Source organism: Mesorhizobium sp. B1-1-7, assembly GCF_006442705.1.
In the GTDB taxonomy this organism is placed as follows: Bacteria; Pseudomonadota; Alphaproteobacteria; order Rhizobiales; family Rhizobiaceae; genus Mesorhizobium; species Mesorhizobium opportunistum.
Genome location: NZ_VFWQ01000002.1, coordinates 286,378 through 342,214, shown reverse-complemented (window position 1 = coordinate 342,214; position 55,837 = coordinate 286,378). Strand labels below are relative to the sequence as shown.

Sequence of the window (55,837 nt, the reverse complement as noted above, 5' to 3'; positions counted from 1 at the left end):
CAGGCTTCAAAAGCGGAAAGTCGGGGATTTTCATCCCCGGCTCCATTTATGGTCTTGAATCCCAGAGGCCCAACGTAACTCCTCCAGGATCAGGCTAGTCTCACGAGAACGTCAGGTCGCCGATCGGGGTGTGCGCGGGAAACGACGCGTCGATCGCCGTGTTGCCCCCGCCGCCCTGAGTGATGGTTTCAATCGAACCATGCACCGTCAAGCTTGGCGTTTCGTACTCATGCTTTTCAACATTCTGTTCCATTTTACTCTCCAATGAGGACTGGAAACGGCCTGTCGAGTGCCGTCAGCACTTGCATGCTGCGATGCAATAGCTGCATAGCAACATTTATGAGTCAAGCCTGATTTACCTCTGGTTAATCAATTACGGGTTGCGGACGTCACCATGTGTGTGTGGGATGCTCAAAATCTCGCCGCATTCGGGGTAAAATCTAGTACGGTCTGGGTTTGTCGCTGACGGTTCTTTAAGCAATTGATTTTGCTTGCATAAAACATCTACGCCGCCGCTGCTTTTTTAGGCAATGCTAAAAGATGAATCTAATTTCGCCGATCCAGGTTGATGTCCGGCTGGAACGCTTCGGCATGATCGGAATTTCGACCGAGTATTTCCACCGCTTTCGCGGCGCGCCGGCAAACGTTCTGGTTGCAAAATTCCGCACTGCGAAAGGAAAGGCTTTACGGCGCCGAGGTTTTTGAGGATGCTTTGCTTCGCACCTGCAGCATACCTACCCGCGCGAACCGCTTTTTGGAGACTGTGCGCTCAATGGCCTTGCCGGAAAGCTCTTATGAACGACTGCGCGCCGCCGATTGCGCCGACGAGGTCGCCTATGTGCAGGCCTGCCTGCGGTTGTATTTCGCGGGGCCGGCCGCCGGCAAAGTCTCGACGCCCGGTCTTTCCAACGACGCCGTCGCCGACATCGCCAGGCTGAACAAGGTTGCCATCTTCGTCCTGAAGGCGCTGTCGCGTGCCCCGGTCGGCGAAAGGCCGGCTGATCTCTTCCAGTGGCTCGACACCTATCGCAGGCGCACGGTCTCGATGAACGCCGCCTGCCTGATGGACTCGATGACGATCCATGAGGCGCTGCGCGACAGGCAGATCGATTTCGTCTTTCTGAAGGGGCCGTTCCAGCAGCATCTGCTCTACGACGACCACTTCATGAAGCCTTCGGGCGATGTCGACATCCTGGTTTCTCCCGCCGGCTTTTCCAGGGCGCGCGACGCACTGCGCTCGATCGGTTACGAGGTGTCGGGGAAGTCCCGCTCGGTCTGGTGGGTTCGTTTCCTCGGCGAACAGCACATGATCCGCGGCAACGGGCCGAAATCGTCCACGGTCGATCTTCACTATCGCCTCCAGCAGCCCGGTTCACCCAGTCCGCGCGACGCCGACGGGTTCCTGCGGCGCAAACGGCTGGTCGAGATTGCCGGCACTGAGGTGCCGTTCACATCGGTCGCCGACACGCTGATGCTGTCCTGCATCAGCGTCGCCAAGGCCCTGTTCAACCGCGAACCCTGCGCTGGTTACGTCTGCGATATCAGGGCCAGCGCCAATCGTCTCGACGAGGCCGATCAGCAGCGTCTGCTCGATGCGGCGGTGAGCCAGGGGCTGGACGATACGCTGCTGCTCGGCCTGCGCGCCGCCGACGTTCTGCTGGGTGGTACCGGCACGCTTTTGTCGGAGCGGGCCAAGCCGATCCTGTCGCGCATCGGCAATGAGGATCTGCTCAGCATGGTCATCGCGCCTTGGCTGTCGTCGCTGCGATGGCCGCAACGGCGAACGGTGTTGTGGGAATTATGCGGCCGTGCTCCCGTCCGCTACCTGGCCGAGGCAGGCTGGGCGGCGTCGGCGGATATCAGCCGCCGCATCTTCGAACGGCCGGCCAGTCCGTGATGGTGGTGCTGTCGGAGATTGAATGCGTACAGGGCGAGGGCAGATCGGAACCTGTGCAAGAGGCTAAACCCATGTCGATGACGAAATCCGAGGTTTGCGTGATCATCGCGGCCAAAAACGCGGCACGCACGATCGCGGTCGCCATCGCGTCCGCGTTGCGCGAACCGGAAGTGGTGGAGGTCGTCGTCGTCGACGACGGCTCCACCGACAACACGGCCGAGGTCGCCGTTTCCGCCGACGACGGCAGCGGCCGGCTCATGGTGATGCGCCTCGACGTCAATCGGGGGCCCTCCTTTGCCCGCAACGCTGCGATCGCCGGCTCGAAAGCGCCGTTCATCAGCATTCTGGACGCCGACGACTTCTTCCTGGAGGGTCGGTTCCGCAACCTGTTTGCCGGCGCCGACTGGGATTTCGCGGCCGACAACATCATGCTGATCAGGGATGACGCGACGAAGGATGCGACGACAATTGTCGCGCCGGATTTCGCGGCGGAGCCGGAATTCCTCGATTTCGAGCGCTTCGTCGAGGGCAACATCTCCAGGCGCCGCGTCCAAAGAGGTGAACTGGGCTTCCTCAAGCCGGTGATCAGCCGTGCCTTCCTCGACCGCCACGGGTTGCGCTATGACGAGACCCTGCGCCTGGGCGAGGACTATGAGCTCTACGCGCGCGCGGTCGCCCACGGCGCACGGTTCAAGGTCATCCGCTCCTGCGGCTACGGCGCCATCGTGCGCGCCGATTCGCTCAGCGGCCGCCACAAGACGCAGGATCTGAAGCGGCTGGCCGACGCCGATCTGGCGTTGCTGGCTATCGACAGTCTGCCGGAAGGCTCCAAAGCGGTGCTGCGGCGGCATGAGCGGCACGTGCGCGACAAATACCGGCTGCGCAATTTCCTCGACGTGAAGGCCGAGCGTGGGCTGGCTTCGGCTGCGGCCTATGCCTTCGCAAGTCAATCCAACCTCGTTCCCATCGTCCAGGGCGTGGCGTCCGACAAGCTCGAGGCGCTGTTTCGCCGCGTCGGCCTCATGTCCGGCCAAAGGCATATGCCGCCGCTGCGTTTCCTGATGGCCGGAACCAGCACCGGCAAGGCGCGGTAAGGCCCGGGAAATGTCCGGATTATCCATGAACAGCGGTCTCGTCACGCGAACCATTTCCTTCGGATTTATGAGTTTACGAATTGGGTGGTTGCCTCGCGGCTCCGGGGATGGCAGTCTATGTTGCGCTGCAGCAAATTGGACGACCAGCCGAACTGGCCCCCGATCGGATTGGTCTGAAGTCTCTCCCCTCAGAGGAGCAGGACGATACGATACGAGTTTTTTTCAGCCCCGGCGCGGGGATCGGCCAGGAGCCCGACCCGAAAGCCGGCGATGACAGGAATTTAGTTCATGGCCTCGATATTCGGCTTCAGATCAAGGGATCCGGCCCGAGACCGGCAGACCGACATCGCGCGCTTCGACCGTCTGGCGAAACTGTTCGAGCAGATCGCCGCCGAGATCGAGGCCGAGAGGACCGGCCTGGAGAGCCGCTATCGCAAGACATCGACCAATGCGGCCTTCCTTGTTGAAGCCATGGAAAACGATCCCGCTTCCGATCGTCGCTCCTCCGAAGTCAGCGCGCTGACGACGTCGATCCTGAATTGCGAGCGCCGCATCGCGGCGCTGTCGCGCCAGGACGGCATGATGAAGGATCTCCGCCATGCGCTGGATATGGTCTTCGACGAAAATGGCGCGCCCGATCCGGCCGCCACGGTCGAATTCACCAAGCCGGCGGGCGCCGGCCGAGGGTGAAAGTGAAGGTGCGGGACTGTTGCGGAAGGTGTGATTCGAGACGGCAAAAGGAGTTGGAGAGGGTCAGGAAGGCCGAGGTTGGCCCGTTTGGAAGTGGTTCGAACGTCAACTTTGGGTTGGGGACGCACAGCACAAAGGTGAGTTTGGTATGAATTCGGATCCGAAGACTACGTCCAAGGCGGCAGTCGGCGCGCATCAAGCCGGGCAAGCCGGCTGGCGGCGATTGGCTTGGCTCGGTGCTTCTTTGCTGCTGGTCGCTCTTGGCAGCCTGTCGACAATCCCTTCCCACGCGCAGGACATCCAGTCCTCGCCGTCATTCGTCGACGATTTCAAGAGCTTAGATCGGTCGCGCTGGTACGTGTCCGACGGCTGGACGAACGGCAGCCACCAGAATTGTACCTGGTCGAAGGGGCAGGTCAGCCTGTCGGAGGGAACGCTGTCGCTGGGCTTCGAGAAGCAGAAGACCAAGGATCGCGAATTCGCCTGCGGCGAGATCCAGACCAAGCAGCGCTTCGGCTATGGCACCTATGAGGCGCGCATGAAGACCGATGCCGGTCCCGGCCTAAACGCTGCTTTCTTTTCCTATATCGGCCCGTCCGACAAGCAGCCCTGGGACGAGATCGATTTCGAGATCCTGACCAAGGACACCTCCAAGGTGCAGGTCAACGCCTATATCGCCGGCAAGGGCAAGAACGAGAAGCTGGTCGAGGTGCCCGGCGGCACCGACAAGGCTTTCAACGATTACGCCTTCGTCTGGGAGAAGGACAGTTTGCGCTGGTACGTCAACGGCCAGCTGGTGAACACCATCACCGATCCGGCGAAACTGCCCTCCCACGCGCAGAAGATCTTCTTCAGCCTTTGGGGCAGCGACACCATGAAGGGATGGATGGGCGCGTTCGCGGATCCTGGCCGCAAACTTTCGCTGCAGATCGAGCGGGTTGCCTTCACCGCGCTCGGCGAACCCTGCCAGTTTCCGGAATCGCTCGTATGCAGCGTAAAAGAGTTGGGAAAGACGAATTGAACCGGCCGGATCGAAAACAGCCCGCCGCCATGGACAGGAATGAAACCGAATGAATTTGACGGTGTTTGGAATTGGCTATGTCGGCCTGGTGCAGGCGGCGGTGCTTGCTGAGGTCGGGCACCAGGTGGTTTGCGTCGACGTCGACGCAAACAAGGTCGAGCGGCTCAATCAGGGCCTGGTCCCGATCTTCGAGCCGGGCCTCGAAAGCATCGTCAAGGAAAACCACGCCGCCGGCCGCATCAAATTCACCACCGATGCCGCCGCCGCCGTCAGGCATGGTGAAATCCAGATGATCGCGGTCGGCACGCCGCCCGGCGAGGATGGCTCGGCCGACCTCAAATATGTGCTGGCAGTCGCGGAGACCATCGGTCGTGAAATGGAGACGCCCAAGATCGTCGTCGGCAAATCGACGGTGCCAGTCGGCACCTGCGAAAAGGTCAAGGCCAGGATCGCCGAGACGCTGAAGAAAAGGGGCCGCGAGGACCTGGCGTTCGACGTCGCTTCCAACCCGGAATTCCTCAAGGAAGGTTCCGCCGTCGCCGACTGCATGAAGCCCGACCGCATCATCGTCGGCACCAATAGCGAGGCTACCGAGGCGGTGATGCGCGAGCTCTATGCACCGTTCAACCGCAACCACGAGAAGATGATCGTGATGGACGTGCGCAGCGCCGAATTCACGAAATACGCCGCCAACTGCATGCTGGCGACCAAGATCAGCTTCATGAACGAGATGGCCAATCTGGCCGAGCAGCTGGGCGCAGACATCGAGGAGGTGCGCAAGGGCATCGGCAGCGATCCGCGCATCGGCTACCACTTCATCTATCCGGGCCTCGGCTATGGCGGGTCGTGTTTCCCCAAGGACGTCCGCGCCCTGATCAAGACCGCCGAAGGCGTCAAGTTCGACGCCAAGCTGCTGCGCGCGGTCGAGGAGCGCAACAACGAGCAGAAGTCCGTCCTGTTCGACAAGGTGAACCGCTACTTCAAGGGCAATCTCAAGGGCAAGACCTTCGCGTTGTGGGGCCTGGCCTTCAAGCCCAACACCGACGACATGCGCGAGGCACCGGCCCGCACGCTGATGGAAGCGCTGTGGCAGGCCGGCGCCAGAGTGCAGGCCTACGACCCGGAAGCGATGCAGGAATGCCAGGCCATCTACGGGCTGCGCGATGATTTGCTTTTGTGCGGTACCAAGGAGGCGGCATTGCGCGGCGCCGATGCGCTGTTGATCGCGACCGAATGGAAGAGCTTTCGCGCGCCGTCCTTCGACGCTGTCAAGGACGCACTGACCACGCCGGTCATCTTCGACGGCCGCAACCTCTATGACCCCAAGGTCATCGCGCGCCACGGCATCGAATATCACTCGATCGGCAGAATGGCGGCGTGAGAGCGGGCACCGGCAAGCCCGAAACGAATGGGATGGCCATGACGAACGCGCCGGGCGCGGAAAGGATGAACAGCTGATGGTGCTGGACGTAAAGCCGGAGCAAATCACCAGGGACCATTTCGATCTTGTCGCGATCGGTTCCGGCTTCGGTTCGGCCTTCTTCCTGCATGAGTTCGCCAAGCGCCGCAAGGCACGCATCCTGGTGCTGGAATGGGGCCGCCACAACACCCACGAGTGGCAGCTCAACCAGAATGCCAACACCGACATCGAAGACGAGACGACCTACAAGACCAACTCGGACAAGCCGTGGAACTACACTATCGGGCTGGGTGGCGGCACCAACTGCTGGTTCGCGCAGACGCCAAGGTTCCATCCCAACGACTTCAGGCTGAAAAGCACCTACGGCATCGGCAACGACTGGCCGATCAGCTATGACGACGTCGAGCCGTTCTATTGCGACGCCGAAGACATCATGTCGATCTCGGGCGATCCCGACATGGCGACGATGCTGCCGCGTTCGAAGCCGTTTCCGCAGCCGCCGCATCGCATGTCGACGCCGGACAAGATGATGAAGGCGGCCCAGCCCGGCCAGCACTTCGTCATGCCGACCGCCCGCGCCCGGGTGCCGACGTCGCAACGCACCTCGTGCTGCGCCAATCTGCGCTGCTGGCTATGCCCGGTCGACGCCAAGTTCACCGCCAACAATGGCCTGATGCATGTGTTCGAGCATCCCGACATTTCGGTCTGCCTCGGCTCCGAAGTGCGGCGGCTCGACCAGGTCGGCGGCACGGTTCGTTCGGTGACCTTCGTTCATGATGGCAAGGAATACCAGGTCAGCGGCGACCTCTTCATTCTCGGCGCCAATGCCATCCAGAGCGCGGCGATCATGCTGCGATCGGGCCTCGGAGACGAATTCGTCGGGCGCGGCCTGCACGAATCCTACGGCTGGAATTTCGAGGTCTATCTCGACGGCGTCGACAATTTCGACGGCAGCACCATCACCACCGGCCTGAATTTCGGTCTCTATGATGGCCCGCACCGATCCGAGCACGCGGCGGCGCTGGTCTATTTCGAGAACCGCTGGCAGCACGGGATGCGCGCCGAAAAGGGGCGGCTGCGGCAGGCGCTGCCGCTTGTCGTGGTCACCGAGAACCTGCTCGATCACGAGAATTTCGTCACTCTCGACGAGGACGACAATGCCTTCGTAAGCTTCAAGGCACCGTCGGATTATGCGGTCAAGGGCATGGCGCGGGCGTTGGAGAAATTGCCGGGGCTGCTTGCCCCGCTACCCGTCGAAGGGCTCTTCGACCGCGGCATCCGGCCGACCGAATCGCATGTCCAGGGCACGTTGAGGATGGGCACCGGCCCGGCCGATTCGGTTGTCGATAGCGGCATGATCCATCACCGGCTGCGGAACCTGGTCGTCGTCGGCACCAGCACCTATCCGAGCTGTTCCTGCGCCAACCCGAGCCTGACCGCGGCGGCGCTGTCCTTGCGGGCGGCGGGCCGGATCGCGTGAGAGGAGCGACCAGATGATTGAAGTATCACGACGTTCGGCGCTGGCAATCGTGGCCGGGGGCGTGGTGTCGACAGGTGTCGCCTATGCCGCCCTCTCCTCGTTCTCCGACGAGGACCTGGTTCGTGTCACGCTCGAGAAATACCTCGGCCGGCTGAACATGCGCATCGAGCATCTGCAGCAGTTCGCGCTGGAGTTCCGCAACCGCAACCCGTGGATATTCCCGAGTGCGAAGCTCAGCGACGCGGTCACCCTGGTCGAGGAGCTCAAATTGGGCGCCGTCCGCCGCCTGCTGCCCCAGGAGAAGCGGGAAGATCTGACACATTTCGACCGCTGGGTCATCGCCGAATTCCATATGCTGACGGACTACGCATGGCGCAGTTCGCCTGCCGATCCGATCCGGTTTACCGGCTGGCAATCCTGCACCAATCCGTTCGCGAACCTGGAGCCGCCGAAGCTTGCCTGACGTCGAATGCGAGGCGCCCTCGGTTGCCTCGGAACGAAACACGAAATGCGACAAGGAGCCGATCCCATGAAAGTCCTTTTTGCAGGCGGCAATGGCTACACCCCCGAATTCAGCGGTGGCGTCCAGTCGAGCACGCATCATCTGGCTGAACAGCTGATCGAAAACGGGCACGAGGCTTCGGTGCTTGCCGCCCTGTTCGGCGACGGCGTCTTCGGCTTCAAGGCGCGCGCCAAGATGAAGCTCTTGCGCCAGCCCGCCGTCGTCGACAGTTTTCCCGGCTACCCGGTGGTCCGGGCCTGGTTCCCCTGGGAGGCGGCAAGCTTTGCCGTCGATCGGGTGAAGCCGGATGTGGCGGTGGTCCAGTGTCACAAGTCGGTGCCGATCGGCAAGGCGCTGCAGGCCAAGGGCGTGCCGCTGGTCGTCTATCTCCGCAATGTCGAGTTCCACGAGCTGGGAGGCGACCTGCGCGAATTGCGCTCCGCACTCTACATCGCCAATTCCGAGTTCACCGCGCGCACCTACCGCAGGGAGTTCGGCATCGAGACGACGGTGATTCCACCGACCATCAATCCGACACAGTACAGCACGCCGACGACGGGCCAGTTCGTCACCCTGATCAATCCCTATGAGGAAAAGGGCTTCGAGCTTGCGGTGCGTCTTGCCGGCGCCTGCCCCGAAATCCCGTTCCTGTTCGTCGAAAGCTGGAAGCTGGACGATCACCATCGGGCGAGCATCGAAGAGACGATCGCGCCGCTCGGCAACGTCACGCTGGAGAGCCGCACCAGCGACATGAAGACGGTCTATGGCCGCACCCGGATCCTGCTGGCGCCCAGCAAATGGGAAGAGGCCTGGGGTCGCGTCGCCTCGGAGGCTCATTGCAGCGGCATCCCGGTCGTCGGCTCGCGGCGCGGCGGCCTGCCTGAGGCGATCGGACCTGGTGGCGTGGTGCTCGACTACGACTCTCCGCTCGTCGACTGGGTCGCGGCTGTCAGACGGTTGTGGAACGATAACCAGGAATATGACCGGGTCTCCAGTCTCGCGCGCAGTTTCGCGGCGCGTCCGGAACTCGATCCCGATCGCCAGTTCGTCACCTTCTTTTCGATATTGGACAAGGCGATCCAGCAGCGCGCGCTCCAGGCCGCCTGAAAAGGCCTCCGTCGCGCACCAGATGGCGATGCTGGTCAGGCCGGACGCTTGACCCGGCTCTTCAGCGTCTCGTAGCCGCGGGCGCCAAGCAGGGCGCGGGCGAGGGTCTTGGCGACGCCCTTGCGGCCTTCCTGCGAGTTGACCTGCCGCAGCCTGGCCGGCAGGTTGCGCGCCGCCTGGCCGAGCGCCGGCAGCGACAGCGCATCGGGAAAGCTCACGATGTGCGTTTCGACGCACAATACCGGCTTGCCTGACAGCTCGGTGATCTTCAGCGCCTGCGCATGCTCGCTTTCGATGAACAGCATGGCATCGGATTTGCGATAGAAATCGGCCTTGAAACTGCCATGCGCGCCAAGCCGCTGCCGCTCCGCCTTGCTCGGCAGGTCGAGCATGACCAACTGGTCATACTGGATACCGTTCTTGGCCAGCCATGCCTCGGTCAGCGCGCGGTATTTCTCCAGCCGGCTTGTGACCAGCCAGCCGATCCTGTGGGTCGGGGCATGAAGCGGCCGCGCCTCGCTGAGGAATTTCTCGTAGGCCGGCCCGTCGTCGTTTTCCGCCTCGGTCGGATCGAGGCACAGCACCCCGTCTATGTCGACGCAGCATTGCGCCAGGAATTTGTGGTGCATGAAGTTCCACTGGAACATGCGCGGGTGCGGCACCACCTCGAAGACGATATCCGTCTCCTGATGTTGTGGTTGCAAGCCGAACACGGCGGCAAAGGTGTAGTCGGCCTCGATGCCGGCGGCCTGAATGCGGGCGCGGGCGTCGCGCATGGCATTGCCGCCGGAAACGCTGTCGTCGATCACCAGCACCTTGCGCATGTCCGAGACCTTGCGGTCGAGCGCGGCGCGGCGCTTGGTGATGCCTGACGTGTAGACGCGGCCGTCCAGGAAGGAATCCAGATCGGTCATCGGAATGTTCGCCGCAAGGCTGACCAGCGTCGCCGCCAGCACGCCGCTTCTTGGAACGCCGACCACCAGGTCGATGTCGCGCGGCAGCCGGTGAAGGTTGCTGACGATGGCGTCGTTCATGTCGGAGATCGAGCGGTAGTGCATGGATCGGACCTGATGCTTGGGTGGATACGGAGATAGCGGTCGAAAGCGCCGAAATTATTGCGCCTGGCGCGGCGCCGCCGTTGGCGGCCTTGCCGGCAACATTTTCACGGCTTCGCGCAGGGCCTCGCGGCCGGCTGCGAACGCCAGCGCGACGACGATGGTGATGGCGTAGGCGAGGATGGCGCCGCCAGCCAGGGCAACGACATGCTGCTGCGGCAGCAGCGGCTTGGCCAGCCAGACCGCCGCCAGCGCCAGATGCGCGCCAAGCACGAACGGCGTTGCCGCGCGCAGCACATGGCTGGCCCGCAGCGGCCCGCTCCTGCCGACATAGAGCCACAGGAACGGCGTGCGCAGATACTCGCTGACCGCATAGGCGACGGCCACGCCGAGCGCGCCGTAGGGCAGGCCGAGCGCGAAGGCGAGCACCGACGTCACCGCCGTGATGATGCCCCAGCGCATGAAGTCGCCGGAGCGGCCTTGGCTGACGAAGAGCCATCCCGCCGGATTGTTGAGCGGCTGCAGCAGGCCGGCAAAGCCGAGCGCCAGGAAGATCGAGGCGCTCGCCCGCCACTGCTCGCCGAGCACGAAGGGGATCAGCTCGTCCGACATCGCGGTGGCGAAGGCGACGCCGGGCAGCGCCACCAAAAGGATCAGCGGCATGACGCGCAGATAGGCGCTGCGGTAGCGGTCGGGCTCGTCCTTCAGCCTGGAGAGCGCCGGCACCATGACCTTGGACAGCGGATTGGTGATCTGGCTGAGCGGGAACAAAAGCAGCTTGTAGGCGCGGTCGTAGAGGCCGAGCTGGGCCTCGCCCCAGTATTTGCCGATCAGCACGTTGTCGAGGTTGCGGGCGAAGAAATTGGCGAAGTTGAAGCCGGTGATGCCGGCGCCGAAATTAATCAGTTCGCCGATGCCGGCGACCTTGCGCGGCAGTCCGGGCCGCCAGCGTGAGCTTGCCCAATAGCACAGCGTCGGCAGCACGGCGCCGGTCAGCGTGCCGGCAAACAGCGCCCAGTAGGAGCGGTCGATAAAGGTCCAGGCGATCGATACCGCCAGACCCGCGACGGCGCTGGCGACATCGATGATCGCCAGGCGTCCGAACTGCATGCGCCGCGTCAGAAGCGCCAGATGCTGCGCGCCGAGCCCATAGGCCATGATCTGCAGGCCGAAGGCGGCCACCAGGCCGGCCACGCGCGGCTCGCTGTAAAAGGCGGCGACCAGCGGTGCGGCGCCCGCGAGCACGCAGGCCAGGATGGCGCTGACGGCGACGTTGATCCAGAAGAGGTAGTTCACCTCCTCATGCCGGATGCCCGACTTCTGGATCGTCGCCTGGGTCAGGCCGAAATCCTGGAACAGCGCGATGAAGGCCAGCACCGGCGCGCACATCGCCACGACGCCGAAATCCTGCGGCGAGAGGAGCCGCGACAGCACGATGACGGATATGATCTGTGTCGCGACCCGCACCGATTGCGACATGGCGGTCACCACCGCGCCACGGCCGACCGATTTGCGCAACGAGCCTTCTGGCGGGTCGAATGGATTGGCTTCCAAATTCAGGATTCCTGATCTTTGCGCGGATTCCGGAGCCCGAAATCCACAACCGCCGCCGACCCCAAACTACGGCAATAATTTTGCAGTGCAACAGAAAATGTCCATCTCCGCGCCAAAAATGTTGCGATGCAGCAAGAGCTGTACTAGCATTCCCCTGGGTGGGTCAAACAGCGGTCGAGTTTTCATGCTGCATGTCTTGTACCTGGTGCACGATGTTTCCGATCCGGCGGTCCGCCGACGGATCACGATGCTCCGGACAGGCGGCGCCCGGGTCACTTTGGCGGGTTTCCGCCGCACCACAACCCCGATTGCCGACATCGAAGGATTGCGGCCGATCGACCTTGGCGCGACGCGCGACGGCCGATTCGCCCAGCGCCTGGCAGCGGTGGCGAAAGCGGCGGTTTCTCTTCGGGCGAAGCTGAGGGGCACGCCGAGCCCCGATCTGATCATCGCTCGCAACCTGGAAATGCTGGCGCTTGCCGGCCGTGCCAGGTCGGCCTTCGGTGCCACGGTCCCGATCGTCTATGAATGCCTCGACATCCATCGCCTGGTGCTTCGCAACGATGTCCTCGGCAAGGCGTTGCGCGCCACGGAGCGCCATCTGGCGCGGGACGTGAAGCTGCTGGTGACCAGTTCGCCGGCGTTCATCGCCAATTACTTCAAGCCCTTCCGCCAGGTCGCCGCACCCGTCGAACTGGTCGAAAACAAGTATTTCGAGACGACGGCGATTTTGCCCGGCGCGCGCCAGCTGGCGGAAACGCCTGCCGCGCCGCCATGGCGAATCGGCTGGTTCGGAGCGCTGCGCTGCCGCCGCTCGCTCGAACTGCTGGCCGATTTCACGCGCCGCATGGACGGGCGCTTCGAGGTCGTGCTGCGCGGCCGCCCGGCTCTGTCCGAATTCCCGGATTTCCATGCCTTCGTCGAAGCCGAACCGCATCTGTCGTTTCGCGGCCCCTACCGCAATCCGGAGGACATGGCGTCGATCTACCAGGACGTCCATTTCTCCTGGGCGATCGATTTCTTCGAGGAGGGGCAGAATTCGGAATGGCTGCTCCCCAATCGCCTCTATGAAGGCTGCCGCTTCGGCGCGGTGCCCATTTCCATGGGCCATACCGAAACCGGACGGTTCCTCAGCCAGCAGGACATCGGCATCCTATTGCCGCAAGCCACGCCCGATGCGCTCGAAAGCGCGCTCGGTAAGATGGAGGAGCACCGCTTCGACAGGCTGAAAGCCCGCGTGCTGTCCCAAAATCCGAGGATGTGGAGCTACGATCGCAGCGACTGCAGGGCACTGGTCGAAAAACTGCGCCGCCTGACCATCGTGCGCGAACCCCTCGCGGCCGAAGCCCTGGCATAGGATGGACCTCGCCCGATGACGCAAGCGCTTCCTTCCAGCCTGATCGTGATCCCCTGCCTGAACGAGGCGGCCCATATCGGTGCGCTGCTCGACCAGTTGCGGCCCTCGGCCGAAAGGCTGGGCGCCAGGATTGTCGTCGCCGATGGCGGCAGCACCGACGGCACGCTGGCCATCGTCGAGGATGTCGCGGCCAGGGACGCGCGCGTCATCCTGCTGCACAACAAGCGGCGCATACAGAGCGCGGCGATCAATCTCGCCGTCGGCACATTCGGCGAGGGTGCCCAGTATCTGATCCGGATCGACGCTCATGGCGGCTATCCGGATGATTATTGCGACCGGCTGGTCGAGGAGGCACTGGCCACGGGCGCTGATTCGGTGGTGGTTTCCATGCTGACCAGCGGCAGCGGCCCGGTGCAGAAGGCGGCGGCGGCGGCGCAAAATTCAAAACTCGGAACCGGCGGTTCCAAGCACCGCCACCTCTCCGCCGGGGAGTGGATCGACCATGGCCACCATGCGCTGATGCGGATTTCGGCCTTCGGCGCTGTCGGCGGCTATGACGAGACGTTCAGTCACAATGAGGACGCCGAACTCGACTACCGGCTGCGGCAAGCCGGCTACAGGATCTGGATGAGCGGCAAGACGCAGATGGTCTACTACCCGCGCACCTCGCTCAAGGGTCTCTATTTCCAGTATCTCGGCTATGGCCGCGGCCGCGCCAAGAACGTGCTGAAGCACCGCGTCATCCCGAAGGTCCGGCAGATGGTGCCGCTGGCGGTCTTCCCGGTGGTTCTTCTCGCGGCCTTCTCCTTCGTGCACTGGATCGCGGCGGTGCCGCTGCTGGTCTGGGCGTCGGTGTGCCTGGGCTATGGCCTGGTGGCGGCCATTCGCCAACGCAAGGCCGATGTCGCGCTGGCCGGGGTCTCGGCGATGGTCATGCATCTCGGCTGGTCCGTCGGTTTCTGGCTGCAGCTTCTCGGCCTCGGCTCGCGGCGCGGGGTGGCTTGATGGCTGTTCAGGCCAAGAACCGCAGCATCGACATTGGCGTGTGCACGTTCCGGCGGCCGGAACTGGCCGACACGCTGCGCTCGCTTGCCGCCATGGATATGCCCAGGGGTTTCGATGTCGGCATCATCGTTGCCGACAATGACGACACGCCGAGCGCCAGGGAATTGGTGACGGCGCTGTCGCGGGAACTGGCGGTGCCGGTCCGCTATCGTCATTGCCCGGCGCGCAACATCTCGATCGCCCGCAACGCTTGCCTCGATGCCAGCGAGGCGGATTTTCTGGCCTTCATCGACGATGACGAGACGGCGACTGCCCGCTGGCTCGCGGAGCTGGTCACGACGGCTGAAGCGAGCGGTGCCGCCGCCGTACTCGGCCCGGTGCGGGCGCTTTACCGCCCCGATGCGCCGGACTGGATGCGGCGCGGCGATTTTCACTCCACCTTGCCCGTCTGGGTGCGGGGCGAGATCCGCACCGGCTACACCTGCAACGTGCTGCTGCGCGTGGGAGCGGACAGCCTGCGCGGCCGTCGCTTCAGCCTGGCACGCGGCCAGACCGGCGGCGAGGACACCGAGTACTTCGACCAGATGCACAAGGCAGGAGGCAGTATCGCTTTTTCCCCAGACGCCTGGGTGAACGAGGTGGTGCCGCGTACCAGGGCCGCGTTCGACTGGCTCGGCCGCCGGCGCTTCCGGGTCGGCCAGACGCATGGCCATCTCCTGGGCCACAACGCCGGTGGCATCGGCCTGGTCAAACAGGTCGGCCTGGCTTCGGTAAAGGCGCTCTATTGCTTCGCCGCAGCACTTCCCGTCGTCGCCAGCCCGGTGCGCCGGAACCGAAGCGTGCTGCGCGGCATTATGCATGTCGGGGTCGTCAGCGGTCTCGTCGGCATTCGAGAGATCCGCCTCTACGGCCAGCCCTCGCCACGGGAAGGAGGCAAGCGTGCAGCCTGACGTTTCCCCCATCCCGGATGTCTCTTTCGTCCCCGATGTCTCATTCATCATTGCCGCTTACAATGCCGAGGCAACGCTTGACCGGGCGATCGCCAGCGCCCTCGCCCAGAGGGATGTCAGCGTCGAAATCATCGTCGTCGACGACAAGTCGCGCGACGCGACGCTCGATGTGGCAAGGGCCTATCCGCAGGACATCGTGCGCGTCGTTGCGCTCGCGCAAAACAGGGGCCCCGGCGGGGCCAGGAATGCCGGGCTCGACGTCGCCCGCGGCAGGTGGGTCGCGGTGCTGGATGCCGACGACGCGGTCTTTCCCGGCCGCATGGCGGCCATGATCGGCCGCGCCGAGAAGGCGGATGCCCAGATCGCCGTCGACAACCTCCAGGTCGTCCGCGAGGACGGTGTCGTCGAGGACGCGATGTTCCCGCGGCAGTATCTGGAGCGCTTGGGCGAAATCTCGCTGGCCACCTACATCGCCGGCAACGTCGTTTTCGAATCGAAGTTCAATCTCGGCTACCTCAAGCCGATCTTCCAGCGCCGGTTCCTGGATGAAAACCGGCTTCGCTATGACGAGAAACTGAGGATCGGCGAGGATTACATCCTGTTTGCCGACGCCCTGGCCAAGGGCGGCAGATGCGTGGTCGAGCCTGATATCGGCTATGCCTACCACATTCTCAGCGGCTCCATCTCGCGTGTGCTCGAGCTTCACCATGTCGAGGCGATGCGCGAGGCGGATGCCAAATTCGCTCAAACCCATCGGATGGATGAGGCGGCCCTGGCCGCCTTCGCCCGGCGCGGCCGCAGCTTGCGCAAGGCGGCCTCCTTCCTGGCGATGGTCCAGCACATCAAGGCGCGGTCTCCGTTCAAGGCGATCCGGATGGCGCTCAGCGACCCGGCGGCGGTCAGGCATATGGGCATGCCTATCGCCGTGCGGTTGCGAAGAGTAGCGGCACAGTTTGCCGTAGGGGTGGGGAGGTGAAGATGCAGGCACATGAAGGGATTTTTCGTGGCCTGTGAATGGACTGAAGTCGATCTCCTCAGAAGGAATTTGCGATGAAGAAAATCAGGAAGGCCGTGATACCGGTGGCAGGGCTTGGAACACGGTTCCTGCCGGCGACCAAGTCGATGCCGAAGGAAATGCTGCCGGTGGTCGACAGGCCCGTCGTGCAATACGCGGTGGACGAGGCCTTCGAGGCCGGCATCGAGCACATCGTGTTCGTGACCGGCCGCAACAAGGCGGTCATTGAGGATTATTTCGACCTGCATCCGGAATTGATCGGAACCCTGGAGCAGACCGGCAAGAAGACCCAGCTGGAGGCGCTCGAAAGCATGCTTCCCGTGGCCGGCGCCACCTCCTTCATCCGCCAGCAATCGCCGCAAGGCCTCGGCCATGCCGTCTGGTGCGCGCGCGAGGTAATCGGCAACGAGCCCTTCGCCCTGCTGTTGCCCGACATGGTTTCCTTCGGCGGGCGCGGATGTCTCGCCGAAACGGTCGACCTTTATGAGCGCACCGGCGGCAACGTCATCGCCGTCGAGCGCTGCGATCCGAGCGAGACCAACAAATATGGCATCGTCGGCCGCGGTGCCGACATCGGCGGCGGTTTCGAGGTCTCGGCCATGGTCGAGAAGCCGGCCCCCGCCACCGCGCCGTCGAACTTCTACATCAACGGCCGCTACATCCTGCAGCCCGAGATCTTCGCGCTTCTGGGCAATCAGCAGCGCGGCGCCGGCAACGAGATCCAGCTGACGGACGCCATGGTCCGGCTGTCGAAGGATCAGCCGTTCTTCGCCCAGCCTTTCCTCGGCCGCATGTTCGATTGCGGTTCCAAGGAAGGCTTCATCCAGGCCAACATCGCCTTCGCGCTGGCGCGCGACGACATGAAGGGTCCGGTCTTCGAGATGCTTCAGGAGTTCGTCCAGTCGCATGAACGTCAGGAAGAAGCCGCATAATGCCCATCTTTCGGGAGTATTGCCGGATGTCCGGCGGCGAGGCCGACAGGCCCCGCCGTCTGGCATGAAGCTTGCGTTGCCTGTGGGCGATGCTTCCGATCTTCGAGGCGCCTGACAGCCAAGGCATGATCCCGGAAAGCGGTTCCGATTTTCGGAAAAGATCATGCTCAAACAGAGAGATAGAGCCCAGCCCAATGATCGGGATGGAACAGGCTCTGGAATTGGACCGACGATGAATTATGCCAACTTTCCTCTCGACAAGAGGATGCCATTGCCGAATTCGGATGCAGGAGACGGCGAAGACTTCATCGACATCGAGCGGCTGCTTGGCATGGCCGCACGGCAGGCCAAGGTGGTCGCCGTGTGTGCCGTCATCGGCCTTTTTTTGGGCTTGCTCTATATCCAGACCACGCCGCCCAAATATGTGTCGGTCGCCAGCGTGCTGATCGACGAGGGTCTGAACAAGATCGTCGATGACATTTCGGCGGCGTCCACAACCATGCAGACCGATAGCGCCATTCTGAGCCAGATCGAGATCCTGACCTCGACACGGCTTGCCGCGGTGGTCGTCGACAAGCTCAAGCTGGACCAGAACGATGCGTTCATGAACCCGCCCCAGTCGGCGCTTGCTCAGGGCGTCGGCCTCATCCGCGGGCTGATCCAGTATGTCCGCCCCAGCCCGGTCATGCCGGGCGTCGGCGACGTCAGCCAGCTCTCCCCCGCCGCTCGCGATGCGCTGATTGCCACGTCGCGGCGCGACTATGCGATCCTCAAGCTGCAGAATGAAATCCAGGCGGACCGTGTCGGGCGAAGCTACGTCATCGCGCTTGGCTACCAGGCGACGGATCCCGGACTGGCGACCGCGATCACCAAGGCCTATGCCGACGCCTATCTTGCCGATCAGCTCGATGCCAGCTTCGACGCTACCGAGCGCGCCGCGGTCTGGCTGCAGGGCCGGCTGACGGAACTGCGCGAAAGTTCGCAACAGGCATCGCTCGCGGTCGAAAAATTCAGGGCCGAGCACGGCCTGTCGGCCAACAGCGATGGCCAGTTGATGAGCGACAAGCAGCTCGCCGACCTCAACGCCCAGCTCATCGTGGCCCAGGCCGACACGGCGCGCGCCAGCGCCCGCTACCAGCAGTACAAGTCGATCGTCGACAGCGGCTCCGAAAACGCCTTCAAGGATGCCGCCATATCGTCCGACCAGCCAAGCGGTGCGCTCATCTCTGCACTCAAGACCCGCTATCTCGCGGTCTCCAAGCGGCAGCAGGATGTCGAGGCGAATTTCGGCGCCCAGCACCCGCAAGCGGTGGCGCTCGCCAAGGAAAAGGCCGACATCTCGGCGCAGATTTTCGGCGAGCTGAAGCAGCTGACCCAAAACTATCGCAACGAGTATGAGGTGGCGCAGGCGCGTGAGACCGCGCTCAGGGCCAACGTCGCGGCAGCACAGGGCAAGAGTTCCATCGACAACCAGTCGCAGGTCAAACTGCGCGACCTCGACCAGAAGGCGACGGCGCTCTCGACGCTCTATCAGACCTTCCTTGGCCGTTACGAGGAAGCCGCGCAGCAGCAATCCTTCCCGGTCGGCAAGATCCGCATCATCTCGGACGCATCGACACCGCTCTCCGCCTCGAGCCCACGCACCATCATCGTGCTTGGACTTTCGCTCGTGCTCGGCATGCTGATGGGCGCCGGTTTCGGCGGCCTCAACGAATTCAACGAGCGGTTCTTCCGGACCGGCGAGGAAGTGCGCGACCGCGTCGGCCTCAAGTTCCTCGGCTACCTGCCGACCATCGGCAGCAAGGCCGTCACCAAGGAGGACAAGGCGGTCGACGGTCAATTGGATGCCAAGGTCGCCAGATCGCCGGCCGCCATCGAAAGGCGCGCGCGCATGCGGGTGAGCATCGACGCTCCGGCATCGATGTTCTCCGAAACGCTGCGCAGCGCCAAGATCGCCTTCGATGTCGTGATGGAAGGGCAAGGCAGCCGCGTCATCGGCGTCATCTCGGTGCTTCCCGGCGAAGGCAAGTCGACGGTCGCGGCCAATCTCGCCGGGCTGCTTGCCGCCAATGGCGCCAAGACATTGCTGATCGACGGCGACCTGCGCAATCCGGGCCTCAGCCGCAGCCTCGGCATGGAGGCCGAGCAAGGTTTGATGGAAGCGGTGGTGAATGGCCAGACCTGGCAGTCCGTCGGCAAGATCGACCGGCAGACCAAGCTGGCGATCATCCCGGCCGTATCGCGCGGGCATTTCTCGCACACCAGCGAGCTGCTCTCCTCGGCCGGAATGCGGCGCTTCATCGAGAACGCCAAGGAGACCTTCGAATATATCGTCGTCGACCTGCCCCCGCTCGGGCCGGTGGTCGACGCCAAGGCCTTCGCGCCGCTTGTCGATGGCTTCGTGCTGGTCACCGAATGGGGCCGCACGCCGCGCGCCATGGTGCGGTCGATGCTGGAATCAGAACCCTATGTCGCCAACAAGATCGTCGGAGCGGTGCTCAACAAGGTCGACCTGAAGAGGCTGGCCAAATACGGATCGTTCGGGGCGTCGGAGAAATTCTTCGACAAGTACTCGAACTACTATCTCGACAAGTCCGAAGTGCGCACCAAGGCAACGGTCTGAGATAGGCCGTTGCTTGAAGCCAGGATGTTCGCCGGGCATCGAGTATGCCAGGAATGCTTCGGTGGACAAGTGAAGGCACTCGTCGGCGGCAAGTTGATGGAGAGTGCGAGGGGCGCGACGGTAGCTCGTCGCGTTCCATCAATCGAAGATCGTTTCCATCTCGACCTCAAAACCCTGATCGTATCGATCATGATAGGGCGAGATCGACGGATGCCTGTTGTCGTATCGTCCTTCGCGGGCGGATTGTTGGCCCTTTTCAAAGGCTTTCTGGAGAGCCGCGCGCTTATTCTCAGTCATTGATTGCATCTCCATTTTAGGTTGATGATTGACTTATAACGTTCTGCAGTTGGCGGGCGCGTCGGTCTGGAGATTTTTTCCATGACCGGCTATGGAAGCGGGCTGGGTGCTGGCGAGCGTGAGCGCAAAGCTGCGTTTGGATTCGAAGCCTTTGCCAGTGACGCTACCCGACGCCATCATTGATTTCTTGAGCAGTGACGGCAGGGCCAAGGATTATGCTCAGCCGTCGTACCGGTCCTCGCCTACGCGGCCTTCAGCCGGTAGCGGAAAACAGTGTAGTCGAGCAGCAGCCGGACACGCGGTTCCGCCTCGGTCGCCACCAGCCAGCTTGCCGCGATCATGGTCGCGGCGACCGTCACCATCGATAGGAGATAGGGCAATCCGGCGCGCACCATGGCGCCAAGCATCGCCGCGCCGATGACGTCGTGGATCAGATAGAGCGGATAGGTCATCAGGCCGATGCGACGCCAGCCACTCCAGGAGAGCTGAAGCCGCAGCGACAACGCCATCAGGGCGATGGCGACGAGGAAGATCAGGATCGGTGGCGTATAGGGCATCACGGCCCCGACCTTGATGCTGTGAACGTCGACCGAACTGGCGATCTGCAGCACGCCGCCGCCAAGGAACAGCAGGCAGAAGCCAAGGCGCGACGGCGTCAGTGCCTTGAACCGCATCAGCCAGAGCAGCACGCCCACCGCGAAGAAGCAGCCATGATGCACCAGGACGAGCTGCAGCCAGCGCGTTTCGGCGAAGTCGGACCAGCCGAGCGGGTAGTAGAGGCACCAGAACAGCGTGCTGACCAGGCCGATGGCGATGGCGACCGCCTCCATAAGGTGGAAGCGGCCGAGCCGCAGCAGCACCCAGACGATGGCGTAGAAGGCGATCTCGATGCCGAGCGTCCAGTAGACGCTGTCCACCCACGGGCCATAAGGCGCGAACAGGCCGGTGCGGACCAGCCTGACCATCACATCGGTTGGCCAGCTCAGGCCGATGGCGAGCAGCAGCACGGCGGTGACCGGCGCGCAGATCCAGACCGCCGGCGCCAGCCTTTTGACCCTCGCCTCGAAGAACCGCAGCGGCGTCGAATTCTCTGCGCTGAAGGCGATGACGAAGCCGCTGATGACGAAGAATATCTCGACGCCGACCCAGCCTGACTCGACCCAGGCGCCTATTGCCGGCTGCTGGGGAACGCCGCCCGTGGCCTGCGCCGAGATGCCGTCGGGATAGGCCCACACCCAGAAGCCATAGTGGTAGACCATGACCAGCACGGCGGCGAGAAACCGCAGGATGTCGACGCCGCCAAATGTAATTTTCTGCTGAGCCATACCGAACCGCCGGATGGCCCCCCGCCTGCCACTGTAGGGACGGTTGCTGCATTGCACAATAAAAGTATTGCTTGCCGATCGGCATAGGTTCGTCGGCAAGCAAGGCTGCGCGGGATCGCTCCCGAATTGGCGGTCTCAGACCCCGATCCCGCGCTCCTTCATGGCGGCGGCGATCTCGTCGAGGATGACCGGGTCGTCGATGGTCGCCGGCATGGTCCATTCCTCCTTATCGGCGATCTTCTGCATGGTGCCGCGCAGGATCTTGCCTGACCGCGTCTTGGGCAAGCGCTTGATCGTCACCACGGTCTTGAAGGCGGCGACCGGGCCGATGCGCTCGCGTACCAGCGCGACGACCTCCTTCTCGATGGTGCCGCCGTCACGCGCGACGCCGGCATTGAGCACCACGAAGCCGAGCGGAATTTGGCCCTTCATGGCGTCGGCGATGCCGACGACAGCGCATTCGGCGACATCGGGATGGGCGGCCAGCACCTCTTCCATGGCGCCGGTCGACAGCCGGTGGCCGGCGACATTGATGATGTCGTCGGTGCGGGCCATGACATAGAGATAACCGTCCTCGTCGATCATGCCGGCATCGGCAGTCTTGTAGAAGCCGGGGAACTCGTCGAGATAGGCTTGGCGGAACCGCTGGTCGGCGTGCCACAGCGTTGGCAGGCAGCCCGCCGGCAGCGGCAGCTTGACCACCACATTGCCCAGCGTGCCGCGCGCCACCTCGTGGCCGGCATCGTCGAGCACGCGTATGTCATAGCCGGGCATCGGCACGCCGGGCGAGCCGTATTTCACCGGCAGCAGGCCGAGGCCTGCCGGGTTGATCGTCATCGGCGAGCCGGTCTCGGTCTGCCACCAATGGTCGACCACCGGCACGTTGAGCTTCTGCTCCGCCCATTTGATGGTTTCGGGGTCGGCGCGCTCGCCGGCGAGGAACAGCGTGCGGAATTTGGAGAGGTCGTATTTGGCAACGAACTCGCCCCTGGGGTCCTGGCCCTTGATCGCCCGAAAAGCGGTCGGCGCGGTGAACAGCGCCACCACGCCGTGTTCCGCGATCACCCGCCAATAGGTGCCGGCATCGGGCGTGCCGATCGGCTTGCCTTCGAACAGGATGCTGGTGCAGCCATGCAGCAGCGGTCCGTAGACGATGTAGGAATGGCCAACGACCCAGCCGACATCGGATGCCGCCCAGAACACTTCGCCCGGCTTGACGCCGAACTCGTTTTCCATCGTCCATTTCAGCGCGACCATGTGGCCGCCATTGTCGCGCACGATGCCCTTGGGCTGGCCGGTCGTGCCGGACGTGTAGATGATGTAGAGCGGGTCGGTGGCGAGCACCGGCACGCAGTCGACATTGGCGCCGGCCGCCCGCTCGCGGGCAACGGCATCGGCATAGTCGATGTCGAAATGGTCCCTCAGCTCGCAGCGCAATTGGTCGCGCTGCAGGATCAGGCAGGCGTCTGGCTTGTGGCGGGATATCTCGATCGCCTTGTCGAGCAGCGGCTTGTAGGCGACGACGCGGCCCGGCTCGAGCCCGCAAGAGGCCGATATGATCAGCTTGGGCCTGGCGTCATCGATGCGGGTGGCCAATTCATGCGAGGCAAAGCCGCCGAACACGACCGAATGCACGGCGCCGATCCGGGCGCAGGCGAGCATGGCGATGGCCGCCTCCGCCACCATCGGCATATAGATGATGACGCGGTCGCCCTTCCCGACGCCACGGTTCTTCAGCACCGAGGTCAGCGCCACCACTTCGCGCTTGAGTTCGGCATAGGTGAACTTTTTCACCGTTCCGGTGATGGCGCTGTCGTGGATCAGCGCGATCTGGTCGGCGCGCCCGCCGGCGACATGCCGGTCTATGGCGTTGTAGCAGGTGTTGCAGGTCGCACCGGTGAACCAGCGGCCGTAGACGCCTGCGGTAGCATCGAACACCTTGTCCCAGGGCGAATACCAGTCGATGGCGTCGGCCGCGTCCGCCCAGAATTTTTCCGGGTCGCGTCTCCAGCCGTCATAGACCTCGTGATAGCGTGAAGCCATCCGTACCTCCCCAGGAACGATTTGCCGTCTTTGCAAACAGCCTATGCTGTTTTTTCCGGCGCTGTCTTCCCTGATTTTCGTCGGAGACGTTCCTTGGCTTGACCGAGGAGGCACGGTGTCGTGAACTGCCGTATCGGCGGGGAGGATGCGAACGAATGCGCCATAGGTGGTCGATCGCGGCGTGGCCGCTGATTACGCTGGCGATCGGTACGGCGATCATGGTCTCGGCCGGCGTCGCCCGCGCCGGGGATGCCGCGGCACGGCGCATCATCGGCTTCTCGGCCGATGGCGCCTATTTCGCCTTCGAGCAGTATGGAACGCTCGACGCCGGCGCGTCGGACTCAGGCTACTCGGAAATCGACATCATCGACACCCGCACCGATCAGTTCGTTGGTGGCAAGCCCATTCTCGTCGTCGACGAAACCGAAGAGTCGACACTGACCTTGGAACAGGCCAGGGCGCAAGCGGCTGCCAAGGCGGCACCGATCCTGGCGAAGTACGCTATTGCATCGCGCGGCACGCAAACAGCGTCCGACCAGTTCACCTTTCCCGGCGAGATCGTCGGCTACAACGACATTTCGCGTCTTGAGCAGGTGTCGCAGAAATGGCTTTCGCCGCTCTATGACGAGACCGAAGTTTCAACCATCCGGCTCGATGAGATCCTGGCCGACAGTGCGATCGATTGCTCAGCGAGTTTCAATGACACGCAGCACGGCGACCAAGCTCTTCAAGGTGACAAAACAGGCAAGGCACTCGGTTTCCGGCTGGCCTTGCAAGGGCAAGACGGCAAGCCGTTCAAGACCCTGCACGAAGACAAGGCCGTGCCCGGGTCGAGGAACTGCCCGACCTCCTACAGCCTGTCGGAATCCTATGAATTCATCCCTGTCGGCAAACCGGCGGTGATCGTTGTGCTCGTGCAGCGCTTCAGTCAGGGCTTTGAAGGGCGCGACCGCCGTTTCATTGCCGTGACCGGGCAGCCTCGCTGAAGATCGGGGGTAGCCGCTTAACAGCCGGTATTCATTGGACAAATGCCGATAGCATTAGATCGGCAATGTCACAAGCATGAGGCCTACACCGCCGAAGATCAAAATGGCTGCCGCCAGGGCTTTTCGATGACGTTCGAAAGTCGTCGGAGCCCGCTCCCAATTGTAACGCATACGCTATCTCCCCAAAACCCCGGGAGTCCTTACCTTACTCAGGGGAAGAAAAGCAACGGTCCCGCCGGCCAACTCCCTTGCCTGCGGCGTCGCGCCGACGACTATTTCTGGGATGATTTTCGGCTGGAACAGGCGGTGGATGCATTTTGCAGCCGGCAGGGATCGCCACGGACGCAAAGCGCACGAGCCCATCCCCGCCGGCCGATAGACAGCGCTCCACCGCCGCGCTATCTCATTTCGGGGTTCTTATGGCTTGGTGGGGGTTGGTGATGGAAATTGCCTCTGGAACGGTTCTGCGGCTGGCCGAAGACGCTTCGCTCCAGCATGTCGGCGACGGTGCCGTCGTGCTTCTGGCGCGCAGCGGCCAGCTTTATACCTGCAACGGCACGACCGAAGCCTTTCTCGGCAAGGTCGACGGCACGCGCAGTCTCGATCAGATCGTCGGTCTGCTTTGCGAGGAGTTCGAGGTCGACAAGGGCACGCTGGCCGAGGACATGGCGGCGCTGGCCACCGAACTGGTCTCGGAAGGCATCCTCGCCGCCCCAGCTGCGTGATGGAGGTAGATGCGTGATGGAGCTAGGTGCGTGATGGCCGCCGGTCCGCTCCTGCGTGCCCTGTTTCGATGCCATCTCTGGGCCAGTGCGCGGCTGATGCCGATCCTCATTGCAAACCGCAGCTTCGAGCAGGTGCTGAAATGGGCGCCGTTGGCCTCGTCGACACCCTATCGCGGTCTGCCGGTCGCCTACATCGTCGCCAGGGTCAGCCGCACCGTCCGCCGTCCCTGGCTGATGCGCGACCGCAGATGCCTGCGCGAGGGGCTGCTCGGCCATCGCTTCCTGCGTCTCGCCGGCTTCGATCCAGAACTGCGCTTCGGCGTCGATCCGAAGTCGCTGCAGGCGCCGCATCTGTCGGCGCATTGCTGGGTTTGTCTTGATGGCAGGCCGGTCGTCAGCGATTGCCTTCCTGGCATGGTGGAGATTTATCGTCACAATGCTGACCCCACAAAGGTGCACGCCGCTTGACCATGCGCTCTGCCTGCTATGGCCTCAATGGCCAGATCCTCGGCATATCGGCCGAACGCCCCGACCTATGGGAGGATTTCGACAGGATGCTGGGCGTCCTGCGCATCACGGATCCCGTCGAGCCGGGCTTTCGTCTTGATATTACCGAGGCGGACGTTCTGGACGAGACCCCCGGCGGTTCGCTCGTCTTCGACGGCGAGATACCGGAGGATGGCCACTGCCGGATGATCGCGGATGGCGCAACGATCCACCTCGTCTTTCCCGGACGCCAGACCGTGGCCATCAATGACGAGGAGGCTTGGGCCAAACTCCGGGTTCGGCCCGGCACGAAAGCCGCCTGGACGCCATCGATGCTGGTTCTGGACGCCGCCCTCGACGCCGGCGGCCAGCATATGCTGCACACGGCCGGCCTGACATTGCCGGGCCGTGATACCGTCGTGCTGATCCATGCGCCGAGCGGCACCGGCAAGACCACCACGTCGCTGGCGCTGGCGACGCAAGGCTTTGGCCTCTGCTCCGACGACGCCATGATCCTGGATCTGACTTCAGGCAAGCCGGTGGCTTGGGGTCTGCCGAGGCACGTCAAGATCCACCAGATAACCGCCGAAATGATCCCGCAGGTGGCGCCATGCCTTGGCCCCTCCTGGGACCGCAATGGCGAACAGGCCGTCTCGCTGGAGCGGTTGAGCGAGATCGTGCGGATCGAAAGCCCGGTGGCCCGACCCGTGGCCGCCCTCCTGCACTTGGCGCGCTCCGCCGACAGGCAGACGCGGCTCGTCGCCATGGCCCGCACCGACGCGATGGTGGCGCTGGCGATGGACAATGTCCGCACCGGCATGACCGGCCTGCTGCCGCTGCAGAAACGCCGGCTGGCGACGATCGGCAAGCTGGTCTCGTCGGTGCCGACCTTCACGCTGGAAGTGGGTGCCCGCCCGGCCGACGCCGCGGCGCTGATAAATGCCATATTGGCCAGGCAGGACTGAGCCGGTGCTTCAGGCTGGGTATGGCCTGGCCCTGGCCAGCCGCTGGATCCAGCGGAAGGCATCACGGCGCAGGCGTGAGCCGATCTTTTCCCTGGAATTGACCCTGAGCAGCGTGTTCGTGGTGATCAGCCGTTTGGCCAGCCTTATCGAAAGGTCGGGCTTGATGCGGCCGGCGAGTTCAAGCGCACGGCGCTCGCCGAACAGCTCGCCGGTCACGTTGAGCACGATCGCCAGTTCGAGTTCGATGCCGGTCATGCGGGCGGCGTCGAGCAGGCGGTCTTCCGCATCGGGTGACTGCAGCGCCCGTACGCCCTGCAGCACATCGACACAGAGCTGCAACCGGTGGAATTTGTGGCCGCCAGCGGCATGCACGATGGCGATCGTCAACAGCGCGGCAGGGGTGTCTATCGCCTCTCCATCGATGACCTGCAATTCCCGGAAACCCAACGACAGGCGTCGCCGCATGCCGGTGTCGTGCACGAGGTCGCCATGCAGTTCGACCAGCAGGCTCGAATTCCCCTTTTCCAGCCATTTGAATTCCTGCAGATGGTAGGATTCGGCCTCGTTGCTGCCGAGCTCGAAGCCGCATGAAGCGATCACCCGGTTTGCCCGCGCAAGGTTGGCGGGCTCGACGAGGATGTCGATGTCGGTGAACGGCCTGTCGGTGACGTGGCGATAGAGCTTTCCCGCAAAGACCGGTCCCTTGACGATCCGCGCCGGAATGCCCTCGGCGGCGAGCACCTTCATGATGCGGCCGCCATGGTAATTCAGCAGCATCGATTGGCCGGTGGCGATCGGCGCTTTCTGGCGCAACTCGTGAAGTTTGCTCTGCACGTTCGCATCCAATGTCAGATGCGCGTTGCCACGTTCATGGAGCTTGCGCAGCATGATCGGCAGAACGCCATGAAACTCCGCGTTGTCGAGCAGTGCCGACAAAGCCTCTGCCGACAAATCGTCCTCGACTGCCGCGGCCTCCGGATCGGCGAAGCGCAGCAGCAGTTTTTCTTCGGCGGAGTTGAGGAATGGCAGCATCAGCCCCGGGCGCCAAGTGGATGGCCCAGGATGGTTGCAGAAAAGCGCTGTGGAAGCCAGCCCTACATGCCCCAGCGCAATGCCGCCGTATGGACAGGCGCGTCCCACCAGCCGGTCATCTCGTCATCGAGCATGGTCAGCGTGACAGAGCAGCCGGCCATGTCGAGCGAGGTGACATAGGTGCCGACCAGCGAGCGGGTAATCGTCACGCCGTGCTTCTCGAAGGTACGACGCGCGCTGTTGTACATCAGATAGAGTTCCATCAGCGGCGTGCCGCCGAAGCCGTTGACGAACAGCAACGCCGGGCCTTTTGCCTTGTCGCCGAGATCCCCGAGGATCGCGGCGCAGATTTCCTCGGCGATGGCGTCAGCGCTCTTCAACGTATCGCGCCGGCGGCCGGGTTCGCCATGGATGCCGACGCCAAACTCCATCTCGCCGTCGCCGATGTCGAAGGTCGGCTTGCCGGCCGCTGGCACCGTGCCGCTGGTCAGCGCCACGCCCATCGAGCGGGTCGCGGCGTTGACGCGCTCGCCAAGCACCTTCAACGCCGGCAACGCCATGTCATGCTCGGCCGCCGCGCCGACGATCTTTTCGACCACCAGCGTGCCGGCGACGCCGCGCCGGCCGGTGGTGTAGGATGAATTCTCGACGGCGACGTCGTCATTGGTCACCACCTGCAGGATGCCATCGGACATTTCCGCCGCCATGTCGAAGTTCATCACGTCGCCCTCATAGTTCTTGACGATGAACAGGCAACCGGCGCCGGTGTCGACGGCTTGCGCCGCCGCCAGCATCTGGTCAGGCGTCGGCGAGGTGAACACCTGGCCGGGGCAGGCGGCGTCCAGCATGCCATGGCCGACAAAGCCGCCATGCAGCGGCTCGTGGCCGGACCCGCCGCCGGAGATCAGCGCCACCTTGCCTGGCCGCAGGGTTCTGCGACGGATGAATTTGTGCTCCTCGCCAAGCGTCAGGATATCGGCATGGGCGGCGACGAAACCGTCGAGGCTCTCGGTCAGCACCGTGTCCACCGAATTCATAAATTTTTTCATGGCGTCCTCCCAAACAGTCCGGCAAGAATGGTCAGCCGCCACCCTTGCCGGTGATGCTGGTGATCTTCTGGATGAAGTCGTTGACCGCCCTGTCGAGCGCGGCATTCTGTTTGTCGTCGCCGAAATCCGGCACGACAAGCGAAACATGCCGCGTCTTGCGCATGCCAGCCGCGACCGACATTTTCCCCGGATGCGCCTGATGGTAGGCGGCGAGGAACTGATCGCGCTCGGCCGGGCTGAAATGGCAGACGGAGAAAATTGCCGGCAAATGTTTTGACGGAATCGGGATCGAATAGGTCGGGCTGGAGATTTGCGTGACGAAGCTGCGGTGCTTGCCGAGCGCGTCGGCGAGACGCTGGCGCATGCCGGACGGCCGCTGGTCGATGACATGCGACAAGATCGTCTTGTAGGCTCGGATCGCTTCTTCGGAACCGGGTTCGGGCGTCTTGTCGACCATGCCTGCCACGCCTACACCGAAATGTCCGCGATGGCCGCCTTGGCCATGGCGAGTTGCGCCGGTGCGACGGATAGATCGCGCAGGCCGGCCTCGAGCAGCGCCGGGATCAAGGTGGGATCGCCGCCGGCATCGCCGCATAGGCTGACGGGAATACCATTGTCCCGTCCGAAGGCGGTGACCGAGCCGATCAGCCGCAGCACCGCGGGATGGCGGACCGAATTGAGATGCGCGACCGCGGCATTGTCGCGCGCCGCCGCCATTACATATTGCGTCAAATCGTTGGAGCCGATCGAGAAGAAGGCCGCGCCGGCCAAAGCCTCCGGCGCGATGGCCACCGACGGCACCTCCACCATGATGCCGAGCGGCGGCAGCCGCTGCGCTGTGCCGCGCGCGGTGAGGGCTGCCTGTTCGTCAGCGAACAAGGCGGCTGCGCGCTCATACTCCTCGGCCGTGGCGATCATCGGAAACATGACCCTGAGATTGCCGTGCGGCGCGGCGCGCAGCAATGCCCTGATCTGAACACGGAAGATATCGAGCCGCGCCAGCGACAGCCTGATCCCGCGCAGGCCGAGGAATGGGTTGCCTTCCTCGACAGTAAAGCCCGGCACCGGCTTGTCGCCGCCGGCATCGACGGTGCGGATCGTCACTGGCTTGTCGCCGGCCCATTCCAGCACCTTGCGATAGGCGCGGTACTGCGTCTCCTCGTCCGGCAACGTCTTGCCGAACAGGAATTCCGTGCGCATCAGCCCGACGCCGTCACAGGTCGCGATGTCGATTGCGTCGACATCCGACGGATCGGCGATGTTGACCTGGACGCGTACCGCCGTGCCGGCTTTGGTCAGCGCCGGCCTTGCCAGAAAGGTTTGCGCCTTGCCCTGTCGCGCCGCGAAGGAAGACGACGACTGCCGGAATGAGCCGATCTCCGCCGGTGAGGGCGCCAGCACGATATTGCCGTGCTCGGCGTCGAGCAGCGCCATGCCGGCGAGACCGGCGGGTGGTTCGCGTAGGCTCACGACCATCGGCACGCCGCGTGAGCGCGCCAGCATGGCGACATGGCTGGCGGTGCTGCCCGCCTTCAGCGCGATGCCGCCGCCGCTGCTCCAATCGGTTTCGAGAAAACGCGTCGGCGCGATGTCCTCGCCATAGAGAATGGCGCCGGCCGGGGCTGCGCTGCCACCGTCGTCGGTCAGGGCATGCAGGACCTGGTCCCTGATGTCTCGCAGGTCTCCGGCGCGGGCGCGGAAATAATCCTGGTCGGAGGCTTCATAGCCGGCGATCTCGCCATCGAGTGCCTGCCGCCAGGCCGCATCGGCGGTACGTCCGGAATCGATCGACGCGAAAGCTGGTCCGCTCAGCGCATCGTCTTCCAGCATGGCGATGTGGAATTCGAGTACGCCGGCGGCGTCGCTGTCGGCGGTTTCGACCATGGCCATGAGCCGGCTCACCGCCTTGCCGATCGCCTCCCTCAGTGACGTTTTCTCTTCCTCGGGAGTGGCTTTGCTGGCGTAGACAGCCGGCGGCCGGTCGAGCTCGAACAGCGGCCCCTCGGCATAGCCGGCCGAGGCCGGTACACCCTCAATCCGCATGGCCCGCATCCCCCGCGAGCTGGCGAATGCGCCAGCCAGCGTCAAGCTGACCGGACATGACCGGTGTCCTCGTCGAAATCGCGCCGCACCAGTTCAACCAGCGCGTCGACGGCATCATTGGCGCCATCGCCGCTGGCCCTGATGTGCAGCACGGTGCCCTTCGGCGCCTTGGCCGCCATCACCTTGACGATGCTCTTGGCGTCGAACCACGGCCCGTTGGCGGCGAGCGCTATTTCCACGTCGGCGGCAAAGGTCTTGGCGAGCTTGGTGAATTTCACCGATGGACGCGCATGCAGGCCCACATCGTGGGTGATCAGGACGGTCGCTTCGGCGGCTGCGGACATGTCTTTCAAAATTCCCGTTCACTCACGACGGCGACAATTCATGCGCCGTCGCCACCACTTCCCGAAGCGAGGCGCCGCCGGACGCCTCGGTCGCGGCCATCACCGCGCCTTCGACGATCGGCGCATTGCAGACGATGATCTTCTGCGCGCGAGGTTCGCCGATCATTTCCACCGCCATTTCCGAGTTGGTCTCGGCGCCGCCGAGATCGACCAATATGGCGACGCCGGCTTCCGACCAGGCCTTGTCGATGGCGCCCATGATCGCCTCGACATTGGTGCCGAGCCCGCCATGGCCGTTTCCGCCGCACCATGCAAGCGGCACTTCGTCGCCCACCATCTGGCGCACCATGTCGGCCGTGCCCTCCGCGACCAGCGGCGAATGCGACACGATCACGATCCCGACATTGCTCATGCGCTTTCCCCGATCGCTTGTCCCACCGTGCGCACCAGCAGCGCCGTCGAGCGCGCGCCGGGATCCATATGGCCGATCGAGCGGTCGCCGAGGAAAGAGGCGCGGCCACGCTGAGCCTTCATCGGCACGGTCGCCTCGGCCGCAGCGTCGGCGATGTCGGTTATCTCGGCCGCCGTCTTTCCCCCGGCCAATGCATCATGCACCGGCTGCAGCACATCGAGCATGGTTTTTTGGCCAACTTGCGACTTGCCCCGCGCCGCCACCGCTTCGATCGCTCTGCCGAAGGCAGCCGTCAGATTGGCGCGATCGGGCTCCGCCGAAATCTCCTTGCCCAGCGCCATGAACAATGTTCCGAACAGCGGGCCGGAAGCTCCGCCCACCGTCATCACCAGCTTGGTGCCGATCGCCTTCAGGGCGTCGGGCAGCGGCTTTGCCGCGAACGCATCCGCCTCGGCCCGTACGGCCTCGAAGCCGCGCTTCATGTTCAGCCCATGGTCGCCGTCGCCGATCGCCTGGTCGAGCGCCGTCAATTCCTCGGCGTGAGCGGCGATCGTATCCGCCGCGGCCGCGACCAGCCTGGCAAGGTTCAACGTCGCCATGTCGCCCAGACTCCCGGTTTCCAGCTTGACGGCAGTAGCGAAAGAACCGTCATTCGACAACTGGTGCATGCGTCAGGCCGTGACGAACAGCGTCGCGGCGGCCGCGAACACCTCGGCCACGGCATGGGCGCCGGGATCGACCACGCCCTGCAACTGGCTGCCGACATAGGCGGACCGTCCGGCCTTCGCCTTTTCCATAGCGGCAGTCGCCTCCGCACCGCGCCGGGCGGCCATCGCCGCTTCTTCCAGCCCATTGGCGTCGAGCGCTTTCAGGGCTGGCTCCAGGGCATCGACCATCGTGCGGTCGCCAAGCTGTGCGCCGCCATAAAAAGTCATCCGCTCGAGGCCGGCAAGCAGCGCCTTGGCCAAACCAGCGCCGCCGTCAAGGGCCTGCGCCGCCGCGGTGAAGAAGATAGACAGCAGCACTCCGCTGGAGCCGCCCATCGATGCGCTCAATATGTCACCTATCGCCCGAAGGGTCGCCGCGGGGTCCGCAAGCGGCAGCGTGTCGAGACGTTCGAGGATGCTGCGCGCGCCGGTCGCGACCGTCGAGCCGGTGTCGCCGTCGCCCGCCTTAGCGTCGAGCCCGTTCAATGTGGCTTCAAGCGAAATCAGCCTTTCGCAGACCGTGACGATCACGCGCCGGGTACCGGCATCCTGGCTGGCCTTGTATGCAGCACCTTGTCCGGCTGCTTTCGCTATCGGCACGACAGCAGGCGCTGCGACCGGCTTGGCCGGCGTCCAGGCATGCGGGCCGACCGGCGCCAGCAAGGCTGTCTCACGCGCGGCATCGAGCCGGATCAGCGACAGCGAGAAGCCGTTCATGTTGAGTGCCGTCATCAGCGGGCCGGGACCGACGGTCAGTTTGACGGCTTTGCCGAGTGGCGAGGCAAGCACCGCGTTGGCGATGACAGACATTTCGAGTGGCGGCACGGAGCCGAGATTGTTGATCAGCAAGGCATAGCTTTCCTTCAGGTCGAGCCGCACCGCCAGGCGCTCCGCCATGATCGCCACCAGCCGGTCGGCGCTTTGCACCGCGATGCGCTCGACACCCGGCTCGCCGTGAATGCCGAGGCCAAGCTCGCCATCGTTTTCGCCGAACCTGTCCTCATGCGGCTGGCCGGGAATGGAGCAGGACGACAGCGACATGCCGAGAGAAATGATGTCCTTCGCAGCCGCCCGAGCGGCTGCCGCAATCGACGCCAGATCGTGGCCGGCCTCCGACAGATGGCCTGATATCTTGTGCACGAACAAGGTCCCGGCAACGCCGCGCGGCTGGGCAATGTCGGGCAGCGCGATGTCGTCGGCAACGATCACCATCTCGACGCGAAAGCCTTCGGCGCGCGCCTTCTCGGCGGCCAGGCCGAAATTGAGACGGTCGCCGGTGTAGTTCTTGACGATCAGCAGGCAGCCGGCCGGCCCGGTGACGGCGCGGATGGCCGCCAGCACCGCCTCGACGCTCGGCGAGGCGAAGATCTCGCCGGAGACCGCCGCCGTCAGCATGCCCTTGCCGACGAAGCCCGCATGCGATGGCTCGTGCCCGGCGCCGCCGCCGGAAACGACGCTGACCTTCGACTTGTCCCAGTCGGCGCGCAGCACGACTTTGATCTCGGGATAGCCGTCGAGGCGCGCAAGATCGCCTGAGCCGATGGTCCGCAACAGGCCATCCAGCGCCTCGGTGACGATCGTTTCCCTGCGGTTGAAAAAGTGCTTCATCGAATTCGTCCCGTATTCGCAATCGTCAATCGGAAACCGGCGTTATCCCTTGATGGGAAAACGCCGAAACCGTTCACATCAGTCGTTGTCCGTCGGCACCGAAATAGAGCGGCGAGCGGTAGCGGATCACCACCCTGTCGCCTTGCGCCAGATCCGTGTCTGGATCGGTCAGCGTCACCAGTTTCTTCGGCCCGACCGTCACATGAAGGTGGTTCTGGTCGCCGAGATGCTCGACCCAGTCGACGACGCCGTCGGCATGGCCATTCATGGCCTTTTCGATCGTCAGATGTTCGGTGCGCGCACCGATCGTCCTGGTGCCGGCCGGCGCGCCGCCATCGGGCAGCAGTCCGGTCGGCAAAAGGTTGATGGCCGGCTGGCCGAGCCTTGCCGCGACATGCAGGTTTGCCGGCTCGGAATAGATCGTCCGCGGCGAGCCGATCTGCACTAGCACGCCCTCAGTGAGAATGCCGATGCGGTCGGCCATCGTCATCGCCTCGATCTGGTCGTGCGTGACGTAGAGCATGGTAGCGCCGAGTTCGGACTGGATGCGCTTCAGTTCGAGTCTGAGGTCCGCCCGCAGCTTTGCATCGAGCGACGACAGCGGCTCGTCCATCAGGTAGATCGCGGGCTTGCGCACCAGCGCGCGGCCGATGGCGACGCGCTGCATTTCGCCGCCGGACAGCTTGGTCGAACGGTTGGTGAGCTTATGATGGATGCGCACCATTTTTGCCACCTCTTCGACCCGCCGGCGAATCTGGTCTTCCGGTATCTTGCGTGCCGGCGAGCGCAGCGGAAAGGCGAGATTGTCGAACACCGACAGATGCGGATAGAGCGAATATTGCTGGAACACGAAGGCGGTGTCGCGCTCAGCCGGCGACAGCGTCGTCGCATCGTGGCCGCCGATCTCGATCGTGCCCGCATCAGGCCGTTCTAGTCCGGCAATCAGCCGCAATGTCGTCGTCTTGCCGGCCCCGGTCGGCCCGAGCAGCACGACGAACTCGCCGTCCGATATGTGCAGGTCGAGACCGTCGACGGCGACATGCTCGCCAAAGCTCTTGGTCACGTTCTTGATATGCACGTCAGCCATGCTGCACTCTCCGCTCCGAGGCGGTATCGTGAACCGCAGTTCTCACAGCGCGGCCCGATCCCTTGTCGAACAGCGACAGCCGCGCGCTGTTCAATGTCAGGCCGACATGGTCGCCGGCATTGAGCCGGATCTCGGCCGGCACGCGCGCCTTGATGATGCCGTCCGCCGTTTCCACCGCGACGATCTGCGTCGTGCCGAGATATTCGGCGCCGTAGATGGCGCCGCGCAGCTTCGAGGCGTCGTCGAAGCGGATATGCTCAGGCCGGATGCCAAGCGCCATGTCGGCCGGCGCAATGTCCTCGCGCACCTCCGGCACCGCGATTTTCGCGCCCTGGACGACAATCTCCTTCGCGCCCTTGGTGAGCCCGCCACCAAAGCCGAGGAAATTCATCGGCGGCGAACCTATGAAGTCGGCGACGAACATGGTCGCCGGGCGATCATAGATTTCGCGGGGTGTTCCGAACTGTTCGATGACGCCGTGGTTCATCACAGCGATCTTGTCGGCCATCGACATCGCTTCCATCTGGTCGTGCGTGACATAGACCGTGGTGGCATGGATTCGGTTGTGCAGCTCGCGCAGCTCATGGACCATCAAATCGCGGAATTCGGTATCGAGCGTGCCGAGCGGTTCATCCATCAGGAAGCATTTCGGCCGCCGCACGATGGCGCGGCCGAGCGCCACGCGCTGGCGGTCGCCGCCGGCAAGGCCCGAGACGGATTTGCTGAGCAGATGGTCGATGCGCAGGAGTTTTGCCGTCTCCTCGACCCGCGTGCGGATTTCGGCCGCCGGCATGCCTTGCGCCAGGAGCGGAAAGCCGATGTTCTTGCGCACATTCATGTGCGGATAGAGCGCGAACAGCTGGAACACGAAAGCGATGTCGCGCTCGCGGGCCCGCAGCATGGTGACGTCGTCGCCGCCGAGCAGGATCTCGCCGCCGGTCGGCAGTTCGAGCCCGGCGATCATGCGCAAGGTCGTCGTCTTGCCGCAGCCCGACGGCCCAAGCATGACGAAGAACTCGCCATCCTCCACGACGAAGTTGGAATCCTGCACGGCGACGAAATCGCCGAAGGCCTTTCTCAAATGTTGGACGCGGATTTCGGCCATGATTATTCCGGGAATTTCGAGACGATGATGAACATCACGGTGCCGGCGAGCATGGTGATGAAGGAATAGGTGTAGAGCGACAGCGCGAAGGGCTGGAACAGCATCAGAAAGCCGATGGCGATCAGCGCCGTGGCGATGTTTTCCATCAGCCCGCGCCTGGCCCACCGGGGCCATGATGATTTCCTGGAGATGGCGAGGCGGGTCATGCGTAGCTCCCTTCCTTCTCGCCGTTCAAGCGGAGAGATGGTTGCGGGGTGGTTCCCCCACTCCGTCGCTGCTTCGCAGCGCCACCTCTCCCCCCTCCGGAGGGAGAGGAAAAGAGCCTGGCTGAATGAAGTTCGCGCCCTTCCTCTACCCCGTCGATCGGGGGAGAGGTGTCGAGCGAAGCTCGACGGAGTGGGGGTCGACCTCGCACATCACTCATTTGCGCACCGCCCCAAAAGTGATGCCGCGCAGCAATTGCTTGCGAAGCAGAATGGTGAAAACCAGGATCGGCACCAGGAAGATCGTCGTTCCGGCCGCCACCGCCGGCCAGTCCTGGCCGCCCTCGCCGATGATGGTCGGGATGAAAGGCGGCGCGGTCTGTGCCGTACCGGAGGTCAGGAGCGCGGCGAACGCATATTCGTTCCAGGCGAAGATCAGGCAGAAGATGGCGGTCGCGGCAATGCCGGTCGTCGCCTGCGGCAGCACGGTGCGCCAGAAGGCCTGCAGCCGCGTATAGCCGTCGATCATCGCCGCCTCCTCGTATTCGCGCGGGATCTCGTCGATGAAGCCTTTCAGGAGCCACACCGCCAGCGAGACATTGACTGCCGTGTAGAGCAGGATCATGCCGAGCGCCGTGTCGGAGAGGCCAAGCTCGCGATACATCAGGTAGATCGGGATGGCGACGGCGATCGGCGGCATGAAGCGCGTCGACAGGATGAAGAACAGAAGGTCGTCGGCCAGCGGCACCTTGAAGCGCGAGAAGCCATAGGCCGACAGCGTGCCGAGGAAGACGGCACAGAAGGTCGAGCCGAAGGCGATGATCAGCGAGTTGGCGAAGCGCGGCAGGAAGTTGGACGGGCCGGCGATCACCATGTTGCGCTTGCGCACCGTCTCGTCGCAGAAGCCGGTCGCCGGTCCCAGCGAGTTGATGTACTCCGGCGTCTGCCTTGTCCTTGTCGTGAACAAATTGCAGTAGCCCTCGATGCTCGGCTGGAACAGGACCTTGGGGGGATAGGCGATCGAATCCGGCGGCGTCTTGAAGCTGGTGGCGAAGATCCACAACAGCGGCACGATCGAGATCAGCGCGTAGGCGATGATGATCGCGCCGGCGATGCGCTTCGAGTTGGCCGAGGGGGCGACGACCGAATGGGCAGTGGTCAGGCTCATCTCTGCTTCACCTTGTTGAGCGCCTTGACGTAGATGTTGGCGAGGCCGAACACCGCGACGAACAGGATGATGGCGAAGGCCGAGGAATAGCCGGTGCGCCAGCTCTCGAAAGCCTGCCGCTTCAGCGTGATCGAGGCGACTTCGGTGGTCGATCCAGGCCCGCCGCCGGTCAACAGATTGACCATGTCGAACATCTTGAAGTTCTCGATGCCGCGAAACAGCACCGCCAGCATGATGAAGGGCAGCGCCATCGGCAGCGTGATCGACCAGAATTGCCGCCAGTTGGAGGCGCGGTCGACCTCGGCCGCCTCATAGATGTATTCGGGGATCGAGCGGAGCCCGGCGAGGCAGATCAGCATCACGTAGGGCGTCCACATCCAGGTGTCGACGATGATGATCGACCACGGCGCCAGCGACACGTTGGAGAGCATCTGGATGCTCGTCGGTGGAATGCCTGACACGAACGAGATGACATAGGAGAACAGACCGATCTGCGGTTCGTAGAGGAAACGCCAGAAATTGCCGACCACCGCCGGCGACAGCATCATCGGCACCAGGATCAGCGTCGTCCAGAAGGCGTGGCCGCGGAACTTTCTGTCGATCAGCCAGGCCAGCGTGAAGCCGATCAGCGTCTGCAAAAGGATCGTCCAGAACACGAAATGCGCGGTTGTCTGCATGGCGATCCAGATATCCTTGTCGCCGAGGATGCGCTGGTAGTTGGCAAAGCCGAGATTCTTCACCACTTCGTTGGGCCGGTTGGCCCGGTAATTGGTGAAGGAGAGATAGATCGCCCAGAACAGCGGGAAGATGTTGATGGCGAGCAGCAACAGGATCGTCGGCGAAATGAACAGCCAGGCGAGGCCCTTGTCGCTGATGCCCCGGACCTTGCGGGCCAACGGCTCCGGGGTCGCCCGGGCAACGTTCTCCGCGGTCCGATTGAGCATGGTGAGTCCTGCTTCGGTCACTTTAAAAACGTCTCTGTCATGGAATTTATCTGAACCGCGTCCCGTGCCAAGGTGGCACGGGACGCTCGGCTTAGCTCGGGAGGAGCCGGTTACATCTTGCCATCGTCCTGGAACACCTGGGTCCAGTCCTTGACCAGGCCATCAAGCGCATCCTTGGCCGAACCCTGGCCGGCGACGACATAGTCGTGGAAGCGCTTCTGCGAGGCCTGCAGCAGCGGGGCGTAGCTCGGCTCGGCCCAGAAGTCCTTCACGATGGCCATCGAGTCGAGGAAGGTCTGCGCGTAGGGCTGGCTGGCCGGGAATTTCGGATCCTTCACCACGGCGTTCAGGCAGGAATAGCCGCCGAGCGACCACCACTTGGCCTGCACGTCCTTGTTGGCGAACCACTTGATGTATTTCAGCGCCGATTCCTGCTTGTCGGAATAGGACACCACCGAAATGCCCTGGCCGCCGAGCTGGGCGAACTGTTCGCCATCGGGGCCCTTGGGATTGACGAAATAGCCGATCTTGTCGCCGCCGACATTCTCGTCCTTCTGCAGGCCTGGCCAGGTGAAGGCGAAGTTCATGTGCATCGCCACCTGGCCGGATTTGAAGGCATCGACGCCTTCGCCCATGTAGCTGTTCGACGCGCCGGGCGGGGTGCAGCAATCATAGAGCGCCTTGTAGAACTCCAGCCCCTTCACCGACTTGTCGGAATTGACGAAGCCTTCCATCTCGTAGGGCTTCTTCGGGTTCTCGTACTGAAAGCCGTAGCTGTAGAGCACGTCCATGGCGCCCATGGTGATGCCTTCGGAGCCGCGCTCGGTATAGATCGAGGCGCCATAGACGGTCTTGCCGTCGATCTGCCGCTTCTGGAAGAATTCGGCGATCTGCTTCAACTGGTCGAAGGTAGCCGGCGGGCCGAGATCCCAGCCATACTTCTCCTTGAATTCCTTCTGCAGTTCCGGCTTGGAGAACCAGTCCTTGCGATAGGTCCAGCCGACGACGTCGCCCATGGCCGGCAGCGCCCAGTAGTTCGGCGTGTTCTTCGGCCATTCCGAATAGCCGACCACGGTTGCCGGCACGAAGTCGTCCATGCTGATTTTCTCCTTGTCGAAGAAGTCGTTCAGCTTGACGTAGTGGCCGTTCTCGGCGGCGCCGCCGATCCACTGGCTGTCACCGATGATCAGGTCGCAGAGCTTGCCGTGCGAATTCAGCTCGTTGAGGAAACGGTCGGCGTAATTGGTCCACGGCACGAATTCGAATTTCATGCCGATGCCGGTTTCCTTGGTAAAATCCTTGGACAGTTCGACAAGCGCGTTTGCCGGGTCCCAGGCGGCCCAGCACAGCGTCAGGTCTTCAGCGTGCGCGGCGTTCGAGACGGCTGTCGACGCTGATATCGCCGAGGTCAGTCCCAACGCCAGTTTAAAGCTCGATTTCATGCCTTCCTCCCATTTGCGAAACGCGCCCGGATGACGGTTTCAAGAGCCCTCAACCCCTCTCCTCAGGGGCCTAAACATGGCAGCGCCAGAGCGTCGCGAATGTTTAGTAATTTGTTTAGTGATGCAATTTTTACTAAACAAGGCAAGCGAATTCGTCGCTGCGCCGCAACATGACGGCGCGGGCCTCCCTCCATCGTGGCGCTGGTCGACCCCCACTCCGGCCCTTCGGGCCACCTCTCCCCCGATCGACGGGGGAGAGGAAGGGCGCCAGCTTGTGAAGGCTGGCTCCTTTCCTCTCCCTCCGGAGGGGGGAGAGGTGGCGCCGCGAAGCGGCGACGGAGTGGGGGACGACGTTGCCCGGACGCGATGGCGTCGCCCACGAAAACTCAATGTGCAGCGCTGCCGGAGTTCAGGCTCGCAGGCCGTCTCCCGGCTCAGTCGACCTTCTTGGTGCTCACCATGACTGTCCGGATCGGTGGTGCCGGCGGCAGCAGCGCGCGAATGTCGCCGAAAGGAAATATCGGCTCGAAGCGGAAGGCTTCGGCCTGCGAGGCTTGCTCACCATTGCACTGGCCGGAGCGAAAAAGGTTCTGCGTCCGGGCGGCGTCGGCGAAGCGGTCCGGGTCCTGCGATTGGTGCATGCGGATGGCCTGCGCCTTGATCTCGGCGTGGTTGGAAATATCGATATAGTGCGTCGGCGAAAATCCGGTGCCGCCCATCGTGTCGGCATGCAGCACCGGAACGCTGAACGAGGCCGCGATTCGTACGCCGTCGGACAGCGCGCGGTGATCGGCGTGATAGTCGTTGGGTGCGTGCGTGATCACCAGGTCCGGCCCGATCTCGCGAATGAGCCCTTTCAGCGCGCCGATCAGCGCGGCGTCGGCCACCAGCTCGCCGTCGGGAAAGTCGAGGAAGCGCGGCGTCGCCCCCAGCAGCGCGGCCGCGGCCGTGGCTTCCTCGCGCCGGACACGGGCGAGAATGACGGGATCGCTCTTACCGCCCCTGGCCCCATCCGTGGCCACGGCAAAAGTGAGCTCTGCGCCTTGCGCCGCATAGGCGGCCATCGTACCGAACATGAAGATCTCGATGTCGTCCGGATGCGCACCGAGAGCCAGTATTTTCAATGCTTCTCTCCCCGGAAATGGAACAACGTGACGAACGGAATCCTGCTCGCGCTAATCGCCTATGCAAGCTATTCGGGCAGCGATGCCGTTATCAAGAGCCTGGGCGGACAGTTCACCGTCTTCGAGATCGGTTTCTTCGCCACCTTGTTTGCCGGCTGTTTCCTGTTCTTCACCCGCCCGGCGGGCGAACGCTGGCGCGATTTCTGGCGCATGAAGCGGCCATGGGCCGTGCAAGCCCGGGCCTGGGCCGGCATCGCGTCCGGGGTACTCAGCGTCTATGCTTTCACCCACATTCCCCTGGCCGAAGTCTACGCCTTGATCTTCCTGGCACCCTTGCTGGTCACCATCCTGTCGACCGTCATCCTGAAGGAAAAGGTCGGCCCCTGGCGATGGCTGGCCGTGGTCGCCGGCTTTGCCGGGGTGATGCTGGTGGTGCGGCCGGGCTTTCGTGAATTGAACCTCGGCCATCTGGCCGCCTTCGTGGTTGCCTTCCTCGCCGCGACCAGCGTCATCCTGATGCGCTCGCTCGCCCAGCAGGAGAAGCGCACGTCGATGCTCGGCGTGCTTGTCGGCTACGGCTTGGTGTTCAACGGGCTCGGCGCCGCCGCCACCTCGTTCACCTTGCCGAATGCCATGCAGCTGGTCTGGCTGGCGTTGGCCGGCGCCTTCACCGCAGGCGGACAATTGCTGCAATTGCTCGCCGCCAAATACGCCCCAGCCAACCGTATAGCGCCGACGCATTATTCGCAGATCGTCTGGGCGGTCATCCTCGGCACGCTGTTCTTCAAGGAATATCCCGACTGGCTGTCGTTGGTCGGCCTCGCGGTCGTCGGCGGTTCCGGCTTGCTGACCATGGTGCGCGAGGAAGTAAGGCTGGGCACGGTGCGCTGGAACCCGTTTTCGCGGACCCGGCTCTGAGCTGGTGCCAGTTGCACGGCGACCGTGACCGCTGATATGCGGACGCGATGACCGCAAAACCCTTGCCGGAGCTTCCGGTATCAGCCGTGCTGCCGGCGCTGAGCGAGGCGCTTGGCTCCGATAACAGCGCCGTGCTGGTGGCGCCACCCGGCGCCGGCAAGACCACGCTGGTGCCGCTGGCGCTGCTCGACGCGCCGTGGCTAAGTGCGGGCAAGATCGTGCTGCTCGAACCGCGCCGGCTTGCCGCTCGCGCCGCCGCCCGCCGCATGGCTGAACTGCTCGACGAAGAACCCGGCGCCGCCGTCGGCTATGCCATGCGCATGGAAAACCGCACCTCGGCAAAAACCAGGATATTGGTCGTCACCGAAGGCGTGCTGGCGCGCATGATCCTCGACGATCCCGAATTGCCCGGCGTCTCGGCGGTGATCTTCGACGAATTCCACGAGCGTTCGCTCGATGGCGATTTCGGCTTGGCGCTGGCGCTCGATGTGCAAGGCGCCCTGCGGCCGGACCTGCGGCTGCTGGTGATGTCGGCGACACTCGATGGCGCGCGCGTCGCAAAACTCCTGTCGGGCGCGCCGGTTATCGAAAGCGAGGGCCGTGCCTTCCCCGTCGACATCCGCTACGACGAACGGCCTGCCGGCATCCCTATCGAGGACGCCATGGCCAAGGCGATCCGCAACGCTCTCGCGGACGAAAGCGGCAGCGTGCTTGCCTTCCTGCCCGGCCAGCGCGAGATCGAGCGCACCGCCGAGCGGCTGTCCGGCAAGATCGGCGCCGACACCGACATCGTGCCGCTCTATGGCATGCTCGACGGCAAGGCGCAGGACGCGGCGATCAAGCCGGCGCAACCAGGCCGCCGCAAGGTGGTGCTGGCGACCTCGATCGCCGAGACCTCGATCACCATCGACGGCGTGCGGGTCGTCATCGATTCCGGCCTGTCACGGCTGCCGCGCTATGAGCCAGCGAGCGGTCTCACCCGGCTGGAGACGGTGCGCGTCAGCAAGGCATCGGCCGACCAGCGCGCCGGCCGCGCCGGGCGCACGCAAGCTGGCGTCGCCATCCGGCTGTGGCGCGCCGAGCAGACGGCGGCATTGCCCGCCTTCACGCCGCCGGAAATCCTCGAAGCGGACCTTTCGGGCCTGCTGCTCGACTGCGCCGCCTTTGGCGTCGCCGATCCCGCGACGCTCGCCTTCCTCGATCCGCCGCCGGCCCCGGCGCTCAACGAGGCAAGGGTGCTGCTGCGCGCGCTCCATGCCATCGACGAGGCCGGGCGTCTGACCGAAGCGGGCGCGTCGATGCGCAAGCTCGCTCTGCCGGTGCGGCTGGCGCATATGGTCGCCGAGGCTGCGAAGAGCGGCCATGCCGGGGAGGCGGCCATGCTGGCCGTGTTGCTCACCGAACGCGGGCTGGGCGGCGACGGCGCTGATCTGGAGCGACGGCTGATGCGCTTTCGTGGGGAGAGATCGCCGCGCGCTACCGCCGCGCGGCAACTGGCTGAGAGGCTGGCAAGGCAGGTGGGCGGTACAAAACAAAGCGAAGCTGCTTCAGCCGGTCCTCTGCTCATCCACGCCTGGCCGGACCGCGTCGCCAAGGCGCGCGGTGAACGCGGGCGCTTCGTGCTGGCCAATGGCTCCGGCGCCATGCTCGATGCCGCCGATCCGCTGGCCGGCGAGCCGTTTCTGGTCGTCGCCGACCTGCAAGGCAAGGCGCAGAATGCGCGCATCGCGGCAGCGGCGGCAATCGGCGAGGACGACATCCGCGCCGCGCTGGCCGACCGGATCGAAACGCGCAGGCAAACGAGCTTCGATCGCGAGCGCCGCGCCCTGCGGGTGCGCGAAACCGTGCGCATTGGCGCCATCACGCTCGCCGAGCGCATGCTGCCGGCGCCTTCAGGCGCGGATGCGGACAGGGCGATCCTCGATGCCTTGCGCGAACACGGATTGTCGCTGCTGAGCTGGGGCAAGGAGGCCGAGACGCTGCGCCAGCGGCTCTCTTGGCTGCACCGTGGGCTTGGGCCGCCCTGGCCCGACATGTCGGATGCGGCGCTTCTCGAACATCTCGACGACTGGCTGCTGCCGTTCCTGTCCGGGGCCGCATCCTTCGCGGCCATTGATTCAGGCGCCATTTCCGCCGGGCTGGCTTCGCTCGTGCCGCACGATCTCCAGCGCAAGATCGACACGCTGGCGCCGACCCATTTCGACGCGCCTTCAGGCAGCCATTTGCCGATCCGCTATGACGGCGAATGGCCGGTGCTGGCGGTGCGGGTACAGGAACTGTTCGGCCTCGATCGCCATCCTTCGATCGCCAACGGCACGGTATCGCTGACGCTGGAACTGTTGTCTCCGGCGCACCGGCCGATCCAGACGACGCGCGACCTGCCTGGCTTCTGGCGCGGCTCCTGGGCGGATGTGCGCGCCGACATGCGCGGCCGCTATCCCAAGCATGTCTGGCCGGAAAATCCGCTGCTGGCGGCGGCTACCGCAAGAGCGAAGCCGAGAGGCACCTAGCCTCGGGAAGTTTGGGCGGACCGCTTGGATCAGGAGGGGTTCCTTGAATATTTGGCGCAAACATCAATCACTTCGTCATCCACGGGCGGAGCAAGGAGCGCAGCGACGCGGCGCAGACCCGAGGATCCATGCCGGGACTCTGAAGCGTCACTACGGCCCAGAATTCTGCACCGCTGCACTCCACGTCTAGGATCGCGGCATGGATCCCTGGGTCTCCCCGACGGAGCTTCGCTCCTGCTTCGCCCAGGGATGACGACGTCGGGGGCTTCGGCCAATCGCGGATGCAGACTGCGCACCGCCACTGGCGCTTGCCCTCCTGCAGTTGTAATCCACCATCATGATCAACGTTTTACGTTCGCCCGATTTCCAGCAGAGCCAGAGACTGCGCCTCAACACGTTGATCCGGCTGCGCTGGCTTGCCATTGTCGGCCAGAGCGTGACGGTGCTCGTCGTCGCCTATGGCCTGAAATTCCCGCTGCCGGTCAGCCTTTGCTTCGCGCTGATCGCCTGCTCGGCCTGGATGAACCTCTATCTCGCCTTCCGCTTTCCGGCGGCCCACCGGCTCACCCCGTTCGCCGCCTTCGGCATCCTGATCTTCGACAGCCTGCAGCTTGCCGGCCTGCTTTACATGACCGGTGGCCTGACCAATCCGTTCTCGCTGCTGATGACCGTACCCGTCGTCATCTCGGCGACGTCGCTGCCGTTGCGGCTGACCGCGCTGCTCGGCGGGCTGGTAATGATCGCGGCGACCTTGCTTGTGTTCATCCACCTGCCGCTGCCCTGGCACGAGGGCGCGCCGCTGGAGATGCCCTTCATCTATGTCGCCGGCATGTGGATGGCGGTGCTGTCCTCGATCGCCTTCACGGCGATGTATGCCTTCCGGGTCGCGGCCGAAGCCCGGCTTCTGGCCAACGCGCTTGCCGCCACGGAACTGGTGCTGCAGCGCGAGCAGCACCTTTCGGCGCTCGACGGCCTCGCGGCGGCGGCGGCGCACGAGCTTGGCACGCCGCTCGCCACCATCACGCTTGTCGCCAAGGAGATGGAAAAGGCGCTTGGTAAGGATCCGAAATACGGCGAGGACGTAAAACTGCTTCGCTCCCAGAGCGAACGCTGCCGTGAAATCCTCAAGCGCCTGACCAGCCTGTCGACCGAGGGCGAAGCGCATCTTTCCCGTCTGCCGCTGACCTCGCTGGTCGAGGAGGTCACCGCGCCGCATCGCGACTTCGGCATCTCGATCAAGCTTCGCCCCGGCGAGCGAACCGGGCCGGAACCGGTCGGGCGCCGCAATCCGGGCGTCATCTACGGCCTCGGCAATTTGGTCGAGAACGCCGTCGATTTCGCCCGCAAGAGCGTCACCGTGCGCTGGAGCTGGGATGAGACCATCGTCACCTTTTCGATCATCGACGACGGCCCCGGCTTTCCGCCCGAGATCATCGACCGCATCGGTGAGCCCTATATGTCGACGCGCCAGGGCAATGAAGCCGGCGGTGGCCTGGGGCTTGGCCTGTTCATCGCCAAGACGCTGCTCGAACGCTCCGGCGCCACGCTCGACTTCCGCAACTCGAGCGGACTGGGCGAGGGCGCCGTGGTGCAGATCTCGTGGCCCAGAAACGTCTTCCTGAACCCGGAATCGGCGCCCGCGACGATGTTTGACACTGCGTAAATTGGACAATAGCGACGCAAAACTATATCTGCGTAAAATTAAGGCAGCAGGATTTTCAAGACGATGACTGGCGATGAAAATATCGGTGCAATGGTTGAAGGCGAGGACACCTCCCTTCTGATCGTCGATGACGACAAGCCGTTCCTCACACGCCTGGCCCGGGCCATGGAAACCAGGGGATTCGTGGTCGAGACGGCCGAGAGCGTCGAGGAGGCGGTCGGCAAGGCGCGGGCCAATCCGCCCGCCTACGCCGTGGTCGACATGCGGCTCGGCGACGGCAACGGGCTCGACGTGGTTGCCGCCATCCGTGAGAAGCGCGAGGACTCCCGTACCATCATCCTGACCGGCTACGGCAACATCGCCACCGCGGTGACCGCGGTAAAACTCGGCGCCGTCGATTATCTGTCGAAACCCGCCGATGCCGACGACATTTTCGCCGCACTCACCCGCACCGCCGGCGAGCGCGCCGCGCCCCCGGAAAATCCGATGTCGGCCGACCGCGTCCGCTGGGAGCACATCCAGCGGGTCTACGAAATGTGCGAGCGCAACGTTTCCGAAACCGCGCGCCGGCTCAACATGCATCGCCGCACGCTGCAGCGCATACTGGCCAAGCGCGCGCCGCGATAAACAGAGCTTCGTCATCCTTGGGCGTAGCGACGCAAAGCGGAGCGAAGACCCAAGGATCCATGCCGTGACACCAGCCGCGGAGTGCAACGGAACAGAATTCGGCACCGCGGCAGCGCTCTGAAGTCACGGCATGGATCCTATGGTCTGCGCCGCGTCGCTTCGCTCCTAGCTTCGCCATGGGATGACGAAGTGATGGGCGTTCCAGCCAAACGTCGAGGCACGCCATCTGCCAATGCGAACTATACAAACTTAGGAAACCAGAAGTCTTGCGGTGCCGGCGACGCCTGCGCATCATTGTAGCGATAGGAACCCGGCCGCCAGACCAGGCAACGGAGGATACATGCACGACGAGCGGCAAAAATCCGTCTTCCGCGAATTTCTCGACAGCGAGGCGGCCGGCGGCGTCATTCTCATGGCAGCGGCGGCCATTGCCCTGATCGTCGCCAATTCGCCGCTCTCCGAGACCTATTTCTCCGTTCTCCACGCCTATCTCGGGCCGCTCAGCGTCTCGCACTGGGTCAATGACGGGCTGATGGCGGTGTTCTTCCTGCTCGTCGGTCTCGAGATCAAGCGCGAGATGCTGGACGGCCAGCTGTCCACCTGGCCAAGGCGCGTGCTGCCCGGCGTCGCGGCCGCCGGCGGCATGGTGGTGCCGGCGCTGGTCTATGTCTTCATCAACCGCGGCAATTCGGCCGCGCTCGCCGGCTGGGCCATCCCGACCGCCACCGACATCGCTTTTGCGCTCGGCGTGCTGTCGCTGCTGGGCAGCCGCGTGCCGGCATCGCTGAAGGTCTTCCTTACCGCGCTTGCCATTATCGACGATCTCGGTGCCGTCATCATCATCGCCATCTTCTACACCAGCGGCCTGTCGCTGGCGTATCTGGGAGCGGCTTTCGCCGTCATTGCCGCGCTCGTCGTGCTCAACCGCATGCGGGTGATGACGCTGGTGCCTTACCTGGTGCTCGGCGCCATATTGTGGGTGCTGGTGTTGAAGTCGGGCGTCCATGCCACGCTTGCCGGCGTGGCGCTGGCGCTGACCATTCCGCTCGAACGCTCCGCCGGGATCGGCCATGACCTCGACCATTCGCCGCTGCATCGGCTCGAACATGGCCTGCACAAGATCGTGCCGTTCATCGTCATTCCGATCTTCGGCTTTGCCAATGCCGGCGTTTCGTTCGCCGGCCTGAGCCTTGGCGCGTTGATCGAGCCGTTGACGCTGGGTGTCGCCGCCGGCCTCGTGCTAGGCAAGCTGGTCGGCGTCTTCGGCTCCTCCGCGCTCGCCATAGGGCTTGGCCTGGCTGACTTGCCGGCCCATGCCGGCTGGCGGCATATGATCGGCATTTCGCTGCTCTGCGGCATCGGCTTCACCATGAGCCTGTTCATCGGCCTGCTCGCCTTCGCCAGCGATGTCGCGCTGCAGGACGCCGTCAAGGTCGGCATCCTCGCCGGCTCCTTCATCGCCGCCATCCTCGGCGCCGCCGTGCTGTTGATGGCACCGGCGGTTGGCGAGGAGGGCGAGGAGTAGCGCGCGTCTGGAAGCTACTCGCTCTCCCCGTCGAGCGCCGGCACCGACACGCCTGCCAGCTCCGCCGCCAGCAGCCGTGAAGCCCCGGCGCGTGCGATCCGCAGCATCAGCGCCTTGCGCGTTGCCGCCGCCATCCGGTGCTCGGGCGCGTCGCGCAGGATTTCGGCGCCGTAGCCGTCGGAGAGGATGAAGCCGCACTCCTCCGGAAAAATCTCCGAAGGCACGCCGGGATGGGTGGCGAAGAAGAACCGGTCGGAATGCAGCCGGTAGTCGGGCCATTTGCGGTCGACGCGAAAATCCTCGATCGAGGATTTGATCTCGATGATCCAGATGTCGCCTTGTCGGGTCAGTGCCACGAGATCGGCGCGGCGGCCGGTCGCCAGCGACAGCTCAGGCAACACATGCGCGCCCATTTCCATGAGCAGCCGCTGCACGCCACGCCGCACCAGCATGGCACGCTCCGATTGGCGACCGTCGATCAGGGGATTGATTGCGATAGGGGAGATGATTGGCATGCAGGCACCATGCCAGATTCTGTTCACGGTTTGAACTCTTTGTGGAGACGATTATCGGTTTGAGAAACCCAAAAGCCCCCAAAAGAAGTCAGGCCTCAGCTCTTGAACGCCTAATTTGGAGGCAATACCATCGACTCGATGGGGTTGGTGAAGTGACGTTGAACGACGATAAGGGCGAACATCTTTGGGCATTTGACCTTGCCGCTTTGCGCGAGGCCTTCGGCAAGTACGTTCAGGAGCACAAGACCACGGTTCCTGAATGGGGCGAACACGCCAAGCTGTTCCTCGAAAAACAGAGAGATCACCAGGTACAGTCCCGCCTTCCGTGATCGCACCATATTTTCCTGAGTATAATCTGGTATTGATCCGGCGCGGCCTCATGCTGTGCCGATTAATTTTCATTTTTAACTATAAAGAATTGCAGGACTAAAGTCTTGCATCTCGCCAACGAAGGTCTGACGTAACCGCTTTGGTTCCGTTCTTGTCCATTGGATGTTCTATTACTTTAGTAAATTAGCATATAGCGCGATCTGCCCATTTTTTTCGATGTTCGGTTTCTAGCCGGGCTTTCTTTTAAACCTGAGGGCCGGATTTCTCTCGATGGCATCTGCGGTCATGCCGACATGGGCCGAGATGTCCTGTGCCTCGACTTCTTTTGCAGTGACTTCCCGCAGAGTGTTCAGCAGCACCATGCAAGACACCTAGCTGTCGGTTGCGGGCCTCATCCATCTTGGTCATCTCCGCTCCATGGCGAGAATGCGACTTGCCGGTTGGAGTCTGGACGAGGCTACCGGCCACAGGCAGCCAACCGGGCTCCGGGGCAACCCGAGCGCCTTCCGCGATCGCACCATAATTTGTCTGAGCGCAGTCTGGTATTGATCCGGCGCGGCCCTACGTCCTGCCGATCACCTTCCGTTCTTAACTATAAGACGGCAGGACTAAAGTCTTGCGTTGTCTGCGCAAAGGTCTGACGTAACCGCTTTGGTTCCGTTCTTGTCCATTGGACGTTCCGTACTTTAGCCAATTAGCATATTAGACTTACCTAAATCAGTTTTCGCGCGCGAGTCAGCCGAAGCACGCCTATCCGGTCCGTTCCAGACATTGAACGGATGGGTACACGAAGTCATCGCGCCGGCCGGCAAACCTCTTTTCGCTATCGCCTCGCCGAAACGGCTCCGTCGCCGGCCGCTCCCGCCATATCATCCAGGATCGGGCAGTCCGGCCTGTTGTCGCCATGGCAGGCGTGGATCAGCGTCTGCAGGGTCGAACGCATCGACTGCAGCTCGCGCACCTTGTCCTCGATCGCCTTGACATGGGCAGCGGCGATCTCGCGCACGTCGTGGCTGGCGCGGCTGCGGTCCTGGTAGAGCGCCATCAGCTGGCGGCAATCATCGATGGAAAAGCCGAGATTGCGCGCGCGGCGCAGGAAGGCCAGCCGGTGGATATCGTCGCCGGAATAGTCGCGGTAGCCGTTGGCGGCGCGCGCGGGCGCGATCAGGCCGATCTCCTCATAGTAACGGATGGTCTTGGCCGGCAGGCCTGAGCGGTTGGCGGCGTCGCCGACATTCATGGTGGTTTCCCTGATTTTGCCGGCCCGCGGTTCGGGCCCATTGAATTTGCTTCACAATCTGGTGAAGGCTGTTGCCGAAATGCCATAGTGATACGCTTACCAGCAGGTAAGGCCCTGGATATAGGCATCGGGTGCTTGGCAAGCAAAGCAAATGCCAGCATGAATGATGGCGAGAAGGCGGCCGACTCGTGCCGCTCTAAGTTTGGGCGGGGCTCCGGATCATCTCATGCGCATGAAGTCGCTTGCAATAGTTGCCGCAATGGCGCTGTCCACTGCACTCGCCGGTTGCAGCACCATTGGCGGGCAGATATTTTCCAACGACTATGGCGCGGTGACCGATGCCGGTTACCAGCTGCCGCGCATCCCGATCGAGAAGGTGCCGTCGAAGTATCACCGCCAGGAAGTGAATTACGACACCAAGGAAAAACCCGGCACGATCATCGTCGATACGCAGAACAAGTTCCTCTACTTCGTCGAGGGCGACGGCCTGGCGATCCGCTACGGCATCGGCGTCGGCCGCGAGGGCTTCGAGTGGCATGGCACCGCCCATATCGCGATCAAGCGTGAGTGGCCGACCTGGACGCCGCCGTCGCAGATGATCAAGCGCCAGCCGGAACTCGCCAAGTTCGCCAGCGGCATGGAGCCGGGCCTGAAGAACCCGCTCGGCGCTCGCGCCATGTATCTCTTCAACAAGGGCGGTGACATGGGTTACCGCCTGCACGGCAGCCCGGAATGGAACTCGATCGGCAAGGCGATGTCGTCGGGCTGCATCCGGCTGATGAATCAGGACGTCATCGACCTTTATGATCGCGCCTCGGTCGGCGCCAAGGTCATCGTCCTCTGATCGTGGTCGCAAGGACCAGGGTCAAAGCAGTTCGTACGCGGACCGTCTAGGCAACAATGGACGTCCCAAAACAGAAAACCGGGCAATTCGGCCCGGTTTTTTGTTTTTTACAGTTGGCAAATAGAGCGAAACGATCAGGCGACCTGCTCGACCTGCTGCACTTCCGGCACGAAATGGCGAAGCAGGTTCTGGATGCCGTGCTTCAGCGTCGCCGTCGATGACGGGCAACCGGCGCAGGCGCCCTTCATGTGCAGGAACACGGTGCCATTCTCGAAACCGCGGAAGGTGATGTCGCCGCCATCCTGGGCCACCGCCGGGCGCACCCGCGTGTCGAGCAGCTCCTTGATGGTGATGACGAGTTCCTCGTCCGCCTTGTCGTAGAATTCGCCGGTCTGGCTGGTTTCGGCGGCGGGACCCGCCTTGGCCATGACAGGCGCGCCGGACATGAAATGCTCCATGATGGCGCCGAGGATCGCCGGCTTCAAATGCTGCCAGTCGGGGCCGTCCTTGGTCACGGTGATGAAATCATAGCCGAAGAACACGCCGGTGACGCCGGGGATTTCGAACAGCCGGCCCGCCAGCGGCGACGCCACGGCCGCACTGTCGGCATCGCGGAAATCGGCGGTGCCTTCCAGAAGCACTTCCTTGCCGGGCAGGAATTTCAGCGTCGCCGGGTTCGGCGTCGATTCGGTCTGGATGAACATGGACGTCTCCGTGCCCGTATCGGGCAGATAGTTTGGAATAGTTCTAAATAAGCTCTATCGGCTGAACATTCAAGCGAAACGCGTCGCCGGAACGGCTGGCTGGCGGAATGTTTTTGTCACACTATGAGGTGTGTTGAGATTCAGGTCAGGCCGAGTCGAAAAGGGCGGTTTCCGAGAACCGGAGCGGAGTGTACTTGAAGTACGTGAGCACCGGAAGCGCAGGAAGCCGTCATTTGCAGGCCGGCCTCACCTGGATATCAACCAACCTCAGGCGAGACTGTCGATCTCCTCGTCGGAAAGATTCTGCGGCACCACAGTCACAGGGATCGGGAAGGCAGCACCCTTGCCGGCCACGGCGCCGACCAGCGGCCCCGGGCCTTCCTTGCCGGCGCCGGCCGCCAGCACCAGGATGGCGATATCCTGGTCTTCCTCGATCAGCCTGTGGATCTCCTCCGTCGGCTTGCCTTCGCGCACCACCATCTCCGGCTCGATGCCGAGCTTCTGGCGCACCTTGTTGGCATAGCCATCAAGCGCCGCGCGCGCCGTGGCGTTGGCCTCTTCGCGCATGATCTTCTCGACGCCCAGCCAATGCTGGAAATCATCAGGGACGATGACATAGAGCAGCACCAGCGTGCCGCTGGTGCTCTGCGCCCGCTTCGAGGCGTAGGCGACGGCACGCTCGCATTCCGGCGTATCGTCGATGATCGTCAGGAATTTCCTGCGATGACCGGCTTCACGGATGAGGCGTTTGGAGACCATGTCTATCTGCTCGATGTGTTTTCGGCCGCAATCTGCCACCGCCACCATCTGGCCGCAAGCGGCCGGCCGGCGGCGGTGTCTTGGTACAGGTCAGCCCTGCAGCAGGCCGACGATGTCGCGCACCGTCTTCATCGTCGTTTCGGCCAGCACGCCGGCGCGTTCGCCGCCATCCCTGAGCACCGCGTCGACATAGGCGCGATCGCCCTGGATGCGGCGCATCTTGCTGGCGATTGGCGCCAGCTTCTCCACCGCCAGATCGGCCAGCGCCGGCTTGAACACCGAAAACTGCTGACCGCCGAATTCCTTCAGCACCTCGGCTTTGGAAAGCTCGGCGAGACCGGCATAGATGCCGACCAGGTTTTCGGCTTCCGGCCGGGTTTCCAGCCCGTCGACTTCGCTCGGCAAGGCTTCCGGATCGGTCTTGGCCTTGCGGATCTTCTTCGAGATGGTGTCGGCGTCATCCGTCAGGTTGATGCGCGACAGGTCCGACGGGTCCGACTTCGACATCTTCTTCGACCCGTCGCGCAGGCTCATGATGCGCGCCGCCGGGCCGCCGATGACCGGTTCGGTGATCGGGAAGAAGCCGTTCACCGTCTCCTCGCCGACCTGCATCTCGACGCCGACGCCAAGGCTGGCGATGCGATCGGAGAAGTCGTTGTTGAATTTCTGCGCGATGTCGCGGGTCAGCTCCAGGTGCTGCTTCTGGTCTTCGCCGACCGGCACATGGGTGGCGCGGTAAAGCAGGATGTCGGCGGCCATCAGCGAGGGATAGGCGAGCAGGCCCAGCGAAGCGTTTTCGCGATCCTTGCCGGCCTTGTCCTTGAACTGCGTCATCTTGTTCATCCAGCCGATGCGCGCCACGCAATTGAAGATCCAGGCAAGCTCGGCATGCTGCATGACCCGCGACTGGTTGAAGACGATATGCTTCTTCGGGTCGATGCCGGAGGCGAGGAACGCCGCGGTGATCGACCGCGTCTGGTCAGCAAGGTCATCATAGACGAGCTGCGCGGTCAGCGAATGCAGGTCGACGACGCAATAGATGCAGTCGGACGTGTCCTGCAGGGCGACGAATTTCTTGATGGCGCCGAGATAGTTGCCGAGGTGCAGATTGCCGGTCGGCTGGACACCAGAGAAGACGAGTGGCTTGAAGGCGGACATGGGTTTCCTCATGGCTTGTGGAGGGCCGTATAAGCATGATTCCAAAAAGTTGCAGACTTTTTGGAGCCAATCATGCAGCTGGAAACCGCGCGCGGCGAAAGTCTTGCGACGGCGCGCTTATGGACGAAGGGGGCGGCAGGATCAAGGGGCTGGTTGGCCCTCCAAAGGCTCCTCAAGATATTGACATTTTGATGTAGGTGGCTACATTGTTTCCGCTACATTCGATTGAGTAGGCACGTTATGACGATCAACATCAACAACAAAGAAGCGGATGACTTAACGCGAACCTTCGCTAGAATTGAGGGCGTTGGCATAACCGAGGCGATCGTGATTGCCATGCGCGAAGCGCTTGAGCGCCGCCGCAATCGCGAGACGCCGTTGGAGACGGCGGCAAGGCTGCGCGCCGAATTTGGAATCGAGCTCAGCGAGCAGGCGCGCAAACCGCTGCCGCGCTCGGTCTACGACGAATTGTCCGGCGAAGACTGATGTTTGTCGACGCGGCCGCTATCGTCGCGATGCTCAGCCACGAGGCCGAAGCGCAGCGCTGCGCACGGGCCGTCTTGGAAGCGTCGGCTCCGTTCACGTCGGCAATCGCGGTGTGGGAAGCGGCAATGGCCCTTTCGCGATCCGAAAAGCTAGCGGTGCCGGTCGAAGTGAGCCTCAAGATAGTCAGTCGTTTTCTCGAAGAACGGGCTATTGCCGTGCGGGAGCTTCCGCCTGCCGCTGACGCAACGTCATTGTCCGTTGAGGCTGCGTCGCGGTTTCGCAACAACGCCATCCGACTGAATTTGGCGGATTGTTTTCACTATGCTTGCGCGCGCTACTATGCCGTCCCAATGCTTTCGACAGCCGACGAATTCCGGCTCACGGATCTGAAGACTGTTCCTTAGGCTGTGGTGTCTCCTTGCGTCCGACATTGCGCCGGATCATGCCGAAATCGGCGCCACCCGTGGCAAACGCGGTGACGAAGTAGAGCAGCGCTCCACCGGCGACGAGCGTCAGAAGCGTCGTCGCTTTGACCACCAGCGGCGAGCCGGGGCCGAGTCTGACGGCCAGCCAATGCTCGGCGAAATACAGCGCCACCGCCATGACCGCCGCCGACAGCACCAGGCGTGGAATGCGCTTCAGGAGCGGCACGTCGCGGCCCCAATGGCCGCGCCGGATAAGCACGCCAAGCAGCATCAGCGCGTTGACCCAGCCGGCCACGGCAGACGCCACCGCGATGCCGGGTGCACCCATCCTGGGAAACAGCGTCAGCGCGGTGGCGACATTCACCGCCACCGAGATGGCGGCGAAGATCATCGGCGTGCGCGTGTCTTCGCGGGCGAAATAGCCAGGGGTGAAGGCCTTGATTAGCACGAAGGCCGGCAAGCCCAGGCCGAAGATCGCCAGGATCGCCGCCACCGTCGGCGTCGAATGGTTGGCGGCGAACGCGCCGCGCTCATAGACCAGCCGCACGATCGGCTCCGACATCACCCAGAGTGCCGCCGCCGCCGGCAAGGTCATGAACAGGGTGAACTCGACGGAGCGGTTCTGCAGATTGGCCGCCTCGATCAGATTGCCTGATTTCAACGCCCGCGACAGCTCGGGCAACAGCACGATCGCCACTGCCACGCCGACGACGCCGAGCGGCAGCTGATAGACGCGGTCGGCATAGGCGAGCGAGGACACGGCGCTGTCTTGCGCCGACGCGATCGCCGTGCCGATCAGCTGGTTGATCTGGGTGATGCCGCCGGTGATCGCCGCCGGCAGCGCTAGGATCAACAGCCGCTTCACGTTCGGCGTCATCTTCGGCCGGCGGAAGCCGATAGAGATGCCGGCGTTGCGCACCGCCACCCAGACGATGGCGAGCTGCACGATGCCTGCCGCCAAAACGCCCCAGGACAGGCTGAAGCCGACAGCACGTGCATCCAGCCCATGATACCAGGCGTAGCCAAGCACGCTGATCAGGATGATGTTGAGGAACGCGGGCGCGATCGCCGCCGCGAAATAGCGGCGCAGCGAATTCAGCATGCCCGCCATCATGGCGGCAAGCGACATGCAGATGAGGTACGGGAACATGATCGTCGCCAGTGCGACGGTCGTCTCGAACTTTCCAGGCGTGTCCGCAAAGCCCGGCGCCACCAGGTAGCGCACGATCAGCGGCATCGCCAGTTCCATGACGATGGTCAGTGCCAGCAGCGCGGTGAACAGCACGCCGAACACTTCCTCGGAGAAGCGCTTGGCGCCATCGGTGCCGTGCGTTTC

At 63.5% G+C, this 55,837-nt stretch carries 55 protein-coding genes (1 of these 55 cut by a window edge); 27 read left to right on the top strand and 28 right to left on the bottom strand.

Annotated elements, in window-relative coordinates:
* Positions 1–100: 100 nt before the first annotated feature.
* Entirely contained in the window at positions 101–253 is a 153-nt protein-coding gene (locus FJ978_RS04165) for a lasso peptide (RefSeq protein WP_013891488.1), read from the bottom strand.
* Positions 254–772: 519 nt separating this feature from the next.
* Here FJ978_RS04165 and FJ978_RS04160 point away from each other — a divergent pair.
* From FJ978_RS04160 to FJ978_RS04125, 8 genes are all read left to right on the top strand, one after another.
* On the top strand, positions 773–1,897 hold the full coding sequence (locus FJ978_RS04160; RefSeq protein WP_140570476.1) for a nucleotidyltransferase family protein: 1,125 nt from the start codon (positions 773–775) through the stop codon (positions 1,895–1,897).
* Positions 1,898–1,968: 71 nt separating this feature from the next.
* Entirely contained in the window at positions 1,969–2,991 is a 1,023-nt protein-coding gene (locus FJ978_RS04155) for a glycosyltransferase family 2 protein (RefSeq protein ID WP_140570474.1), read from the top strand.
* Between the two features lie 288 nt (positions 2,992–3,279).
* A complete protein-coding gene (locus FJ978_RS04150; RefSeq protein WP_140570472.1) occupies positions 3,280–3,681 on the top strand; it encodes a hypothetical protein in 402 nt (133 codons plus the stop codon).
* 148 nt (positions 3,682–3,829) lie between these two features.
* Positions 3,830–4,702 carry a glycoside hydrolase family 16 protein gene (locus FJ978_RS04145; protein ID WP_013891484.1) on the top strand — a complete coding sequence of 291 codons (873 nt, stop codon included), beginning with the start codon at positions 3,830–3,832 and terminating at the stop codon, positions 4,700–4,702.
* Positions 4,703–4,751: 49 nt separating this feature from the next.
* On the top strand, positions 4,752–6,083 hold the full coding sequence (locus FJ978_RS04140; protein WP_013891483.1) for a UDP-glucose/GDP-mannose dehydrogenase family protein: 1,332 nt from the start codon (positions 4,752–4,754) through the stop codon (positions 6,081–6,083).
* 76 nt (positions 6,084–6,159) lie between these two features.
* A complete protein-coding gene (locus FJ978_RS04135) occupies positions 6,160–7,602 on the top strand; it encodes a GMC family oxidoreductase (RefSeq protein ID WP_140570470.1) in 1,443 nt (480 codons plus the stop codon).
* A 13-nt stretch (positions 7,603–7,615) separates the two neighbouring features.
* Entirely contained in the window at positions 7,616–8,065 is a 450-nt protein-coding gene (locus FJ978_RS04130) for a hypothetical protein (protein WP_140570468.1), read from the top strand.
* Between the two features lie 66 nt (positions 8,066–8,131).
* On the top strand, positions 8,132–9,211 hold the full coding sequence (locus tag FJ978_RS04125) for a glycosyltransferase (RefSeq protein WP_140570466.1): 1,080 nt from the start codon (positions 8,132–8,134) through the stop codon (positions 9,209–9,211).
* A 35-nt stretch (positions 9,212–9,246) separates the two neighbouring features.
* On the opposite strand, the gene FJ978_RS04120 is transcribed toward FJ978_RS04125, so the two are convergent.
* Together FJ978_RS04120 and FJ978_RS04115 are read right to left on the bottom strand one after the other, a co-directional pair.
* On the bottom strand, positions 9,247–10,269 hold the full coding sequence (locus FJ978_RS04120) for a phosphoribosyltransferase family protein (protein ID WP_013891479.1): 1,023 nt from the start codon (positions 10,267–10,269) through the stop codon (positions 9,247–9,249).
* Positions 10,270–10,323: 54 nt separating this feature from the next.
* Positions 10,324–11,820, bottom strand: coding sequence for a lipopolysaccharide biosynthesis protein (locus FJ978_RS04115; RefSeq protein WP_140570464.1), 1,497 nt, complete (start codon positions 11,818–11,820; stop codon positions 10,324–10,326).
* A gap of 184 nt (positions 11,821–12,004) precedes the next feature.
* On the opposite strand from FJ978_RS04115, the gene FJ978_RS04110 reads away from it, so the two are divergent.
* The 6 genes from FJ978_RS04110 (at position 12,005) to FJ978_RS04085 (ending at position 19,702) form a co-directional block, all read left to right on the top strand.
* Positions 12,005–13,177 carry a glycosyltransferase family 4 protein gene (locus FJ978_RS04110; protein WP_140570462.1) on the top strand — a complete coding sequence of 391 codons (1,173 nt, stop codon included), beginning with the start codon at positions 12,005–12,007 and terminating at the stop codon, positions 13,175–13,177.
* A gap of 15 nt (positions 13,178–13,192) precedes the next feature.
* Positions 13,193–14,182 carry a glycosyltransferase family 2 protein gene (locus FJ978_RS04105; protein WP_140570460.1) on the top strand — a complete coding sequence of 330 codons (990 nt, stop codon included), beginning with the start codon at positions 13,193–13,195 and terminating at the stop codon, positions 14,180–14,182.
* Positions 14,182–15,132, top strand: coding sequence for a glycosyltransferase family 2 protein (locus FJ978_RS04100; RefSeq protein WP_140570458.1), 951 nt, complete (start codon positions 14,182–14,184; stop codon positions 15,130–15,132). Before FJ978_RS04105 ends, FJ978_RS04100 begins: the two co-directional genes overlap by 1 nt.
* The gene (locus tag FJ978_RS04095) at positions 15,122–16,108 is read left to right on the top strand and encodes a glycosyltransferase family 2 protein (RefSeq protein ID WP_181176655.1); all 987 of its coding nucleotides are present in this window, start codon (positions 15,122–15,124) and stop codon (positions 16,106–16,108) included. Before FJ978_RS04100 ends, FJ978_RS04095 begins: the two co-directional genes overlap by 11 nt.
* Before the next feature lie 74 nt (positions 16,109–16,182).
* Positions 16,183–17,079, top strand: a complete 897-nt coding sequence (locus FJ978_RS04090) for a UTP--glucose-1-phosphate uridylyltransferase (RefSeq protein WP_140570456.1) — start codon at positions 16,183–16,185, stop codon at positions 17,077–17,079.
* A gap of 232 nt (positions 17,080–17,311) precedes the next feature.
* Positions 17,312–19,702, top strand: a complete 2,391-nt coding sequence (locus tag FJ978_RS04085) for a polysaccharide biosynthesis tyrosine autokinase (RefSeq protein ID WP_013891472.1) — start codon at positions 17,312–17,314, stop codon at positions 19,700–19,702.
* 138 nt (positions 19,703–19,840) lie between these two features.
* On the opposite strand, the gene FJ978_RS32695 is transcribed toward FJ978_RS04085, so the two are convergent.
* From FJ978_RS32695 to FJ978_RS04075, 3 genes are all read right to left on the bottom strand, one after another.
* The gene (locus FJ978_RS32695) at positions 19,841–19,999 is read right to left on the bottom strand and encodes a hypothetical protein (RefSeq protein WP_181176656.1); all 159 of its coding nucleotides are present in this window, start codon (positions 19,997–19,999) and stop codon (positions 19,841–19,843) included.
* A 242-nt stretch (positions 20,000–20,241) separates the two neighbouring features.
* Positions 20,242–21,324 (bottom strand): acyltransferase, encoded by a 1,083-nt coding sequence (locus FJ978_RS04080; protein WP_140570454.1) that lies wholly within the window; start codon positions 21,322–21,324, stop codon positions 20,242–20,244.
* A 135-nt stretch (positions 21,325–21,459) separates the two neighbouring features.
* A complete protein-coding gene (locus FJ978_RS04075; RefSeq protein WP_140570452.1) occupies positions 21,460–23,367 on the bottom strand; it encodes a propionyl-CoA synthetase in 1,908 nt (635 codons plus the stop codon).
* A 155-nt stretch (positions 23,368–23,522) separates the two neighbouring features.
* On the opposite strand from FJ978_RS04075, the gene FJ978_RS04070 reads away from it, so the two are divergent.
* The 4 genes from FJ978_RS04070 (at position 23,523) to FJ978_RS04055 (ending at position 26,529) form a co-directional block, all read left to right on the top strand.
* Positions 23,523–24,353: a DUF2259 domain-containing protein gene (locus tag FJ978_RS04070; protein ID WP_181176657.1), complete on the top strand. Its 831-nt coding sequence runs from the start codon at positions 23,523–23,525 to the stop codon at positions 24,351–24,353.
* A gap of 440 nt (positions 24,354–24,793) precedes the next feature.
* Complete coding sequence (locus FJ978_RS04065) at positions 24,794–25,078, top strand: PqqD family protein (protein WP_140570450.1); 285 nt, start codon at positions 24,794–24,796, stop codon at positions 25,076–25,078.
* A 33-nt stretch (positions 25,079–25,111) separates the two neighbouring features.
* Positions 25,112–25,546: a lasso peptide biosynthesis B2 protein gene (locus tag FJ978_RS04060; protein ID WP_140570448.1), complete on the top strand. Its 435-nt coding sequence runs from the start codon at positions 25,112–25,114 to the stop codon at positions 25,544–25,546.
* A gap of 2 nt (positions 25,547–25,548) precedes the next feature.
* Positions 25,549–26,529: a serine kinase gene (locus FJ978_RS04055; RefSeq protein ID WP_181176665.1), complete on the top strand. Its 981-nt coding sequence runs from the start codon at positions 25,549–25,551 to the stop codon at positions 26,527–26,529.
* 9 nt (positions 26,530–26,538) lie between these two features.
* On the opposite strand, the gene FJ978_RS04050 is transcribed toward FJ978_RS04055, so the two are convergent.
* The 15 genes from FJ978_RS04050 to FJ978_RS03980 all read right to left on the bottom strand — a co-directional run bounded on the left by FJ978_RS04050 (position 26,539) and on the right by FJ978_RS03980 (position 40,797).
* The gene (locus FJ978_RS04050) at positions 26,539–27,561 is read right to left on the bottom strand and encodes a nucleotidyltransferase family protein (protein WP_140570444.1); all 1,023 of its coding nucleotides are present in this window, start codon (positions 27,559–27,561) and stop codon (positions 26,539–26,541) included.
* 62 nt (positions 27,562–27,623) lie between these two features.
* Positions 27,624–28,610, bottom strand: coding sequence for a dihydroxyacetone kinase subunit DhaK (gene dhaK, locus FJ978_RS04045; RefSeq protein WP_140570442.1), 987 nt, complete (start codon positions 28,608–28,610; stop codon positions 27,624–27,626).
* Positions 28,611–28,641: 31 nt separating this feature from the next.
* Entirely contained in the window at positions 28,642–29,067 is a 426-nt protein-coding gene (locus tag FJ978_RS04040) for a hypothetical protein (RefSeq protein WP_013891462.1), read from the bottom strand.
* Between the two features lie 11 nt (positions 29,068–29,078).
* Complete coding sequence (ptsP, locus tag FJ978_RS04035; RefSeq protein WP_181176658.1) at positions 29,079–30,653, bottom strand: phosphoenolpyruvate--protein phosphotransferase; 1,575 nt, start codon at positions 30,651–30,653, stop codon at positions 29,079–29,081.
* A gap of 41 nt (positions 30,654–30,694) precedes the next feature.
* Positions 30,695–30,997 carry an HPr family phosphocarrier protein gene (locus FJ978_RS04030; protein ID WP_140570438.1) on the bottom strand — a complete coding sequence of 101 codons (303 nt, stop codon included), beginning with the start codon at positions 30,995–30,997 and terminating at the stop codon, positions 30,695–30,697.
* A gap of 22 nt (positions 30,998–31,019) precedes the next feature.
* Complete coding sequence (gene dhaM / locus FJ978_RS04025; protein ID WP_006325214.1) at positions 31,020–31,409, bottom strand: dihydroxyacetone kinase phosphoryl donor subunit DhaM; 390 nt, start codon at positions 31,407–31,409, stop codon at positions 31,020–31,022.
* Positions 31,406–32,008: a dihydroxyacetone kinase subunit DhaL gene (dhaL, locus tag FJ978_RS04020; protein WP_140570436.1), complete on the bottom strand. Its 603-nt coding sequence runs from the start codon at positions 32,006–32,008 to the stop codon at positions 31,406–31,408. Before dhaL ends, dhaM begins: the two co-directional genes overlap by 4 nt.
* Positions 32,009–32,080: 72 nt before the next feature.
* The gene (locus tag FJ978_RS04015; protein WP_140570435.1) at positions 32,081–33,724 is read right to left on the bottom strand and encodes a dihydroxyacetone kinase subunit DhaK; all 1,644 of its coding nucleotides are present in this window, start codon (positions 33,722–33,724) and stop codon (positions 32,081–32,083) included.
* Positions 33,725–33,797: 73 nt separating this feature from the next.
* Positions 33,798–34,811, bottom strand: coding sequence for an ABC transporter ATP-binding protein (locus FJ978_RS04010; protein WP_140570433.1), 1,014 nt, complete (start codon positions 34,809–34,811; stop codon positions 33,798–33,800).
* Positions 34,804–35,916: an ABC transporter ATP-binding protein gene (locus tag FJ978_RS04005; protein WP_140570431.1), complete on the bottom strand. Its 1,113-nt coding sequence runs from the start codon at positions 35,914–35,916 to the stop codon at positions 34,804–34,806. Before FJ978_RS04005 ends, FJ978_RS04010 begins: the two co-directional genes overlap by 8 nt.
* A gap of 2 nt (positions 35,917–35,918) precedes the next feature.
* Entirely contained in the window at positions 35,919–36,122 is a 204-nt protein-coding gene (locus tag FJ978_RS04000; protein WP_140570429.1) for a hypothetical protein, read from the bottom strand.
* A gap of 214 nt (positions 36,123–36,336) precedes the next feature.
* A complete protein-coding gene (locus tag FJ978_RS03995) occupies positions 36,337–37,287 on the bottom strand; it encodes a carbohydrate ABC transporter permease (protein WP_013891454.1) in 951 nt (316 codons plus the stop codon).
* Complete coding sequence (locus FJ978_RS03990; RefSeq protein ID WP_031258105.1) at positions 37,284–38,231, bottom strand: sugar ABC transporter permease; 948 nt, start codon at positions 38,229–38,231, stop codon at positions 37,284–37,286. Before FJ978_RS03990 ends, FJ978_RS03995 begins: the two co-directional genes overlap by 4 nt.
* Positions 38,232–38,341: 110 nt before the next feature.
* A complete protein-coding gene (locus tag FJ978_RS03985) occupies positions 38,342–39,673 on the bottom strand; it encodes an ABC transporter substrate-binding protein (RefSeq protein WP_140570427.1) in 1,332 nt (443 codons plus the stop codon).
* Positions 39,674–40,107: 434 nt separating this feature from the next.
* Positions 40,108–40,797, bottom strand: coding sequence for a PIG-L deacetylase family protein (locus FJ978_RS03980; protein WP_013891451.1), 690 nt, complete (start codon positions 40,795–40,797; stop codon positions 40,108–40,110).
* Between the two features lie 27 nt (positions 40,798–40,824).
* Here FJ978_RS03980 and FJ978_RS03975 point away from each other — a divergent pair, with 27 nt between their 5' ends.
* From FJ978_RS03975 to nhaA, 5 genes are all read left to right on the top strand, one after another.
* The gene (locus tag FJ978_RS03975; RefSeq protein ID WP_140570425.1) at positions 40,825–41,715 is read left to right on the top strand and encodes a DMT family transporter; all 891 of its coding nucleotides are present in this window, start codon (positions 40,825–40,827) and stop codon (positions 41,713–41,715) included.
* A 47-nt stretch (positions 41,716–41,762) separates the two neighbouring features.
* Positions 41,763–44,225 carry an ATP-dependent helicase HrpB gene (gene hrpB, locus FJ978_RS03970; RefSeq protein WP_140570421.1) on the top strand — a complete coding sequence of 821 codons (2,463 nt, stop codon included), beginning with the start codon at positions 41,763–41,765 and terminating at the stop codon, positions 44,223–44,225.
* Positions 44,226–44,562: 337 nt separating this feature from the next.
* Complete coding sequence (locus tag FJ978_RS03965) at positions 44,563–45,888, top strand: ActS/PrrB/RegB family redox-sensitive histidine kinase (RefSeq protein ID WP_140570418.1); 1,326 nt, start codon at positions 44,563–44,565, stop codon at positions 45,886–45,888.
* A gap of 63 nt (positions 45,889–45,951) precedes the next feature.
* The gene (locus tag FJ978_RS03960; protein ID WP_013891447.1) at positions 45,952–46,515 is read left to right on the top strand and encodes an ActR/PrrA/RegA family redox response regulator transcription factor; all 564 of its coding nucleotides are present in this window, start codon (positions 45,952–45,954) and stop codon (positions 46,513–46,515) included.
* Positions 46,516–46,855: 340 nt separating this feature from the next.
* Positions 46,856–48,040 (top strand): Na+/H+ antiporter NhaA, encoded by a 1,185-nt coding sequence (gene nhaA / locus FJ978_RS03955; protein ID WP_140570416.1) that lies wholly within the window; start codon positions 46,856–46,858, stop codon positions 48,038–48,040.
* 14 nt (positions 48,041–48,054) lie between these two features.
* Here the strand turns inward: nhaA and FJ978_RS03950 are convergent, their stop codons facing one another.
* Positions 48,055–48,555, bottom strand: coding sequence for an MmcB family DNA repair protein (locus FJ978_RS03950; RefSeq protein WP_023775811.1), 501 nt, complete (start codon positions 48,553–48,555; stop codon positions 48,055–48,057).
* A gap of 158 nt (positions 48,556–48,713) precedes the next feature.
* On the opposite strand from FJ978_RS03950, the gene FJ978_RS32690 reads away from it, so the two are divergent.
* Positions 48,714–48,884, top strand: a complete 171-nt coding sequence (locus FJ978_RS32690; RefSeq protein WP_167313534.1) for a hypothetical protein — start codon at positions 48,714–48,716, stop codon at positions 48,882–48,884.
* Positions 48,885–49,112: 228 nt separating this feature from the next.
* Here the strand turns inward: FJ978_RS32690 and FJ978_RS33365 are convergent, their stop codons facing one another.
* Both FJ978_RS33365 and cueR read right to left on the bottom strand, forming a co-directional pair.
* A complete protein-coding gene (locus FJ978_RS33365) occupies positions 49,113–49,247 on the bottom strand; it encodes a hypothetical protein (protein ID WP_281405982.1) in 135 nt (44 codons plus the stop codon).
* Between the two features lie 461 nt (positions 49,248–49,708).
* Positions 49,709–50,125 carry a Cu(I)-responsive transcriptional regulator gene (cueR, locus tag FJ978_RS03945; protein ID WP_023766313.1) on the bottom strand — a complete coding sequence of 139 codons (417 nt, stop codon included), beginning with the start codon at positions 50,123–50,125 and terminating at the stop codon, positions 49,709–49,711.
* A gap of 226 nt (positions 50,126–50,351) precedes the next feature.
* Between cueR and FJ978_RS03940 the strand changes: the two genes are divergently transcribed.
* Positions 50,352–50,969, top strand: a complete 618-nt coding sequence (locus tag FJ978_RS03940) for a L,D-transpeptidase (protein WP_013891441.1) — start codon at positions 50,352–50,354, stop codon at positions 50,967–50,969.
* 134 nt (positions 50,970–51,103) lie between these two features.
* Here the strand turns inward: FJ978_RS03940 and FJ978_RS03935 are convergent, their stop codons facing one another.
* The 3 genes from FJ978_RS03935 to trpS all read right to left on the bottom strand — a co-directional run bounded on the left by FJ978_RS03935 (position 51,104) and on the right by trpS (position 53,590).
* On the bottom strand, positions 51,104–51,673 hold the full coding sequence (locus tag FJ978_RS03935) for a NifU family protein (protein ID WP_013891440.1): 570 nt from the start codon (positions 51,671–51,673) through the stop codon (positions 51,104–51,106).
* Between the two features lie 267 nt (positions 51,674–51,940).
* On the bottom strand, positions 51,941–52,432 hold the full coding sequence (locus FJ978_RS03930; RefSeq protein ID WP_013891439.1) for a universal stress protein: 492 nt from the start codon (positions 52,430–52,432) through the stop codon (positions 51,941–51,943).
* A 90-nt stretch (positions 52,433–52,522) separates the two neighbouring features.
* Complete coding sequence (gene trpS, locus FJ978_RS03925; RefSeq protein ID WP_140570414.1) at positions 52,523–53,590, bottom strand: tryptophan--tRNA ligase; 1,068 nt, start codon at positions 53,588–53,590, stop codon at positions 52,523–52,525.
* Between the two features lie 240 nt (positions 53,591–53,830).
* Here trpS and FJ978_RS03920 point away from each other — a divergent pair, with 240 nt between their 5' ends.
* Both FJ978_RS03920 and FJ978_RS03915 read left to right on the top strand, forming a co-directional pair.
* Positions 53,831–54,076: a type II toxin-antitoxin system VapB family antitoxin gene (locus FJ978_RS03920; protein ID WP_013891437.1), complete on the top strand. Its 246-nt coding sequence runs from the start codon at positions 53,831–53,833 to the stop codon at positions 54,074–54,076.
* Positions 54,076–54,480, top strand: a complete 405-nt coding sequence (locus FJ978_RS03915; RefSeq protein WP_023775798.1) for a type II toxin-antitoxin system VapC family toxin — start codon at positions 54,076–54,078, stop codon at positions 54,478–54,480. Before FJ978_RS03920 ends, FJ978_RS03915 begins: the two co-directional genes overlap by 1 nt.
* Here FJ978_RS03915 and murJ read toward each other — a convergent pair.
* A protein-coding gene (murJ, locus tag FJ978_RS03910; RefSeq protein WP_013891435.1) for a murein biosynthesis integral membrane protein MurJ crosses the window boundary here: on the bottom strand, positions 54,455–55,837 show its 3' portion. The gene runs 216 nt beyond the window's last position; 1,383 of the gene's 1,599 nt are visible here — the last part of the coding sequence; its start codon lies off the right edge, out of view — the gene reads right to left on this strand; its stop codon occupies positions 54,455–54,457. The genes FJ978_RS03915 and murJ overlap by 26 nt on opposite strands.

Bases quoted from the DNA above. Each gene is read 5' to 3' on its own strand.
- FJ978_RS04005 (WP_140570431.1), bottom strand. From the start codon at position 35,916: ATGGCCGAAATCCGCGTCCAACATTTGAGAAAGGCCTTCGGCGATTTC.
- cueR (WP_023766313.1), bottom strand. From the start codon at position 50,125: ATGAATGTCGGCGACGCCGCCAACCGCTCAGGCCTGCCGGCCAAGACC.
- FJ978_RS04110 (WP_140570462.1), top strand. From the start codon at position 12,005: ATGCTGCATGTCTTGTACCTGGTGCACGATGTTTCCGATCCGGCGGTC.
- dhaK (WP_140570442.1), bottom strand. From the start codon at position 28,610: ATGAAAAAATTTATGAATTCGGTGGACACGGTGCTGACCGAGAGCCTC.
- FJ978_RS04010 (WP_140570433.1), bottom strand. From the start codon at position 34,811: ATGGCTGACGTGCATATCAAGAACGTGACCAAGAGCTTTGGCGAGCAT.
- FJ978_RS04150 (WP_140570472.1), top strand. From the start codon at position 3,280: ATGGCCTCGATATTCGGCTTCAGATCAAGGGATCCGGCCCGAGACCGG.
- FJ978_RS03935 (WP_013891440.1), bottom strand. From the start codon at position 51,673: ATGTTCATCCAGACCGAATCGACGCCGAACCCGGCGACGCTGAAATTC.
- FJ978_RS04135 (WP_140570470.1), top strand. From the start codon at position 6,160: ATGGTGCTGGACGTAAAGCCGGAGCAAATCACCAGGGACCATTTCGAT.
- FJ978_RS04015 (WP_140570435.1), bottom strand. From the start codon at position 33,724: ATGAAGCACTTTTTCAACCGCAGGGAAACGATCGTCACCGAGGCGCTG.
- ptsP (WP_181176658.1), bottom strand. From the start codon at position 30,653: ATGCGGATTGAGGGTGTACCGGCCTCGGCCGGCTATGCCGAGGGGCCG.
- FJ978_RS04165 (WP_013891488.1), bottom strand. From the start codon at position 253: ATGGAACAGAATGTTGAAAAGCATGAGTACGAAACGCCAAGCTTGACG.
- FJ978_RS04060 (WP_140570448.1), top strand. From the start codon at position 25,112: ATGGCCGCCGGTCCGCTCCTGCGTGCCCTGTTTCGATGCCATCTCTGG.
- FJ978_RS04140 (WP_013891483.1), top strand. From the start codon at position 4,752: ATGAATTTGACGGTGTTTGGAATTGGCTATGTCGGCCTGGTGCAGGCG.
- FJ978_RS04105 (WP_140570460.1), top strand. From the start codon at position 13,193: ATGACGCAAGCGCTTCCTTCCAGCCTGATCGTGATCCCCTGCCTGAAC.
- FJ978_RS04030 (WP_140570438.1), bottom strand. From the start codon at position 30,997: ATGTCCGCAGCCGCCGAAGCGACCGTCCTGATCACCCACGATGTGGGC.
- FJ978_RS32695 (WP_181176656.1), bottom strand. From the start codon at position 19,999: ATGACTGAGAATAAGCGCGCGGCTCTCCAGAAAGCCTTTGAAAAGGGC.
- FJ978_RS04145 (WP_013891484.1), top strand. From the start codon at position 3,830: ATGAATTCGGATCCGAAGACTACGTCCAAGGCGGCAGTCGGCGCGCAT.
- FJ978_RS04125 (WP_140570466.1), top strand. From the start codon at position 8,132: ATGAAAGTCCTTTTTGCAGGCGGCAATGGCTACACCCCCGAATTCAGC.
- FJ978_RS03950 (WP_023775811.1), bottom strand. From the start codon at position 48,555: ATGCCAATCATCTCCCCTATCGCAATCAATCCCCTGATCGACGGTCGC.
- FJ978_RS03985 (WP_140570427.1), bottom strand. From the start codon at position 39,673: ATGAAATCGAGCTTTAAACTGGCGTTGGGACTGACCTCGGCGATATCA.
- FJ978_RS04000 (WP_140570429.1), bottom strand. From the start codon at position 36,122: ATGACCCGCCTCGCCATCTCCAGGAAATCATCATGGCCCCGGTGGGCC.
- FJ978_RS04090 (WP_140570456.1), top strand. From the start codon at position 16,183: ATGAAGAAAATCAGGAAGGCCGTGATACCGGTGGCAGGGCTTGGAACA.
- FJ978_RS03940 (WP_013891441.1), top strand. From the start codon at position 50,352: ATGCGCATGAAGTCGCTTGCAATAGTTGCCGCAATGGCGCTGTCCACT.
- dhaM (WP_006325214.1), bottom strand. From the start codon at position 31,409: ATGAGCAATGTCGGGATCGTGATCGTGTCGCATTCGCCGCTGGTCGCG.
- FJ978_RS03965 (WP_140570418.1), top strand. From the start codon at position 44,563: ATGATCAACGTTTTACGTTCGCCCGATTTCCAGCAGAGCCAGAGACTG.
- FJ978_RS04120 (WP_013891479.1), bottom strand. From the start codon at position 10,269: ATGCACTACCGCTCGATCTCCGACATGAACGACGCCATCGTCAGCAAC.
- FJ978_RS04130 (WP_140570468.1), top strand. From the start codon at position 7,616: ATGATTGAAGTATCACGACGTTCGGCGCTGGCAATCGTGGCCGGGGGC.
- trpS (WP_140570414.1), bottom strand. From the start codon at position 53,590: ATGTCCGCCTTCAAGCCACTCGTCTTCTCTGGTGTCCAGCCGACCGGC.
- FJ978_RS04085 (WP_013891472.1), top strand. From the start codon at position 17,312: ATGAATTATGCCAACTTTCCTCTCGACAAGAGGATGCCATTGCCGAAT.
- hrpB (WP_140570421.1), top strand. From the start codon at position 41,763: ATGACCGCAAAACCCTTGCCGGAGCTTCCGGTATCAGCCGTGCTGCCG.
- FJ978_RS04065 (WP_140570450.1), top strand. From the start codon at position 24,794: ATGGAAATTGCCTCTGGAACGGTTCTGCGGCTGGCCGAAGACGCTTCG.
- nhaA (WP_140570416.1), top strand. From the start codon at position 46,856: ATGCACGACGAGCGGCAAAAATCCGTCTTCCGCGAATTTCTCGACAGC.
- FJ978_RS04080 (WP_140570454.1), bottom strand. From the start codon at position 21,324: ATGGCTCAGCAGAAAATTACATTTGGCGGCGTCGACATCCTGCGGTTT.
- FJ978_RS04100 (WP_140570458.1), top strand. From the start codon at position 14,182: ATGGCTGTTCAGGCCAAGAACCGCAGCATCGACATTGGCGTGTGCACG.
- FJ978_RS33365 (WP_281405982.1), bottom strand. From the start codon at position 49,247: ATGGTGCTGCTGAACACTCTGCGGGAAGTCACTGCAAAAGAAGTCGAG.
- FJ978_RS04070 (WP_181176657.1), top strand. From the start codon at position 23,523: ATGCGCCATAGGTGGTCGATCGCGGCGTGGCCGCTGATTACGCTGGCG.
- FJ978_RS04160 (WP_140570476.1), top strand. From the start codon at position 773: ATGGCCTTGCCGGAAAGCTCTTATGAACGACTGCGCGCCGCCGATTGC.
- FJ978_RS04155 (WP_140570474.1), top strand. From the start codon at position 1,969: ATGTCGATGACGAAATCCGAGGTTTGCGTGATCATCGCGGCCAAAAAC.
- FJ978_RS03920 (WP_013891437.1), top strand. From the start codon at position 53,831: ATGACGATCAACATCAACAACAAAGAAGCGGATGACTTAACGCGAACC.
- FJ978_RS04040 (WP_013891462.1), bottom strand. From the start codon at position 29,067: ATGGTCGACAAGACGCCCGAACCCGGTTCCGAAGAAGCGATCCGAGCC.
- FJ978_RS04075 (WP_140570452.1), bottom strand. From the start codon at position 23,367: ATGGCTTCACGCTATCACGAGGTCTATGACGGCTGGAGACGCGACCCG.
- dhaL (WP_140570436.1), bottom strand. From the start codon at position 32,008: ATGGCGACGTTGAACCTTGCCAGGCTGGTCGCGGCCGCGGCGGATACG.
- FJ978_RS03990 (WP_031258105.1), bottom strand. From the start codon at position 38,231: ATGCTCAATCGGACCGCGGAGAACGTTGCCCGGGCGACCCCGGAGCCG.
- FJ978_RS03995 (WP_013891454.1), bottom strand. From the start codon at position 37,287: ATGAGCCTGACCACTGCCCATTCGGTCGTCGCCCCCTCGGCCAACTCG.
- FJ978_RS03960 (WP_013891447.1), top strand. From the start codon at position 45,952: ATGACTGGCGATGAAAATATCGGTGCAATGGTTGAAGGCGAGGACACC.
- FJ978_RS04055 (WP_181176665.1), top strand. From the start codon at position 25,549: ATGCGCTCTGCCTGCTATGGCCTCAATGGCCAGATCCTCGGCATATCG.
- FJ978_RS03915 (WP_023775798.1), top strand. From the start codon at position 54,076: ATGTTTGTCGACGCGGCCGCTATCGTCGCGATGCTCAGCCACGAGGCC.
- FJ978_RS04050 (WP_140570444.1), bottom strand. From the start codon at position 27,561: ATGCTGCCATTCCTCAACTCCGCCGAAGAAAAACTGCTGCTGCGCTTC.
- FJ978_RS03930 (WP_013891439.1), bottom strand. From the start codon at position 52,432: ATGGTCTCCAAACGCCTCATCCGTGAAGCCGGTCATCGCAGGAAATTC.